We start from the raw sequence: 56,939 nt of genomic DNA on the forward strand, positions 1-56,939 counted from the left end.
TGTTTTACAAGGACGGCACCATGATGCTGCTCGGCGACGCCAAGAAGATGACCGAAGAAATCGTCAAGGCAATGGATCACTGAGCCTAAAGCTCAGCCAACCAAAACCACTGCTAACAAAAGCCCGGTGCAAACCGGGCTTTTTTGTTGGCTTGAACTGACCTACGCTGTCTAGGCTGCTGAATAGTCTTCGCTCTTTTCAGGGGGATGCGCGAATGAAAGTCAGCCTTCCCGCAAAGCCGTCACCGACCGCGGCCGTTCCGCGCCAGGCCGTGGTCATCGTCCATGGCATGGGCGAGCAACGGCCGATGGACACCATCCGCAGCTTCGTCGCTGCTGTGTGGAGTTCCGATCTCAGCCGGACCGAGGGCAGGTTTGGCGCGCGCAAGCCGAACCCCGATGGCGAGGGGGTGATCAACAAGAGCTGGGTTCATCCCGACCGGCGGGCGCGCTCCTATGAGTTGCGCCGGATCACCACGCCCGACGACATCAACGGGCGGCGGACCGAATTCTACGAGCTCTACTGGTCCGACATTACCCAGGGCACCACCGTTCAGCGCCTTGTGGCCTGGGTGAAGGGCCTTTTGCTGCGCAAGTGGTCGGACGTTCCAGCCGATGCGCGCCGGCTCTACATCGCCGCCTGGGTGGTGTCAGTACTGATTGCGGCGCTGCTGGTCGTGCCCAACCTGATCGAGTGGTTCGGGCTCGGGACATGGCTCGCGCCAGGCTGGGTGTGGAGCCTTGCCGCGGTCGTTGTCGGCTGGCTGGTCAGCAGCTTCCTGCTGCCGTATTTCGGCGACGTCGCCATCTATGTCAGGGCCGAGCCCAACACCATCGCCAAGCGCACGGAGGTCCGGGAGAGGGGGCTTGCCCTGTTGCGCGGGCTGAATGACGACCCGGCCTATGACCGCATCGTCGTGGTCGCTCACAGCCTTGGCACCATCGTCGCCTACGACATCCTGCAATTGCTGTGGGCCGAGCGTGCGCCGAGCGGCCGCAACGACCGCACCGAGCCGGAATTGCTCAAGGCATTCCGTGCCGTCGGCAAGAAGGCGCTGCCCATCGACAGTGGCGAGCGGGCCAAGGTCACCATGGATGCGGCCGAGCTGGCTGAATTTCGCGGCCTGCAATGGCAGCTCTATCGCCAGCTTCGTACTGCACCGTCGGACAAGCTTGACAGCTGGAAGGTCAGCGACTTCGTCACTTTCGGCAGCCCGCTCACCCATGCCGAGTTCCTGGTCACGCACAATGCCGCCGACTTCGCCAAGGCTGTCGACGAACGGCTGCTTTCGACCTGCCCGCCAGTCGCGGAAACCAGGACCTCGGGCATCCTTTATCCCCAGAAGTCGCCGAAATATCCGCATCACGCGGCGGTCTTTGCGGCGACACGCTGGACCAACATCCACGATAAGGGCAATGGCTGGCTGACCGGCGATCCGATTTCCGGCCCGCTGGCCGAGAATTTCGGCCCCGGCATCCTCAACATTCAGGTCAGGCTGAACTGGGCGTTCGGCCGCATCTTCACCCACACGAATTACTGGTCGACCGCTGCCCAGGGCTGGGAGGTGCTGCCGTCGGGTGAACGCGGCCCGCGCAGCCATCTCGACGTCCTGCGCGATGCCGTCGACCTTGGCCGCAAGGCCGACCCGCTGCTGCCTGTTCCAAAGCCCGCCACGCGCCGACGCAGGAAGCCGGCGGGCCCGATTGCCTAGCGCTGGGCTTCGGTCGCCATCTTCACCGCCAGTCCGGCCAGCACCGTGCCCATCAGCCAGCGCTGCACCGCGACCCAGCCGGGGTTGCCGGCAAGGAAGGCCGAGATCGAGCCGGCAGAGATGGCGATGATGGCGTTGACGGTGATGCTGATCGAAATCTGGATAGAGCCGAGCACGAGCAACTGCATGAGCACGCTGCCGTCGGTCGGGTCGATGAATTGCGGCAGCAGTGACAGGTAAAGCACTGCTACCTTGGGGTTCAGCAGGTTGGTCACAAAGCCCATGGCGAACAGCTTGCGCGGCGTGTCCTTGGGCAGCTGCCGCACCTGGAAGGGCGAGCGTCCACCTGGGCGCAGGGCCTGCCATGCGAGCCACAGCAGGTAGGCGGCACCGGCGAAGCGGATGGCGTCATAGGCATAGGGCACGGCCAGCACGAGTGCCGTGATGCCGAAGGCCGCGCAGAGCATGTAGACGACAAAGCCGAGCGCCACGCCGCCGAGCGAGATCAGGCCGGCCTTGGGACCCTGGCTGAGCGAACGCGACACGAGATAGATCATGTTGGGGCCGGGCGTCAGCACCATGCCGAGCGCGATCGCGGCGAACGCGATGAGATTTGCAGTCTCGGGCATGCTGTTCCCCTCGCGGTGCGATGATGTCGAGGGGAATCCCTATCGCCTCCGCGAAGGCTGCGACAGGGGCAGGTCGGGGCAACCAATTGCGGCAGCCCCGACCGCCGTGATCTTTACTTGAGCGGCGCCGTCAGCTGCAGCGCGCCGATGGCGACTGCTGCGTTGAGGCCCGTCTGGTTGGTCAGGCTGACAGGCTGCAGCGCGATCGAGCGGCTCGAGCCGCCGACAAGCACGTTGGCGCCGAGGCCGACGGCGACGGTTGCTTCAGCCGTTGCGCCGAGATAGTTGCCGGCAAGCCCGCCCGGATCGTAGACGTCGCGGCTCGGGGCCAGCACCAGCCACTCCAGCGCACCGCCGGTCGTAGTGCCGATGTCGACGCCGTATTTGTTGATGCGGCCGGAATAGATCTCCTGCGCGCGGTTGCCGAAGGCCGGCGTGAAGGTGCACTGCATGTCCTTGCTCGAGCCGAGGACGAAGCCGGTGCCGCCGTTGACGGTGCAGCTGAGCATGCCGAGCTTGGCGCCGAACTGCGCGTGGGCAGGTGCCGCAAACGGCACAAGGGCAAGGGCGAGAATGGCGAGCTTTTTCATAGAGTAATCCTTTCAGGCATGAAGCGATATCAACCGCATAGCCGCTGAAAGGTTCCCGTCTGAAGGGGCGCGCGGCTAGGCGATCTCACGCAATTGCCGGCGAATCGCGTCGGCGAAACGCATCACGCGCTCGGGCCGAGGCTTTTCTGCGGCATAAAACGACAGCATGGCGAAGCGGGCCTTCGGCGCGCAGGCCTTGAACAGGCCCCATTTCAGGATCCGGCGCACCGGACGACGCATGACCAGCCGGTCGACCCACCACGGGCTGCCGAGCGTAGTCACGACGACGACATGGCGGAGCTTGCCGAGCAGGGGCTTGATCGGGCCGAAGTCGCTGCCGTGGTCGAAGGCGATGCCTGGTGCGAACACCCGGTCGACCCAGCCCTTCAGCATGGCCGGCAGGCCGAACCACCAGGTCGGAAACACCAGCACCAGCATTTCCGCCTCGCGCAGTGCTTCGACATGGGCTTCGAGCGCGGCCGCGTCGAAGCTCCCGCCATAATAGGAGCCACGCTCGGCAGGCGTCAGGCGCGGGTCGAATTCGGTGCGGTATAGGTCGAGCAACTCGACCTTGTGACCGGCGCTGGTGAGTTCAATGATTGCCGTTTCGGCGAAATGCCTGTTCAGGCTCTCGGGCAGCGGATGCGACAGGACGACGAGGCAGTTCACGGCGATGCCTCGTCAGAAAAGTCAGGCGCCGCCGCGTGTGCGGGCGAGGCCGTCGACCGCCGGCTTGTAGTTGGGGTCGAGGCGGACCGCTTCGGAATAGGCCTTGGCAGCCTTGGCCTTTTCGCCGCGGCGCTCGTAGATCAGCGCCTGGTTTGCCCAGCTCTCGGCGATCTTGCCGTCGAGCTTGATCGCCATGTTGAAGTCGGCGAAGGCGTTGTCGTCGTCGCCGGTGGCAAGGTAGGAAAGGCCGCGGCCGTTATAGGGCTCGGCGGCGTCAGGCGACAGCGAGATCGCCTTCGAGAAGTCCTCCAGCGCAAAGGCGTGCTGGCCTTGCTGCTGATAGATCAGGCCGCGATTGTGGTAGGCGCGCGGGTCGGTGGTGTCGAGCTCGATCGCCTTCTGGAAATCGTTGAAGGCATCCTGGGTGCGGCCTGCCTTGCGATAGAGGTTGCCGCGGCCGATATAGGCGGCGTCGTAGGACGCGTTGAGCTGGATGGCCTTGTTGTAGTCGGCGAGTGCCGACGGCTGATTGCCCATGAAGCGATGGATCAGCGCGCGGTTGGAATAGGCCTGGTAGAAGTTCGGGTTGAGCTGCAGCGCCCGGTCGAAGTCCTGCAGGGCTTCGCGGTACTTGCCGCCGCGGCCATAGGCCGAGCCGCGCACATTGTAGCCTTCGGGGTCGTTCGGGTTGGCGGAGATGACCGCGCTCAGCGACGAGATGTTCTCGCTCGAGCCCTGCATCGTGTCGATGCGCGTCAGCTCGCCGGCCGGGCCGCCAGACTGGCAACCGGCGACGGTCATGGCGACCAGCACGAGAGCTGTCATGGCGCCGCTGCGCAGCAGAAAGTTGCGGTTGCTCATGACTGCATTCATCGCTGCGTGTCCTCGCTTGCGCCTCTACGGCTTGAGCGCCGCGTCCGGTGTAATCCGGACAAAACAAAAAGGTGGCGGCGATTTTTGGTCGCCCCACCTCGTCGTTATCCTTCGAAAAGGACCAAAGATTGGCAGATCAACGTGCCGGACGTGCGCCAGCGCCTGCACCAGCGGCAGCTGCCGGGCGCGGCGTGCTGGGCAGCAGGCCTTCGCGCTGAGCGCGCTTGCGAGCCAGCTTGCGGGCGCGGCGAACAGCTTCAGCCTTTTCGCGAGCACGCTTTTCAGAAGGCTTCTCGTAGTGACCGCGCATCTTCATTTCACGGAAGATGCCTTCGCGCTGCATTTTCTTCTTCAGCGCGCGAAGCGCCTGGTCAACATTGTTATCGCGGACGAGTACCTGCACGTGTGATCCTGTCTTTCGGGTTCGAAATCCTAAGGCTAGCGGCAATAGCCACGATGCCTCCGCGATGGTTTCCACCGCGAATTGTGGGCGGCTGATAGCAGAATCAGCTCTGCTTGTCCACCACAAAGGCCGCATTTCCTGCGCTCTGTGCGAAAGGCGGTCGCGGCCCGTGCCCACTTCCGCCGCAATCCCCGCCGAGGAAGCCTCTCCCACTTTCGAATCTTATATGCAAGGCTTTCATGCGTTCACTGATTTTCGCCCTGGCGCTCAGCGCCGCCATCCCGCAGGCCCACGCCGCCGATCTCATAGGCTTCTGGGACAAGCCCCAACATGGCGGCAACAGCTTCAACCGCCTGCCGCCCGACCAGGTCTATTTCGACGCGCTGCGCGGCTATGGCGCGACCTGGGTGCGGCTGTCCTATGACAAGTGGAAGCCGGAGAAGCGCGATTTTCTGATCGGCACCGCCGACAAGTATGACGGCCTCGTCGCTTCCGACGTGAAGACGCTGAAGCAAGTGCTCGACCGCGCCGACAAGGCCGGGCTCAAGGTGGTGATCGCGCCTTTGTCGCTGCCGGGCATGCGCTGGGCCCAGAACAACGACAAGAAGTTCGATGGCCGCCTGTGGAAGGACAAGGCCTACTGGGCCCAGGCCGCCGCCTTCTGGCGCGACCTCGCCGCCGAGCTCAAGGACCATCCGGCGGTCGCCGGCTACAACATCGTCAACGAGCCGGCGCCGGAAAAGGGCAATGGCCTTGCTGAGCATGCCGATCCGGCCGCGATGAAGGCCTGGTACGACAAGCAGAAGGACAGCGCGAGCGACCTGCCGGCTTTCTACGAAACGGTGATCAAGGCGATCCGCGAAGTCGATCCGACGACACCCGTCATGGCCGACGCCGGCTGGTATGCAGCGGCCGACGCCTTCTCTTATTGGCCGTCCAAGCTCACCGACGAGCGCGTGCTCTACTCTTTCCACATGTACGAACCATACGCCGCCACCAGCGCCCCCAACATGAAGCGCGAGAAGCCCTACCAGTATCCTGGCATGGTGCCCTACGGCGATGTCGAGCAGAAATGGGACGCCGAGCGGGTCAAGGCTTATCTGGCCCAGCCGGTCGAATGGGCTGACAGCCATGGCATCGCCCGCAACCGCGTCGTCGCTGGCGAATTCGGCTGCATGCGCCGTCTGCCGTTCTGCACGCAGTATCTCGAGGACGTGCTCGCCCCGCTCGATGCCGACAAGCTGCACTGGGCCTTCTACAGCTTCCGCGAGGACGCCTGGGATGGCATGGACTACGAGCTCGGCGCGGGCAAGGTGAACTGGAAGTACTGGGAAGCCCAGGAGAAGAACGAGCCGGATCCGGTCAAGCGCAAGTCGACATCTGAGTTCGCGCCGATCTCCAAGCGCCTGGCGGCCAGCAAGTAGCAAACCTCACGCCAGGAACTTCAGGCCGTTGACGATCTTGTCGACGAGCTTGCGTTCGCCATGCAGGCCGAGCCCGACGATGTCGAGCTCGGCGGCCGGCGTCGCCGCCACCGAGGCGCGGTTGTCGGCATCGTTGCTGGTGGTAAACAGCGGCCGCGTATAGATCGAAAACGCCATCCCACGCGAACGCGCCCGCTCGAATGTCCGCCTTATCGTCTGGCTGTCCGCGCCATAGACGAACACCGGCTCGCGGATCATCGCGAGGTAAAAGTTGTCGTCATTGTCGCGGTAGGGCCCGCCGGCCATCTCGGGAAAGCCGTGCATCAGCCCGCCGGTCAGGAAGGCTGAGACATTCACCTTCTGCCAGGCGGCGAGTTCGTCGAGGAGGATGAGGGCGGTCTTTGTCGGGTACATCATGGCCCAAGGCTAGCGCCCGCTCCCGACGGGGTCTTGAACGTTTGTGCAAGGGCCCCGACATTGCAGTCTCAGGCACTGCGGACCCGCTTTGATGATCAAAGATTTCATCGCCACCGACGAACCGGTCGACGGGCTTCAGCGTCTCGTCGCGCGCTTCGGCGGCCATGCCTACGACCCGCACCGCCACGAAACCTATGCCGTCGGCCACACGCTGTCGGGAGCGCAGGCCTTCCGCTATCGCGGCAGCGACAGGATTAGCGTCCAGGACGAATGCATGGTCATCCACCCCGACGAGGTGCATGACGGCCATGCCGGCGTGCCCGAAGGTTTTTCCTACCGCATGCTCTACATCGAGCCGTGGCTGATCTGCCGGGCACTCGGTCGCGACAGTCTCTTGCCCTTCGTGCCGGGCGTGGTCGAACGCGACGCCGAGCTTGCCGCCCTGATCGACGATGCCTTCACCGATTTCCCCAATCCGATGGAGCCGCTGCAGGCCGACGCCTTCATATCAGATGTCGCAGCGCATCCCGCCCGACGCAGCGACGACGCCAGGCCGCAGCGCGCGGCGGCGTTGCCCGTCGAAAAGGTTGCCGCGGCGCGTGCGTTCCTCGCCGAGGAACTCGACCGTCAGGTGACCTCAAGTGATCTCGAGCGCATCACCGGTCTCGACCGCTTCGAGCTTGCCCGCGCCTTCCGCCGTCTGGTTGGCACCTCGCCGCACCGCTATCTCGTCGGGCGCAGGCTGGCGCATGCCCGCTCCTGCATGGCGGCCGGCGAGGGGCTTGCCGAGACCGCCGCAGCCTCGGGCTTCGCCGACCAGAGCCACATGACGCGCCATTTCCGCGCCCGTTTCGGCATCACGCCGGGCCGCTTCGCCGCCCTGGCGGGTGCACGCCAGGCCTGACAACTGGACCGTACAGTACCGCAGCGTGCACCATGAAAGGCGTGGCCTTCGGGTCTATGTCAGCCTGTCCTTGAAATGCGCCCGGAGTTTATGCCGTGACCGATACCGCCATGCCCGCCCGATCGTCGTCCGCCGATGGCACGGTGATGGCAATTCTTCTTGCGGTCAGCTTCAGCCATTTCCTCAACGACGTCATGCAGTCGCTGATCTCGTCGCTCTATCCGATGCTGAAGAACGACTACAAGCTCGACTTCTGGCAGATCGGCCTTTTGACCACGACCTTCCAGGTCACCGCATCCCTGCTGCAGCCGGTCATCGGCATGTACACCGACAAGAAGCCGCTGCCGTTCTCGCTGCCCGTCGGCATGTGCCTGACACTGATCGGCCTGCTGATGCTGGCCTTCGCGCATAGCTATGAGATGCTGCTTGTCGGCTCGGCCTTCGTCGGCCTGGGATCGGCGATCTTCCATCCCGAATCCTCGCGTGTCGCGCGCCTCGCTTCCGGCGGCCGCTTCGGCCTCGCCCAGTCGCTGTTCCAGGTCGGCGGCAATTTCGGCTCGGCGCTCGGCCCGCTGCTCGCCGCCTTCATCGTCGTGCCTTTGGGGCAGGGCGGCATCGCCTGGTTCTCGATCGCCGCCATGGTTGGCATCGTCGTTCTGATCCGCGTCAGCGTCTGGTACAGCCGCCACATCGTCAGCGCCGCCAAGCGCGCCGCGCCAACGCTGTTCAACACGCTGCCGCGCAACAAGGTCATTTCGGCGCTGGTCGTGCTCGCCATCCTGGTCTGTTCCAAGCAGGCCTATACGGCGAGCCTGTCGAGCTACTACACCTTCTATGTCATCGAGCGCTTCGGCGTGTCGGTGCAGGAATCGCAATATCTGCTGTTCCTGTTCCTCGGCGCGGCGGCGCTCGGCACTTTCCTCGGCGGCCCGATCGGCGACCGCTTCGGCGCCAAGACGGTGATCTGGTTCTCGATCCTCGGCGTGCTGCCGTTCACCATCATGCTGCCCTATGCCGACCTGTTCTGGACCAAGGTGCTGACCGTGCTCATCGGCCTGATTCTGGCCTCCGCCTTCTCGGCCATCGTCGTCTTCGCGCAGGAGCTGGTGCCGGGCCGCGTCGGCCTCATCGCCGGCATCTTCTTCGGCTTCGCCTTCGGCATCGGCGGCATTGCCGCCGCCGTGCTCGGCGTGGTGGCAGATGCGCGCGGCATCGAATACGTCTTCAAGCTCTGCTCGTTCCTGCCGATGCTGGGCCTTTTGACGGTATTCCTCCCCAACATGAAGGCCGCGCGCCTCGGCACGGCCTGAGCCTGGTCGCATTCGGAGCATGATCCCGAGCCAGAAGCCCGCACAGCGGGAACCGGTCGTCGATCATGCTCCGGCGCCTGCCTCGCGATGGCCGACATTGCGCAGCTTGTCGGGATTGCGCGTCACGTAAATCGCAACGACCCTTCCGTCTTCGATGTTGAGCGCCGTTGTCTGGACCGTCGTACCCTCTTCCATGGTGATGAAACCCGGCAGGCCGTCGATGACCGCGTAGCGGATCAGCTGTGACGGACGCACGGCAAAGAGGCGGGCCAGCGCTGCATGGCGTGCCATGACGGCTTCGATCCCGACCAATGGTTGAGACGGCGCCGGGACCTGGCCGCCACCATCGGCATAGGTAACGACATCCTCGGCGAGCATCGTGCGCAACGCTTCAAGGTCGCCAGTCCGCGATGCATTGAAGAAGGCGGTGGCAAAGCGCAGTCCTTCTTCCTTCGGGATAGCGAAGCGCGGCCTGGCGTCATGGATATGCGTCCGCGCCCGGCTGGCGAGCTTGCGGCAGGTGCCGGCCTCGCGTCCGATCGCTTCGGCCACCGCGTCGAACTTCAACCCGAACACGTCGTGCAACAGAAACGCAGCTCGCTCCAGCGGCGACAGGCGTTCCAGCGCGATCATCAGCGGAAGCGTTATGTCATCTGCCGCCTCGCCGTCTTCGGGATCAAAGATCGGATCAGGCAGCCAGGGGCCGATATAGGTCTCGCGCAGGCGGCGGGTCGACTTGAGTTCGTTGAGGCACAGGCGCGTGACGATGGTGCGCAGATAGGCAGCTGGCTCATCCACCATGCTGCGGTCGGCGGCGAGCCAGCGCAGCCAGGCGTCATGAACGACATCCTCCGCGTCGGCGACGGATCCCAACATCCGATAGGCGAGCCGGACAAGGCCCGGACGCTGATCGGAAAAGGCTGTGGTCAACGAAATCTCGGTCATCTGCGCTCCAGACTAGGCCGCCGCCGAAACGACGTCACGCCCGCGCGCAAACTGCAGTGCTGCATTGGCCACCCGCTTTCCCAGATGGCGGGCGGTGGCGAGATCGGATTCGGGCGGGGCTGTTTCAGGGCCTTCGTCGGTGTTCGACTGCGCACCGGCTCCGAGCCAAAAGCCCAGCCTGTTCAGGTCGCCTTCCGATCCTGTCGAGGAGCTGTTTGACGGCGGCAGGTCGAGATTGATCCAGTGCATGCCGTGCTGCGCCGCAAACAGCGCGAACTGGATCAATGTGGAAAGCTTGTCTCCCGATCGCGCGCCCGAATTGGTAAAGCCTGCCGCGAGCTTGTCTTTCCAGAGATAGCCCTTGGCCATCACCGTTCTCGACGTCGCTTCCGAGAAGGTTTTGAACGGCGCGGATGCGGCGCCCATGTAGGTTGGGGCACCAAAGATGATGGCTTGCGCGCTGTTGAGGTCGTCCCAATGCTGGTCGACGTTTTCGACCGGCAGCAGAAGTGCCTCGACCCCGGCGACGTCGCGGACCCCGGCTTCGACGGCCTCCGCCTGGCGCCGCGTGTGGCCGTAGCCGCTGTGATAGACGATCGCGATGCGCGTCGAGCCGCGGGCGGCAGAAAAGTTATCCATGACAATGTCCTCTGTGATGCAGTTACAGAAGTCATGACAAGCCAGCATCGCCAAATGTGACATGGCCTCCGAAAGCCGCGCCTCCCGGCGCGACCTTCGGGCGGGTGCTCAGAGCCGGTTGATCGAGACACCGCCATCGGCAAGCAATGCCGTGCCGGTGGTGAAGCTCGAGGCTTCAGAGGCGAGATAGAGGGCCGAACGCGCGATCTCCTCGGGCCGGGCGATGCGCTTGAGGGCGTGCAGACCCTCGACGAAGGCGCGCTCGTCGGCGGTCTTGAACGTCGCCATCGGCGTGTCGGTGCCGCCCGGCAGCAGCGCGTTCACGCGGATGCCCTGCGCACCGTACTCGGCCGCCAGCACCTGCGTCAGGCCGATCAACCCGGCCTTGCTTGCGGCATAGGCGGCCATGCCCGGCATGCCGACCGTGTAACCGACGAAGGTCGAGGTGAAGATCAGCGAACCTGCGCCGCGCTTCAGCATCGCCGGGACCTGGTACTTGGCGCCGAGATAGGCGCTGGTCAGGTTGGTCTCCATGACCTCGGTCCAGCTCGCCAGTTCCAACCCGGTGATCGGGCCCATCTCGCCGACGAGGCCGACATTGTTGAAGGCGATGTCGAGGCCGCCAAACTCGGCTTCGGCAAGTTCGACCAGCGCCCGGGCGAACGCCTCGTCCCTGACGTCGCCGGCCAGCGCCAGCGCTTCGCCGCCGTCTCCCCGGATTTCCTCGGCCAGCGCTTCCAGACCCGCGGCCCCACGTGCGGCCAGCAACACGCTCGCGCCTTGCGCGGCGAACAACCTGGCCGTCGCCTTGCCAATGCCCGAGCTCGCCCCGGTGACGATCGCGACCTTTCCGTTCAAATCAAACATCGTTCATGCTCCTGTATGAGTGCGGCTGGCTGTTGCCGGCCGCGTTCGCACAGGTCGCAATTCGTGCAGCCTCCAGCCACCCGATACACGCGGCGCAAACTGGCGGCGCAAAACGGCAGGCGCCGTCGCAAACAGTGCAAGGCTGGTCGTGAGATTTCGCTAGTGCTACACCTCGCGCTCCCAAGCTTCCGGCATCAGCGAGGCCCTGAAAAAATGCGGAAATATTCGGTTTTTGCCATAGCCCGTGAGGCGATGCGCGGACACAAGGGCTGGGAGGAACAGTGGTCCTCGCCCGAGCCGAAGAGCGAATACGACGTCATCATCGTCGGCGCCGGCGGCCATGGCCTCGCCACCGCCTACTATCTCGCCAAGGAGCACGGCATCACCAATGTCGCGGTGCTGGAAAAGGGCTGGCTCGGCGGCGGCAACACCGGCCGCAACACCACCATCATCCGCTCCAACTATCTCTATGACGAATCGGCCGGCATCTACGACCACGCCCTCAAGCTTTGGGACGGTCTCAGCCAGGACCTCAACTACAACGTCATGTATTCGGCGCGCGGCGTCATGATGCTGGCGCACAATGTCCACGACGTGCAGGTGCTGAAGCGTCACGTCCATGCCAACCGGCTGAACGGCATCGACAATGAATGGCTGACGCCGGAGCAGGCGAGGGAGTTCTGCCCGCCGCTCAATATCTCGGCTTCGGCGCGCTATCCCGTCGTCGGCGCCTCGCTGCAGCGCCGCGGCGGCACCGCCCGCCACGATGCTGTCGCCTGGGGCTATGCCCGCGGCGCCTCGGATCGCGGCGTCCACATCATCCAGAACTGCGAAGTCACCGGCGTGCGCCGCACGCCCGACGGCCGCGTCTCGGGCGTCGAGACCTCGAAGGGTTTCATCGGCGCCAAGAAGGTCGGCGTCGTTGCCGCCGGCCACACCTCGGTCATCATGAACATGGCCGGCGTGCGCATGCCGCTCGAAAGCTATCCGCTGCAGGCGCTGGTGTCGGAGCCGGTCAAGCCGGTGTTCCCGTGCGTGGTGATGTCCAACACCGTGCACGCCTACATCTCGCAGTCCGACAAGGGCGAACTGGTCATCGGCGCCGGCACCGACCAGTACATCTCCTATTCGCAGACCGGCGGCCTGCACATCATCAACCACACGCTCGACGCCATCTGCGAGATGTTCCCGATGTTCACGCGCATGAAGATGCTGCGCTCGTGGGGCGGCATCGTCGACGTCACGCCGGACCGTTCGCCGATCCTGGCCAAGACGCCGGTGCCGGGGCTCTACGTCAATTGCGGCTGGGGCACGGGCGGTTTCAAGGCGACGCCTGGTTCGGGCAACGTCTTTGCCCACACCATCGCACGTGACGAACCGCACCCGATCAATGCGCCTTTCACCATCGAGCGCTTCCGCACCGGCCGCCTCATCGACGAAGCGGCAGCGGCGGCCGTCGCCCACTGATGGCCGTGCTCGCCGCCACCATAGCGGCAGTGGCCGCGCCGTTCGTCCTCGCCGACGAAAAGGGCATGTTCCACTTGCCCGACGCCAGCGAGGTCCGGCTGCAGGCGATCAGCCGCAACGGCAACGAAGCCGAATGGCCGTTCTCGGTCGCGTCGGGCCTGCTTGCCTGCGTCTGGAGTGGCGGGCGCAAGGTGGTCTCGTTCATCGAGCAGCCCGAGGATCCCGACGACGAGCACGACGCCCCGCCCGGGCGCCACGTCATCGTCTCGGCCAATCCGTTCGAACTCACCTTCCTCAACATCTCAAGCCGCGACCTCTTCCTGCCGGCCGACACCGTGGAGACGCTGGTCAAGCGTGTCGCCCCGTTCGAGGCATTGGGGCGCAGGCTCTGCGACCAGCCGCAAGGCTCCAACATCGGCCCCGGCGAACTCTAGGGATCATCCAGATGCTTCTCATTCACTGCCCCTATTGCGACGAAGAGCGCCCGGAGCTCGAGTTCCGCAACGCCGGCGAGGCGCATATCGCGCGCTCGAACAACATTGCCGCCGAGAGCGACGAGGACTTCGAGAAGTTCTTCTTCATCCGCTCGAACCCGAAGGGCGTCATCTTCGAGCGCTGGCGCCACATCCATGGCTGCGCGCGCTTCTTCAACGCCGCCCGCGACACCATCACCGACCGCTTCCTTTTGACCTACAAGGCGGGCGAGCCGAAGCCGGACCTGACGAAACTCGCGGCCGACGCCGGTCCCGCCGCCTGGGCCAACCGCCCGCCGGACCAGCTCAACGAAAAGCCCAAGGCAAAACGCCCGACCAAGGGAGAGGCATAATGGCCGGTTCGTACCGCATTTCCGGCCAGGGCCGCCTGACGCCCGCCAAGACCGCGCGCTTCACCTTCGACGGCAAGGCGATGACTGGCCTCTCCGGCGACACCGTGGCGTCGGCTCTGCTTGCCAATGGCGTGCATCTCGTCGGCCGCTCGTTCAAGTATCACCGTCCGCGCGGCATTCTCTCCGCCGGGGCCGAGGAGCCGAACGCACTCGTCACCGTCGAGCGTGATGCCGCGCGCAAGACGCCCAACGTCCGCGCCACCGTGCAGGAGCTTTATGACGGGCTGACCGTCAACTCGCAGAACCGCTGGCCGTCGCTTTCCTTCGATGTCGGTGCTGTCAACGACCTGGCGTCGCCGATGTTTTCGGCCGGCTTCTACTACAAGACCTTCATGTGGCCGAAGGCCGCCTGGCACAAGTTCTACGAGCCCAACATCCGTGCCGCCGCCGGCCTTGGCGTTGCACCAGACCAGCCCGACCCCGACCACTATTCGGCCCGCTACGCCCATTGCGAGGTGCTGGTGCTCGGCGGCGGCGCTGCCGGCCTGGCTGCGGCTCTCGCTGCGGCCGAGACCGGCGTGCGCGTCATCATCTGCGACGAGCAGGCCGATTTCGGCGGCGCGCTGCGCTACGAAAAGGGCGCCGTCATCGACGGCCAGGATGGCTGGAGCTGGGCCCAGGCGACGGTGGCGAAGCTCGCCGCCATGGACAACGTCACCGTTTTGTCGCGTACCACGGCCTTCGGCTACTACGCCCAGAACTTCGTCGGCCTCGTCGAGCGCGTCACCGACCATCTCGCCCGTCCCGGCCGCGACGAACCGCGCGAACGGCTGTGGCAGGTCCGCGCCAGGCGCGTCGTCATCGCCACCGGTGCCATCGAACGCCACATGGTGTTCGCCAACAACGACCGTCCGGGCGTCATGCTGGCCTCGGCCGCGCGCACCTTCCTCAACCATTACGGCGTCGTCGTTGGCAAGCAGGTCGGCGTCTACACCGCCAATGACAGCGCCTATGCCGCGGCGATCGATCTCAAGAAGGCAGGCGTCGGCATCGCTGCCATCGTCGACCTGCGCGACAACCCCACTGGGCCGCTTGTCGACGAGGCGCGCGCGCTCGCCATCGAGGTCAATCATGGCCGCGCCGTCACCAGTGCCAATGGCAGCCAGCGCATCAAGTCGATGACCGTGCAGGCCAAGGGCGGCGGCGCCGAACGCACCATCGCCGTGGACGCACTCCTGATGTCGGCAGGCTGGACGCCGTCGGTGCACATGTTCTCGCAGTCGCGCGGCAAGGTCGCCTTCGACGACGCCACCAAGCGCTTCCTGCCCGGCACCTACGCCCAGGATTGCGTTTCGGTCGGCGCCTGCAACGGCTCCGACTCGCTTGAAGACAGCGTCGCGCAGGCGCTCGAAGCCGGTGCCAACGCCGCCCGCGACGCCGGCGCCAAGGTGTCGAAAGGCACGGCGCTCAAGGTCGAGGCTTCAGAAGGCTGGACCGGCGGCATGCTCGGCTCCGGTCCCGGCGCCGGTGCCGGAACCACGGTCAAGGCCTTCGTCGACTTCCAGAACGAGGTCACCGCCAAGGACATCCGCCAGGCGGTGCATGAGGGCATGCGCTCGATCGAGCATGTCAAGCGCTTCACCACCAACGGCATGGCCACCGATCAGGGCAAGACGTCCAACATGCACGGCCTCGCCATCGCCGCCGAAGCGCTTGGCAAGGACATCCCGCAGGTCGGCCTCACCACCTTCCGTGCGCCCTACACGCCGGTCACTTTCGGCGCCATCGTCAACCATGCCCGCCACGGCCTGTTCGACCCGACGCGCAAGACCCCGACCCACAGCTGGGCCGAAAGCCATGGTGCGGTGTTCGAGGATGTCGGCCAGTGGAAGCGCGCCTGGTACTTCCCGCGCTCGGGTGAGGACATGCACGCCGCTGTCGACCGCGAATGTGTCACGGTGCGCAAAGCAGCCGGCCTGTTCGACGCCTCGACGCTCGGCAAGATCGAGGTCGTTGGCCCGGACGCTGCCAAGTTCATGGAGCTGCTCTACACCAATCCGTGGGAAAAGCTCGAGGTCGGCCGTTGCCGCTATGGCATCATGCTGCGCGAGGACGGCTTCATCTATGACGACGGCGTCGTCGGCCGCCTTGCCGCCGACCGCTTCCACGTCACCACCACGACAGGCGGTGCGGCGCGCGTCATGAACCACATGGAGGACTACCTCCAGACCGAGTTCCCCAATCTCGACGTCTGGCTGACGTCGGTCTCCGAGCAGTGGGCGGTGATTGCGGTGCAAGGTCCCAACTCGCGTGACATCATCGCGCCGCTGGTCGAGGGCATCGACATGTCCGACGAGGCCATGCCGCACATGTCGGTGCGCGAGGGCAGGATTTGCGGCGTGCCGACTCGGCTGTTCCGCATGTCGTTCACCGGCGATCGCGGCTTCGAGGTCAACGTGCCGGCCGACTATGGCCGCGCCGTCTGGGAGGCGCTGTGGGCCGAGGGCCAGAAGCATGGCGCCTGCGCCTACGGCACCGAAGCGATGCACGTGCTGCGCGCCGAGAAGGGCTACATCATCGTCGGCCAGGACACCGACGGCACCGTCACGCCCAATGACGCCGGCCTCGACTGGGCCGTCGGCAAAAAGAAGACTGACTTCGTCGGCATTCGCGGCCTGACGCGCCCCGACCTTGTCGCCAAGGGCCGCAAGCAACTCGTTGGCCTCAGGACCAAGGATCCGCGCACGGTGCTCGAAGAGGGCGCCCAGATCGTCGAGAACCCCAAGCAGGCGATCCCGATGAAGATGATCGGCCATGTCACGTCGAGCTACTGGTCGGCCAATTGCGATCGCTCGATCGCCATGGGCCTCGTCCTCGGTGGCCGTGACCGCATCGGCGAGACGCTCTACGTGCCGATGCCCGACGGCGTCATCGAGGTGGAAGTCACCGGAACCGTGTTCTTCGACGAGAAGGGAGACCGCCTCAATGGCTAAGCTCGCAACCGCCACCCGCAACCCCGCTCTCTCAGGCCACAGCGTCGGCGGCCATGGTGTCTTGCTCAAGGTACTGGCGCCGGCCAGCCGCATGTCGTTGCGCGCCCGCCCGGCCGCCGTTGCCGCCTTGTCGAAGGCGCTCGGCGTCAGCTTGCCCGACAAGGCCAAGACCTCGGCCGCGAAGGGCGGCCGTACCGTGCTCTGGCTCGGTCCCGACGAATGGCTTGTGATCGACGAGGCCGGCGGCGATCCCGTTGCCGATTGCGCCTCGGTCAAGGGCCTGCATTCGGCGGTCGATGTGTCGCACCGCAACGTCGCCATCGCGGTCACCGGCCCCAATGCGGCTGCCACGATCAACGCCGGCTGTCCGCAGGATCTGTCGCTTGACGCCTTCCCGGTCGGTGCTGCCTCGCGCACCGTGCTCGGCAAGGTCGAGATGGTGCTGCTGCGGACCGGCGAGGAGGCGTTCCGTGTGGAATGCTGGCGCTCGTTCTCCGACTACGTCTACGGCTTCCTGTCGGAGGCCGCGCGCGACGGCTAGTCCAGCGCAGGGCTTCAGGCCAGGCAGAAGATGCACCCATGCCTCGGAACCTCGGGGCAGGGCAGGCGTTTCATCCCCGACGTTTGCGCGGTGGATAAACGCGATGCCCTTCAGTTCCGAATCCGGCCTTAGGTTCATGCTTCCAAAGCGCGCACGACGCGCCCGGCGCAGCGACGACCGGCCGAAGGACCAGCAGGTGCTGCAGGAAGAACTAGACGAGGGTCTGGAAGACAGCTTTCCGGCTAGCGACCCGGTGTCGGTGACCTCGACGACCATATCCGGTGCGCCGTTGGCAACTGGCGATGCAAAGGCCGGAGCCAGGAAGAACTAGGCCTCGTCGCGCAATCCATGACAGCTTATGTGGCAACGCCAGCAACCCTGGGCGACGGCCGGATGATGCCTACTGCGTGCTCGGCAAAGCACTAGCCCGGAAACGAAAAAGCCGCCCTGGGATGGGCGGCTTTTCTGGAGGTACTGAGAAAACACTCAGTTGAAGGTCGGCACGATCCACGGGTTGACGTCGATGCCGATGCGCGGCTTTTCCGCGCTGATCGAGTTGGTCGTTTGCGGGCCTTTGTCATCCTTGATGGAGCCGGTCGAACCACAGTCGAGCTTCTGGCCCGAGATGGTCTGGCTGCACGCAACAGGCGCGTGCGTCGTCTTGTGGGTGTCGTTTGCCATTGCAAAGCCGCTCGTCGCGGCGAGAGCCGCGAGCGCCAGAATAGTCCGTCGCATTGTCATCTCCGTAAATTTTTGCCGTACGTGTACGGTACAACTTACAGATACGGCCGCACCTTGCGTTTTGCAAGGGGTAAGCCGTACGCGTACGAAATTAATTTGGATGCACTGACTGCACTGCTACCCAGGACACATGCCGGGTTCGTCGGTGAGCGGCGGGGTCTCGCTGACGGCAAGGCCTGCCATGGCGAGGTCGCCCATCCGCATCACATAGGCCTTCGGATCGCCGAAGGGGTAAAAAGGGAAGGTGATCAGCAGCGAAACCGAGCCGTGTGCCACGGTCCACAGCGCGGTTGCGATGGCGCGGGCGTCGCCCTTCAGCACGCCGGCGGCGAGGCAGGCCTGCACCCGTTCGATGATGATCTGGAAAGCGGGGTTCTCGCGCTCCATCTGCTCGAACGTCTCTTCGGGCGGGTGCTTCTGCTTCTCGGTCATGAACACGGTGCGGTATTCGTTGGGATTGCCGAGGCCGAACTCGGCATATTCGGCGAGTGCTGCCCGCATCGCCTCGATGGGGTCGTCGGGCTGGTTCTGCCGCATCCGACGCGCCAGGTCGGCGAAGGCGTCTTCGGCCAGCGCCATCAGGATTTCCTGCTTGTCGGCAAAGTAGGAATAGACCGACATCGGGGCATAACCGACCCTTGTCGCCAGCTTGCGGATGGTCAGGCCGTCATAACCTTCCTCCCGCACGAGCGCGTGGGCTGCCGCAACCAGCTCGGCCCTCAGTTCGGCCTTCTGGAGCTCGCGTCGTTGTGCTGCACTGCTGGACAAGAACCCGCCCTACTGCTTCCCTTGATCAGATCGGACGAGTCTATACGCCGGCCAATGACGCGGCAAGGCGAGCGACGACGTAGCTCATCGGGACTAAGGCCGGCAGCGGACTAAGACGGAAGGGTCAGGCGGTTTCGCGCTTGGGCTCGACGAACGTCATGGTCAGCCAGCGCGCGGTGAGCGCCGGCTTCTTCTGGTCCTCGATCTCGATCGTCACGTCATGCGTGGCCTGGATCCAGCCGGACGGGCGGATCTTAAGCCCGGAGAGCACGAAGCGGGTGCGGATGCGCGAGCCGGTCTTGACCGGGGCGACGAATTTCAGCTCCTCGAAACCCTGGTTGATGCCCATGCTGCCACCCTCGACCGAAGGCAGCGTGTCGAAGGTCATGGCCGAAAGCAGCGACAAGGTCAGGAAGCCATGGGCGATGGTGCCGCCGAAGGGCGTCTCGGCCGCGGCGCGGTCGGGGTCGCAATGGATGAACTGGTGGTCGTCGGTGGCATCGGCGAACTGGTCGATCATCAACTGGGTGACGGTGCGCCAGGGCGAGACGCCAACCTCCTTGCCGAGGTTGGCCTGAAGTTCGTCGAGGGTGATCGATTTCAGGCTCATTGCATCCTGTCCTGCATAAGAAAAAGTCATGCGGCGCTGTAACTGCGAGGACTGATACAGAATCAGACACGCCATGTCATCGCTTGGCGCGGCAAATCAGTCGCAGATTGGCCAGTATCAGCAGACGATGTTGCTATTCCGCCGGTTCGACGCCGGTATAGGCGGCTTCCTCGAGCTCGCGCTTCAGGCGGCTCTCCTCGGCAACCTTGGGCGTGATGAAGCGGCCGAGCAGCAGATAGGCCACCGGCGTCAGGAACAGCGTCGAGATCGTCGCAAGCCCAAGACCACCGACGATCACCCAGCCAAGCGCGATGCGGGCCTCCGCGCCGGCACCTTGCGCCAACACCAGCGGCAGGCCGCCGAGCACGGTACAGATCATCGTCATCATCACAGGCCGCAGGCGGATCGTCGCTGCTTCCTCGATCGCCTGGCGCACGCCCATGCCACGGTCGCGCAGCTGGTTGGCGAACTCGACCACCAGGATGCCGTTCTTGGCCATGACTCCGACAAGCAGCACCAGGCCGATCTGGCTGTAGGCATTGAGCGAGGTTCCGGTCAAAATCAGCGCGAAGACGGCGCAGGCAAGGCCGAGCGGCACGGTCGCCATGATGATCACCGCCGAGACGAAGCTTTCGAACTGTGCTGCCAGCACCAGCAGGATGATGACGATGGCAAAGCCGAAGATCGTCAGCATGCTGCCGCTGGTCTCGTTCAGCGTCGCGGCTTCCGCGAGCGGCAGCAGCCGGCTGCCTGCGGGCAGCACCGGTGCTGCGATCTGTTCGACTTCCTTCAGCGCGTCGCCAAGGGCGAAGTCGTCGGCGAGGCCGGCGGTGATTGCCACCGAACGCTGCTGCTGTTCGCGCGACAGCGACGGCGGCACGGCGCGTTCGGACAGCGTGGCGATCGTCGACACCGGCACGAAGCGGCCGTCCGTCGTCCTGATGAAGATGTTTTCGAGGTCGGTCGAATCGTTGATCGGGTTGGTGGTCGAGACCAGCTTCACGTCGTAGCTGCGGTCCTCGATGAACACGGAGGTGATCTTGCGGCCGTCGAGCATCGCCTGCAGCGCCGGCGACAGCCCCTTGATGTCGATGCCGAGGTCGGAGGCGCGCTCGCGGTCGACGGTGACGAACAGCTGCGGCTGGTTGGCGTCGGTCGAAAGCCGCGGCTGGCGGAAGCGCGGGTCCTTCTCCATCTCGGCCAGCACCTTCGCGGCTGCGGTGCCGAGGTCGGCGTAGCTGTTGCCGATCAGCGCGAATTGCAGGCCGTTGCCGGCGCCGCGGATGCCGAGGCTGTTGGGCTGGCCGACGGTTGTGCGCACGCCCGGCACCTGGCTGGTGCGGGACAGGATGTCGGCGGCGATCTCCTGCTGGGTGCGGCTGCGCTCGCTCCACGGCGCCAGCGACAGCACCATGAAGCCGCTGTTGTTGTTGTTGCCCATGCCGGCGCTGACGAAGGTGCTCTCGATCTCGCCCGACTTGCGCAGCGGCTCGATCAGCCCCTCGATGCGGCGCAGCTGCGAGGCGGTGTAGTCGAGGCTGACGCCCTGCGGGGCGGAGACACGCAGCATCACCAGCGAGCGGTCCTCGGTCGGCGTCAGTTCCTGGCGCACATTGCCGAAGGCGACATAGGCAGCACCGGCAAACAGCAGCGACACCAAAATGACGATGGCCGGCGCGTTGAGGCAGGCATGCAGGCAGCGCTTGTAGAGCGCTGCGAGCTTCGTGCCGAGCTTGCCAAGCACGCCGCCATGGCTGTGCTCGATGCTCTTTTCGGTCAGCATGCGCGAGGCCAGCATCGGGCACAGCGACAGCGCCACGATCGACGACAGCAGCACCGAAATCGCCAGCACGAAGCCGAATTCGCGGAACAGGCCGCCGGTCTGGCCGGGCAGGAACGAGATCGGGATGAACACCGCGGCAAGCGTCGCCGTCGTTGCCACCACGGCGAAGAACACCTCCTGGGTGCCGAGCACGGCAGCAGCGCGCGGGCCCATGCCTTCGTTGCGGCGGCGCACGATGTTTTCGAGCACGACGATGGCGTCATCGACGACAAGGCCCGTCGCCAGCACCAGCGCCAGAAGTGTCAGTATGTTGACCGAGAAGCCGGCGAGATAGATGCCGGCGATGGTGCCGATCATCGCCACCGGCATGGCAAAGCCCGGGATCAGCGTCGCGCGCCAGTCCTGCAGGAAGGCGTAGATGACGATCAAGACGATCGTCACCGACAGGATCAGCGCGATCTCGACCTCGTGGATGGCGCCCTGGACGAAGGTCGCGTCATCCGACGTCACCCGGATGGTCATGCCGGCGGGCAAGGTGGTCTGGATCTTTTCGGCCGCCGCGCGCACGCCCTTGGAGATGTCGAGCGTGCTCGACTGGGCCTGGCGCACGATGCCGATGCCGATGCCGGTCTTGCCGTCGGAACGCAGCGAGGTCGAGCCGGGGTCCCCGCCGAGCGTGACGGTGGCGACGTCGCCGAGCTTGGTCTTGCCGTTGATGATGATGCTTTCGAAGGCCTCGGGCGTCGTCACCGCGGCACTGGCGCGCACGATCAGGTCCTGGTTGCCGACGGTCAGCGAGCCCGCCGGCGCGTCGAAGGAGACGCTCGCCAGCGCGTTGGAGATGTCGGCCAGCGTCAGCCCGAGGCTTGCCACCTTGGCCTGATCGATGTCGACGCGGAATATCTTGGCGCGGTCGCCATAGGTCTGCACGTCGGCGACGCCGTCGACGGCGGCCAAAGTGTCGACGATCTGGTCCTCGACGAGGATGGACATGTCCTCGACAGGCATGGTGTCGGAGGTCACCGCCAGGCGCATCACCGCGTCGGCATTGGCATCGGCCTTGACGATGCGCGGCGCGTCCGCATCGTCGGGCAGCGAATTGGTCACCCGCCCGACGGCGTCGCGCATGTCGGATGCCGCGACGTTGAGGTCGACGCCGTCGTTGAACTCGACCGTGACGCGGCTGTTGCCGTAGGACGAACTCGACGAGATCGACTTGACGCCGGTGACGCGCGCCACGGCACCCTCGACCACCGCCGTCACCTCGCGGTCGACGATCTCGGCCGCGGCATCGGAATAGCTCGTCGACACCGTGATGACGGGCCGGTCGACGTCGGGCAGCTCACGCACCTCGACGCCGTAGAAGGCGGCGAGGCCGGCAACCACGATCAGCGTGTTGATGACGAAGGCCAGCACCGGCCGGCGCACGAAAAGTGCCGTGATGCCTTTTTCGGCGTTGTCGTTCTGCATGGTGCTCATATCGGCGCTCCCGCTCAGGAGCCGCTGCCGGCGGGCTCGCGGCCGGCAATCAAAAGCTCTGCCCCTTCGCGCACCGTGTGGATGCCTTCGGTCACGACCTTGTCGCCGGCGGTCAGTGCCGCCTGCACCAGCACGCTGTCGGTGTTGCGCTGGATGATGCGCACAGGCACGCGCTTGGCCTTGCCGTTGTCGAGCGCCCAGACGAAGGCGCCGTCGCCGCCCCACTGGATCGCCAGCGGGTCGACCGATGGATAGGTGTCGCCGGGAAACTGCATCGCGACCTGGAACGACATGCCGGCGCGCAGCATGTCGCCGTCATTGTCGAGGCGGGCCTGGATACGCAGCGTCCGGCTCTGTTCGTCGAGCCGGTTGTCGACAGCGCTGACAACGCCTTCGATGACCTGGCCGGGACGGGCGACAGAGTTGGCCGTCAGCGGTGCGCCGACCGCAATCAGGCCGGTGAAACGCTCCGGCACCCAGAAGTCGACGATGATGCGCGAGCGATCGTCGATGGTGGCGATGGTGGTCTGGCTGGTGACGTAGTTGCCGGCCTCGACCGGCAGGATGCCGACGATGCCGGCGATGGGGGCGATGATGGTGCGGCGGTCGAGCGCGAGTGCTGCGTCGCGCACCGCAAGGCGCGCGTTCTCGAGCGCCAGTTCCGCTTCCTTGAGCTGCACCGTGGTCGCCGTGTTGGTGGCGCGCAGCGCCTTGATACGCTCCAGCGATGCCTCGGCATCGCCCTGCGCGATGCGGGCGCGTTCGAGCGCGATCTCTTCTGAATCCGAATCGAGCTTGGCTATGACCCCGCCAGCCTCGACCTTCTCGCCGGCGCCGACCGCGATCTCGGTCAGCCGCCCGGAGGCGTAAGGGTTGATGACGACCGAGTTGAGCGCCCGGCCGGTGCCGATTGCCGACAGCCGGTCGTTGATCGTGCCCGAAGCTACTGTCTGGGTGACGACAGGTGTCTGCGGCTGGCCGCCGCGATTGCCGCCCTGGCGGTTGCCGCCGCTGCCGCCGCGCGCCGTCTGCGGCTGTTCCGTCTTGGCCTGGGCCCAGTCGATGCCCCAACTGGCGAGAACCGTGCGCGAACTCGGCACCAGCAGCACCCAACCGGCGGCTGCCGCAAGTACAATGCCAATTGCCAAGACAATCTGCTTCCAGGCGGCCATGCGTACTCCGGTCTGCTGCGTTTTCGTTCCGCTCGGGAACACGTGGCTTCTCATCGCTGGCAAAGCACTGCGCCGTCGCCGCACCTCGCCAAGGATCGTTCGTCGGCAACCGGGCGCAAGCCCGCAAGGGCGCGCCAGTATAGCCTAGTTCGTCAGCCGAGGCTTAGGGCAATTCTCGGCCCGTAGCACATTAAATCTGCGTAATATTTGCGGGATTGTCTCTTGGTTCAGCGCAGATCCTCGATCGCGCGGATGCGCTTTGCGCCTTCGCTTTCGAGCTGGCGCGTCAGGGCGCCGATCACCGCTTCGGCGGCGACGAACAGCGATGCCGACGAATCCCAGGCCGAAGGCACGGCCGTGCGCCCGGCAATGACGTGGCGGGCGAAACGTGCGATCGGCGACAGCCACTGGTCGGTGAACAGGACGATCGTCGCGCCCCTGTTGTGTGCCTTCTCGGCGAAGCGGATCAGGCTGTCCTGGTAGCGGCGGATGTCAAAGATCAGCAGCGTGTCGCGCTTGCCCATGTCGATCAGCCTGTCGCGCCACAGGCTTTCCTGGCCGACGAGATGGGTGACGTTGGGCCGGATCAGGTTGAGATGGGCTGCCATGTAGCGTGCCAGCGGATCGGTGAAGCGGCCACCGACGAGGTAGACATGTGCCTTCGGGCTGGCGAGCTGGGCAACGATGTCGGCCAGCTGCCGCTCGGAAATATGCCTGAATGTCTCGCGGATGTTTTCAAGCACCGCTTCCAGGATGGGGGCTGTCGAAGCGGGCAGGGGCGATTGGGTGGTGTTGGTGCGCGACGCCGGCGACTGCAGCTGGGCTGCCAGCTCGTCCTGCAGTGCCGACTGGAACTCGGGATAGTTCTGGAATCCGAGCCTGGCAACGAAGCGCAGGATCGTCGGTGACGAAACGCCGGCCTGCTGCGAGAATTCGGCCACCGTCTTCAGCCCGATCAGCGGGTAGGATGCGATCAGCGTCTGCGCTGCCCGGCGCTCGCCGGCAGGCATCGTGTCGATCTTTTCGGTGATCAGTTCGGCAACGCTCGAAACCATCTCATCCCCTGCTGTATTGGTTGACGCCCTGGCCCAGCGCACAGTCTGGCTCAGGCCTGAAATGACATTTGACAAACTCCTGCAAAGTGTATGAAATCATCCACAGGGGCGCAATGAACAAAAATACGTAACATACGATACGGCCCCGGGGATGACTGAATGGGATCGGGCCAGGCCGCTGCGCGTGCAATGTCGAATGCCGTCCGGGTTACAAACCGGGCCGGGCGCAGCCCCTTTGTCATCCTGTGCGATCATGCCTCCAATCATCTGCCCGCAAGCTTTGGCACGCTCGGCCTCGATGCGTCCGAGATGCTGCGCCACATCGCCTGGGATCCCGGCGCCTTGCCTGTCGCCCAGCGCCTGGCCGAGGGTCTCGATGCCACGCTTGTCGAATCCTGCGTCTCGCGGCTCGCCATCGACTGCAACCGCCCGCTCGGCGCCCACGACCTGATCCCGGAGATCAGCGAAACCACCGCCATTCCGGGAAACGCGGCACTTTCGGCCACTCAGCGCGAGGCGCGAATCGCGCTATCATGGCGCCCGTTCCACGATGCGATCGACGAGGTCGTTGCGGAACGGCTCCGCGAGGGGCGGGAGACGAGACTGGTGTCTGTCCATTCCTTCACTCCTGTCTACAAGGGCGTTTCGCGCCCCTGGCACATTGGCATCATCCATGACGAGGACTCCCGGCTCGCCGCTCCGCTGATCGCGGCGCTGCAGGGGCTCGACGGCATAACAGTCGGCGTCAACGAGCCCTATGCTCCAGCCGACCGCGTCTACTTCACCCTGGAACACCACGGCAGGTCGCGCGGCCTGCCGTGCGCGATGATCGAAATCCGCAACGACGAAATCTCGGCGCAGACCGGGCAGCGGAAATGGGCGGATCTGCTCACGGGCATCTTTGCGGAGCTCGAACCGGAGGCGGGTGACGCAGCCCCCTTCCAGGCGAGCCCCGGCCGCGCAGCTCAATCAAAGGCATAACAATAAGGGGACACTGAAATGGCAGCACCTGGTTATTCCGAGAAAGACAAGAGCGAGGACGTCCAAGTCCTCCACAGCATGGGCTACGCCCAGGAACTCGAACGGCGAATGAGCCAGTTCTCGAATTTCGCGGTTTCGTTCTCCATCATCTGCATCCTGTCAGGCGGCATCAATTCGCTGGCGCAGGCGACCTCAGGCGCCGGCGGTGCCGCCATCGGCATCGGCTGGCCGCTCGGCTGCTTCGTGTCGCTGGTGTTCGCGGTGGCCATGGCGCAGATCAGCTCGGCCTATCCAACGGCCGGCGGCCTCTATCACTGGGGTTCGATCCTCGGCAACCGCTTCACCGGCTGGCTGACCGCCTGGTTCAACCTGCTCGGTCTCGTCACCGTGCTCGGCGCCATCAATGTCGGCACCTACTACTTCTTCATGGGCGCCTTCGGCACGTCCTACCTCGGGCTCGAAGACACCACCACCACCCGCATCATCTTCCTAGCCATCATCACCGGGTTGCAGGCGCTGGTGAATCACATGGGCATCGGCCTCACCGCCAAGCTCACTGATTTCTCCGGCTATCTCATCTTCGCAACCGCGATCGCGCTCGCCGTCGTCTGCCTGGCAGCCGCCGACAGCTATGAAGTCAGCCGGCTGTTCACCTTCTCCAACTATTCGGGCGAAGCGGGCGGCAATGTCTGGCCGACCAACTCGTCGATGTGGGTGTTCCTGCTCGGCCTGTTGCTGCCGATCTACACCATCACCGGCTACGATGCCTCGGCGCATACCTCGGAAGAGACGCTGAAGGCGGCTCATTCGGTGCCGCGCGCCATGATCGGTTCGGTGCTGTGGTCGGCTCTGTTCGGCTACATCATGCTGTGCTCGTTCGTGCTGATGCTGCCGAGCATGGATGCGGCAGCAGCCCAGGGCTGGAACGTGTTCTTCTGGGCGATGACCGAACAGGTCAACCCGGTGGTCAAGGACCTGCTCTATCTCGCCATCTTCGTCGCCCAGTGGCTTTGCGGTCTGGCGACCGTGACGTCGGTGTCGCGCATGATCTTCGCCTTCTCGCGTGACGGCGGCCTGCCGGGCTCCAAGGCACTTGCCAAGGTCAGCCCGACCTATCGCACGCCGGTGGCTGCGATCTGGACCGGCTCCATCCTGTCTGTCCTGTTCGTCTGGGGTTCGTCGCTGGTCTCCATCGGCGAGACGCCGGTCTACACCATCGTCGTCGCCTGCACGGTCATCTTCCTGTTCTTCTCCTTCACAATTCCGATCGCGCTTGGCCTGGTGGCCTGGGGCACCTCGAAGTGGGACAAGATGGGTCCGTTCAATCTCGGCGAAGGTGTCTTCAAGCTGTTCGCCGTGCTTTCGATCATCGCCATGATCCTGATCTTCGTGATCGGCATCCAGCCGCCGAACGACTGGGCGCTCTATATCACCGTCGGCTTCCTGATCGTCACCGGCGTTGTCTGGTTCGGCTTCGAAGCACGCCGCTTCCAGGGGCCTCCGATCGGTGACCAGGTGGCCAAGCGCGCTGCCGAGATCGCAGCGGCCGAACGCGCCGTCGGCGAAACCGGACACTGACAGTCCTCGATATGGCCGTGGCCGGCCAAGTGCCGGCCACGTCTCGTTTCAACCCTCAGAACGATCTTCCAAAAACCTGAAAGTGGCATTGCCCGGAGCGGAACAAAAATGGCTGGAAATCTCTCATTCGATCAGTTGAAGAAGGCTGTCGCCTCAGGCGAGATCGACACGGTGCTTGCCTGCGCCGTCGACATGCAGGGCCGTCTGGTCGGCAAGCGGTTTTTGGCCAAGTACTTCGTTGAGTCCGCCTATGACGAGACCCATGGCTGCAACTATTTGCTGGCCAACGACATCGATATGGAGCCGGTGCCCGGCTACAAGGCCGCAAGCTGGTCGAAAGGCTATGGCGACTTCGTCATGAAGCCCGACCTCAACACCATCCGCAACGTGCCTTGGCTCGAAAAGACGGCGCTGCTGCTCTGCGACTTGCAGGATCACCACACGCATGAGGATCTGGCGCATTCGCCGCGCGGCATCCTGCGCAAGCAGGTCAAGCGGCTGCAGGATCGCGGCTATCTCGCCTATTTCGCCTCCGAGCTCGAATTCTACCTGTTCTCCGAAACCTACGATTCGGCCCGCGCCAAGCACTGGCAGAACCTCGACACCGCCTCGCCCTATATCGGCGACTACCTGATCGGCATCACCACCAAGGAAGAAGGCGTCATGCGCCGGCTTCGCAACGAGATGGAAGCCGCCGGCATCCCGATCGAGAACTCCAAGGGCGAGTGGGGCCCGGGCCAGGAAGAGATCAACGTCCGCTACGCCGAAGTGCTTGAGATGGCCGACCGCCATGTCATCCTGAAGAACGGCGCCAAGGAGATCGCGGCTTCGGAAGGCAAGGCGATCTCATTCATGTCCAAGTACAATTACGGTCTCGCCGGCAACTCCAGCCACATCCACAATTCGCTGTGGAGTGCCGACGGCAAGACACCGCTGTTCTACGAAAAGGGTGCTGAGTGGACGCTGTCCAAGCTCGGCCAGCAATGGTCGGCCGGCCAGCTCAAATATGCCAAGGAGTTCACCTGGTTCCTGGCGCCCTACATCAATTCCTACAAGCGCTTCCAGTCGGGCACTTTTGCGCCGACCAAGATCATGTGGAGCGAGGACAACCGCACCGCCGGCTTCCGCCTCTGCGGCGAAGGCACCAAGGGCATCCGCATGGAATGCCGCATCGGCGGCGCCGACCTCAATCCCTATCTCGCTTTTGCCGCACTGATCGCCGCCGGCCTCGCCGGCATTGATGAAAAGCTCGAGCTGCAGAAGCCGTTCGTCGGCGACGCGTATCAGGCGGCCAGCCTGCCCGAGATTCCAAAGACCCTGCGCGATGCCACCGAGACCCTGGCATCGTCCAAGATGCTACGGGAAGCCCTCGGCGAGGAGGTTGTCGACCACTACGTCCACACCGCGCGCTGGGAACAGTTCGAATACGACCGCCGCATCACCGACTGGGAGCTGCACAGAGGCTTCGAGCGGTACTAAAGTCATCATCATTGCGTGACCCTCCTTTGGCCTGCCGGCCAGGGGAGGGTGTTGAACTTGGAAGGACAAAAAACATGACCGAGACGGTCAAACTCAAATCCCCCATCGATGGCTCGATCTTTGTCGAGCGGCCGGTCGCTTCCGACCAGGCGATCAATGCCGCGGTCGAGCGCGCGCGCGCAGCACAAGCCGACTGGGCCAAGGTGCCGGTCGCCGAGCGCGCCGCCTACATGCTCAAGATGCTCGAAGCACTCGTTGCCATGAGCGACGAGATCGTGCCTGAGCTGGCCTGGCAGATGGGCCGGCCGACCCGCTATGGCGGCGAGTTCGGCGGCGTCAGGGAACGCACCCAATATATGGTCGAGATCGCCGAGCAGGCGCTCAAGCCGGTTCTCGCGTCCAATCCCAAGGACGGCTTCCTCCGCTACGTGAAGAAGGACCCGCTCGGCGTGGTCATGGTCATCGCGCCGTGGAATTACCCCTATCTCACCGCCGTCAACACCATCGTGCCTGCACTGATCGCCGGCTCGACCGTCATCCTCAAGCATGCCGCGCAGACGCTGCTCGTCGGCGAACGCTTCGCCAAGGCTTTTGAAGTCGCCGGCCTTCCGAAGTACGTTTTCCAGAACCTGGTGCTCAACCATGCCCAGACCGAGAAGCTGCTCGGCTCGGGCAAGATCGACCACGTCAACTTCACTGGCTCGGTGGCTGGCGGCCGCGCCATCGAGAAGGCCGCGGCCGGTACCTTCATGACGCTCGGTCTCGAGCTCGGCGGCAAGGACCCGGCCTATGTCCTGCCGGACGCCAAGCTCGACCATGCGGTTGCCAATCTGGTCGAAGGCGCGTTCTTCAACTCGGGCCAGTGCTGCTGCGGCATCGAGCGCGTCTACGTCCACGAGAAGATCTACGACCAGTTCGTCGAGGGCTTCATCGCCGAGACCAGGAGCTACGTGCTCGGTAACCCGCTCGAACAGGCAACGACGATGGGGCCGATGGCCCAGGCGCGCCTCGCCGACTTCATCCGCGAGCAGAAGGCCGAAGCCCTGCGCAAGGGTGCGGTCGCGCACATGAACACCAAAGACGCCCAAGACAAGGAAGGTTCGCCCTACCTGCCGGCGGAGGTGCTGACCAATGTCGACCACCAGATGTCCGTCATGCGTGACGAAAGCTTCGGCCCCGTCGTCGGCATCATGAAGGTGCGCAATGACGAAGAGGCGATCGCGTTGATGAACGACAGCCCCTACGGCCTGACCGCCTCGATCTGGACCGCCGACACCGAGCACGCCATCTCGGTCGGCGACCGCGTCGAGACGGGCACCGTGTTCATGAACCGCTGCGACTATCTCGATCCGGCACTCGTGTGGACCGGCGTCAAGGACACCGGCAAGGGTGCTGCCCTGTCGCAGATCGGCTACGACAACCTGACCCGGCCGAAGTCCTATCACCTGCGCGAAAAGATCTGATTTCCCGAACACCAATCTGATTTCCTGAAAGCGAAGACATGTCCAAACTCGTTTCCAAGTGGAACTACCCGACAACAGTTCGTTTCGGCGCCGGCCGCATCTCCGAGCTGCCCGATGTGCTTGCCGCCACCGGCATCAAGAAGCCGCTGTTCGTCACCGATCCGGGCCTTGCCAAACTGCCGGTCGTGGCCTCGACGCTGAAGATCCTCGACGACGCCAAGGTGCCCTACGGCGTCTTCTCCGACGTCAAGCCGAACCCGGTCGAATCGAACCTCACCGCCGGCATCGCGGTATTCAAGAAGGGCAAGCATGACGGCGTCATCGCCTTCGGCGGCGGCTCGGCGCTCGATTTGGGCAAGCTGATCGCCTTCCAGGCCGGACAGACGCTTCCAGTGTGGGATTTCGAGGACGTCGGCGACTGGTGGACCCGCGCAAACTCGGATGCGATCGCCCCGATCATCGCCGTGCCGACCACGGCCGGCACCGGTTCCGAAGTCGGCCGCGCCGGCGTCATCACCAATGAAGAGACCCACACCAAGAAGGTCATCTTCCATCCCAAGCTTTTGCCGGCGATCGTCATCGCCGATCCGGAGCTTTCGGTCGGCATGCCGTCCTTCATCACCGCCGGCACCGGCATGGACGCCTTCGCGCACTGCCTCGAAGCCTATTGCGCGCCTGGCTACCATCCGATGGCCGACGGCATCGCGGTTGAAGGCATCCGGCTGGTGTTCGAGAACCTGCCCAAGGCCTATGCCAACGGCAAGGACTTGGCGGCGCGCGCCCACATGATGAGCGCTGCCGCGATGGGTGCCGCCGCCTTCCAGAAAGGCCTGGGCGCGATCCATTCGCTGTCGCATCCGATCGGCGCGCTCTACGACACCCACCACGGCATGACCAACGCCGTGTTCATGCCCTATGTGCTCGCCTTCAACCGCGACGCCATCGAGGAGCGCATCGCGCGCCTGTCCGCCTATTGCGGCATCAAGGGCGGCTTCGACGGTTTCGCCAAGGCGGTGATCAAGCTGCGCAAGGAACTCAAGGTGCCGCACGCGCTGCCCGGCCTGATCAAGGGCCTCGACATGGACAAGAAGCGCAAGGCCCTGATCGCCGACATGGCGGTCGTCGATCCGACCGCTGGCGGCAACCCGGTCAAGCTCAGCAAGAAGGCGGCGCTCGGCTTGCTTGAAAACGCCATCGAAGGGACGGTTTGAGACTAGTGCTGGGACACGATCCCGAATTGTATAGTCGGCAAAACAAAGGGGAGGGGTTTGGGAGGCATCCGGAATTTAATTAGCCGGTAAACAACGGCGACGATTGCGACAACCGATTAAAAGTAGTTAACTTTTTTCCACTGCGGGCGCCGGCTTCATGGAACTTTCATGTGACTGTCACATGGAGTCGATACCGCATCGCAGGCGTCTCATGGCGTCAGTTCAACGGAGAGAACAACATGTTCAAGTTTGCAGGGAAAGTGCTTTCCCTAAGCGCGGCGTCGCTGATGGTGACGACGGCTTTTGTGTCGGCCCAGGATATGGCCGCACTCGAAGCCGCCGCGAAGGCGGAGGGCCAGCTGACCACGATCGCGCTGCCGCATGACTGGTGCGGCTATGGCGCCGTCATCGAAGGTTTCAAGAAGAAGTATCCCGAGATCACCGTCAACGAGCTGAACCCCGACGCGGGCTCCAGCGACGAGATCGAAGCCATTAAGGCGAACAAGGACAACAAGGGCCCGCAGGCGCCTGACGTCATCGACGTCGGTCTCTCCTACGGCCCGCAGGCCAAGGCCGATGGCCTGATCCAGCCTTACAAGGTCGCGACCTGGGATTCGATCCCGGACACCGCCAAGGATGCTGACGGCTTCTGGTACGGCGACTATTACGGCGTGCTGTCCTTCGAAGTGAACAAGGACCTCGTCAAGAACGTGCCGGCCGACTGGGCCGACCTGCTCAAGGACGAATACAAGAACTCGGTTGCGCTCGCCGGTGACCCGCGCGCGTCCAACCAGGCGATCCAGGGCGTCTATGCCGCCGGTCTCGGCTCGGGTGCCACCGACGCCGCTTCGGCTGCCGAGAAGGGCCTCGCCTTCTTCAAGGAACTGAACGCCAAGGGCAACTTCGTGCCGGTCATCGGCAAGTCGGCCACCCTCGCACAGGGCCAGACCCCGATCCTGATCACCTGGGACTACAACGCCCTTGCTGGCCGCGACACGCTCAACGGCAACCCGCCGGTCGACGTCGTCGTCCCGGCTTCGGGCGTCGTTGCCGGCGTCTATGTCCAGGCGATCAGCGCCTATGCGCCGCATCCGAACGCAGCCAAGCTGTGGATGGAGTATCTCTACTCCGACGAAGGTCAGCTCGGCTGGCTGAAGGGCTACTGCCACCCGATCCGCTTCAACGATCTCGCCAAGAACGGCAAGATCCCGCAGGAGATGCTCGACAAGCTGCCGCCGGCCGCTGCCTATGAAAAGGCCGTGTTCCCGACGCTTGACGACCAGGCCAAGGGCAAGGAAGCGATCACCAAGCAGTGGGATGCCGTTGTCGGCGCCAACGTTCAGTAACTGAACATCTGCTATCGCGGGCGGCTTCGCGGCCGCCCGCTTTTTCTCTCAAGACGGCGCCCCGATGACCCAAGCCAGCATATCAGACACGGCCATCGCCTCACGCTCCGCTCCGCCGGACGCTCGCAGCGGTTTCCGCTTGCCGACCCATTGGCTCGGCGTTGCGCCATTCTTCATCTTCGCCCTGATGTTTTTGATCCTGCCGACGCTCTATCTCGTCGTCGGCGCGTTCCAGAACGACCAGGGCCAGTACACGCTCGACAACATCCGCCAGCTCTTCATCGACAAGTCGATCCGCGATGCCTACTGGGTATCGATCAAGATCAGCTTCTGGTCGGCCACCGTCGGCGCCTTCATCGGCCTGGCCATGGCGATCGCCATCGTGCGCGGTGGCTTGCCCGCCTGGGTGCGCTCGTCGACGATGACGTTTTCGGGCGTCGCCTCCAATTTCGCCGGCGTGCCGCTGGCATTCGCCTTCCTCGCCACGCTCGGGCGTCTCGGCTTGGTTACCGTGCTTCTGCGTGGCATCGGCATCGACATCTACGCGCTGGGCTTCAACGTGCTCACGTCGTGGGGCCTCATCATCGTCTACCTGTTCTTCCAGATCCCGCTGATGATCGTCATCATCACGCCGGCGATCGATGGGCTGAAGCGTGAATGGGGCGAGGCGGCTGCCACGCTCGGCGCCACCACCTGGCAGTACTGGCGCATGGTCGTCATCCCGGTGCTGTGGCCGAGCTTCCTCGGCACCGTCATCCTGCTGTTCGCCAATTCCTTCGGCGCCATCGCCACGGCTTATGCCTTCACCGGCTCGTCGCTCAACATCGTGCCGATCAAGCTCTATGCCCAGATCCGCGGCGACGTGCTGCACAATCCGCATCTCGGCTACGCGCTGGCCTTCGGCATGATCGTCGTCACCGGCCTCGCCAACATCTTCTACATCTGGTTCCGCACCCGCAGCGAGAGGTGGCTGAAATGAAGACCAGTCGCTTCTGGGCCTGGCTCGTCTTTGTCGTCGGTGCCGCCTATTTCTTCATTCCGCTGATCGCCACCTTCGAGTTCTCGCTGCGCATGCGCCGCGGCGTCTATTCCTTTGACGCCTACCGCGTCGTGCTCGGCGATGCGCGTTTCCAGGAGACCTTCGCCTATTCGGTGACGGTCGCCGTGTTCACCATCCTGCTCGGCGTGTTCCTCGTCGTGCCGACCGCCTACTGGATCAGGCTGCGCATGCCGCAGCTGAGGCCTATCGTCGAGTTCATCACGCTTTTGCCGCTGGTCATCCCGGCGATCGTCATCGTCTTCGGCTACATCAGGATGTACGGCTCGAACTCGCCGCTGCCGTTCCTCGGCTCGGCGCGCGGCACCGACGCGCTCCTGGTCATCGGCTATGCGACGCTGGCACTGCCTTACATGTACCGGGCCGTCGACACCGGCCTGCGCACCATCGACGTGCGCACGCTGACCGAGGCGGCCCAGATTCTCGGTGCCGGCTGGACCACGATCATCGCCCGCGTCATCCTGCCCAACGTGCTGATCGCCGTGCTGTCGGGCGCCTTCCTGACCTTCGCCATCGTCATCGGCGAGTTCACCCTGGCCAGCCTGCTCAACCGCCCGGCCTTCGGTCCTTATCTGCAGAACATCGGCGCCAACCGCGCCTATGAGCCGGCCGCGCTTGCGGTCATCGCGTTTGCCATCACCTGGGGCTGCATGTCGGTGATCCAGATCCTCGCACGTTTCGCGCCGAAGTCGGCAAACCGCCCGAACTGAACAAGAAGAGCACAAGCCAATGGCCGATCCCTTTCTCAGCATCCAGAACGTCAAGAAGTCTTTCGGCAACGTCGCCGTGGTCAAGGACTTCAACCTCGACGTCGGTGCCGGCGAGTTCGTCTCCTTCCTCGGGCCATCGGGCTGCGGCAAGACCACCATGCTGCGCATCGTCGCCGGCTTCGAGGAGCCCAGCGCCGGCAAGGTGCTGATCGGCGGCAAGGACGTCACCGGCCTCAAGCCCAACCAGCGCAACATCGGCATGGTGTTCCAGGCCTACGCGCTGTTCCCCAATCTGACCGTCGCCCAGAACATCGGCTTCGGCCTCAAGGTCGCCGGCATGCCCAAGGCCGAGGCCCAGGCGCGCATCGACGAGATGCTCGGCATCATCAAGCTGCCCGACTTCGGCGATCGCTATCCCTACCAGCTCTCCGGCGGCCAGCAGCAGCGCATTGCGCTCGCGCGCGCCCTTGCGCCGAAGCCCAAGCTCTTGCTGCTCGACGAGCCGCTGTCGGCGCTCGACGCCAAGGTGCGCATCTCGCTGCGCGAGGAAATCCGCTCGATCCAGAAGAAGCTAGGCATCACCACCATCTTCGTCACCCACGACCAGGAAGAGGCGCTGTCGATGTCCGACCGCATCGTGGTGATGAACGAGGGCCGCGCCGACCAGACCGGCACGCCGTTCGAGATCTACAACCGCCCGTCGACCAAGTTCGTCGCCAATTTCGTCGGCACGCTCAACGTGCTCGAAGGCACGATCAGCGACGCGGCTTCCGGCACCGTCAAGATCAACGCTGAGGAGATCGGCCTCAAGGGCAAGCTCAACGGCTCCAAGTCTGGCGACACGCTGTCGCTCGCGCTGCGTCCCGAGGCGATCTCGCTTGGCCGCAAGGCCGGCAACGATTCGAACCTCACCGGCCAGATCGCCGACGTGCATTTCCTGGGCTCGGTCATCCGCGTCCGCGTCGGCGTCGGCCAGAACGTCGTCTCGCTCGACACCTTCAACAGCCCGAGCAGCCCGCCGCCGGTCGTCGGCCAGAAGACCGAGATCAGTTTTTCCTCCGGCGACGTGCTGGTGCTGCACTAGGGGGCTTTGTATCGAACAAATCCCAAGCAAAGCGGGGAAGGCTTTCCCCGCTTTTTGCTTTTTTGGCTGGCGCTGCCTTGGGCTTTCGCCGCAGCCCGGCAGTTCGGCGCAGATCGCCATGCGCCTCATTCCTTCGCACCCCTCTCTGGCCTGCCGGCGTTCGACGCTCGAAAAGCCAAGCAATTGGCTTTTCGTCCGCTACGCGGACTGCGTCTCACCCCCCACAAGGAGGGAGATTAGTCTCGTCGCCGGCGGCGCTCATCCTGGAACATCGTAGGGATTAGCCTAGCGATGTTGGCGATTGGCCGAGAGGTCGATGACGGACGGCCCCGAGCCCCCTTCCCAAACCCGCCGCCGCCCTGTTTAGTCCCGACATGGCCTTCACGCTTCGTCAGCTTCAGTTCTTCGTCGCCGTCGCCGAGCAGGGCACGATTTCGCGCGCGGCGCAGAACCTGTCGATCTCGCAGTCGTCGGTCACCGAGGCGATCAAGGAACTGGAGGGCGACCTCGGCGTCGAGCTGTTCGAGCGCCATCCGCGCGGCCTCAACATCACCCACAAGGGCCACCAGTTCCTGCGCCACGCCACCAAGATCCTCGCCGACGTCTCGGACGCCCGGCGTACCTTCTTTGGCGGCCAGACGGCAACGACTGGCCAGCTCAAGCTCGGCGTCACTTCGCTTGTCGCCGGCTACGTCCTGTCCGACCTGCTGGCGCGCTACCGTCGCGCCCATCCGGCGGTCGAGATTTCGGCGATCGAGGACAATGGCGACTATCTCGAGCACCTTTTGGTCGGCGGCAAGCTCGACCTTGCCGTCATGGTGACCTCCAATCTGCGCGACCGCATGGCGCTGCAGTCGGAAATTCTCGAGGTCTCGGCCTACAGGCTGTGGCTGCCGCTCGGCCACCGGCTCGCTTCGGCCGAGATCATCAGCGTCGGCGACATCGCGTCCGAGCAGCTGATCATGCTGACGGTCGACGAGATCGAGGAGAACACCGGCAAGCTGCTTGCCGCCATCGGCGCCAAGCCGCATGTCGCCTTCCGCACGCGCTCGGTCGAGGCCGTGCGCTCACTGGTGGCGACCGGGGCAGGGGTGGCACTTTTGCCCGACCTCGTCTACCGGCCGTGGTCGCTCGAAGGCGACCGAATCGAATCCCGCGACGTCTCCGGTTCGCTGCCCGTGGTGCAGGTCGGCATGGTGTGGCGGCGCGGCTCGTCGCTGCCGGCGGCGGCGCGCGATTTCATCGGCATCGCCCAGGCGCAGCGCGCCGTCCGCCAGAAGCTTTGACGTAGCCGTCAGATATCGGAAAAACCGATATCACCCTTCTTTCGAATGAATTTGCGAAACCTGCGCTTTGGCAGCACCTTTCGTTTCAGGGCAATGCCGCCGGTCGAGAGCGGCTCCTGCAAATGGGAGGATCGAGATGAAGGCATTTCTGAAGTCCTGCACGGCAATCGCCTTGGCCTGCAGCTTTTCCGGCCAGGCGGTGGCGCAGGTCAAGGAAATCGGCGCCGGCGAAGGCCAGGTCAACATCATCGCCTGGCCGGGCTATATCGAGCGCGGCGAGACTGACAAGAATTACGACTGGGTGACGGAGTTCGAGAAGGCGTCGGGCTGCAAGGTCAACGTAAAGACCGCCGCCACCTCGGACGAAATGGTGGCGCTGATGAACGAGGGCGGCTTCGACCTCGTCACCGCCTCGGGCGATGCCTCGCTGCGCCTCGTCGCCGGCAAGCGCGTCCAGCCCATCAATACAGATCTCGTCAAGAGCTGGTCGACCGTCGACGAGCGCCTCAAGGATGCGCCGTGGTTCACCGTCGATGGCCAGCATTACGGCGTGCCCTATCAGTGGGGCCCGAACGTCTTGATGTACAACACCAGCGTCTTCAAGGAAGCGCCCAAGAGCTGGAACGTCGTGTTCGAGCCGATGGACCTGCCCGACGGCAAGCCCAACAAGGGCCGCGTCCAGGCCTATGACGGCGCGATCCACATCGCGGACGCCGCCAACTATTTGATGGCGCACAAGCCCGACCTCGGCATCAAGGATCCCTACGAGCTCAACGAGGACCAGTACAAGGCAGCGCTCGACCTGCTGCGCGTCCAGCGCACGCTTGTCGGCCGCTACTGGCACGACGCCATGATCCAGATCGACGACTTCAAGAACGAAGGCGTGGTTGCCTCGGGTTCCTGGCCGTTCCAGGTCAACCTGCTCGGCTCGGAAAAGCAGCCGGTGGGCTCGACCATTCCGGAGGAAGGCGCCACCGGCTGGGCCGATACCACGATGATGCATGCCGAGGCCGCCAATCCGAACTGCGCCTACATGTGGCTCGAGCATTCGCTGAACCCCAAGCTGCAGGGCGACCTTGCTGCCTGGTTCGGCTCGAACCCGGCAGTACCCGCGGCCTGCAAGGGCAACGAACTGCTGACCGACGCAGGCTGCAAGGCCAACGGCTTCGAGGACTTCGCCAAGATCAAGTTCTGGCGGACCCCGGTGTCGAAATGCGCCAGCCAGAACGACCAGTGCGTGCCCTACTACCGCTGGGTGTCGGACTATATCGGCGTTATCGGCGGCCGCTGAGGCCGGCAACGAACGATGCCCCCCTCGCCAGGCCGCGTTGCGGCCGCCCTCTCCCCCAGGGGAGAGGGGGTGGAGGGCACCAACCGACCTGAAACGACCGCCTGACGGCGGCAGACAAGCATCGGCGGCCGTGGGTCGGCCGGACGCGCAGCCATGGCCAGGCTATTTCACCTGGCCGCACATGGCCCAGACATCGGAAGCTTGAACGATGACCCCTGCAGTCGCCTTTCAGAAAACCTCACGCCACTTCGGCGCGGTGCGCGCGGTCGATGCGGTCGACCTCGAGATCCAGCAGGGCGAGTTCTTTGCCATGCTGGGGCCGTCGGGTTCGGGCAAGACGACCTGTCTCAGGCTGATTGCCGGTTTCGAGCAGCCGACCTCGGGCAGCATCTCGATCTTCGGCGAACGCGCCGAGGGCGTGCCGCCCTACCGGCGCAACGTCAACACGGTGTTCCAGGACTATGCGCTGTTCCCGCATCTCAACGTGCTCGACAACGTCGCCTACGGCCTGATGGTCAAGGGCATCAACCGGGACGAGCGCCACCGCGCCGCCGAGGATGCGCTCAAGCTGGTGCAGCTGCCTGGCTACGGCGGCCGCAAGCCGGGCCAGTTGTCGGGCGGCCAGCGGCAGCGCGTGGCGCTGGCGCGTGCGCTGGTCAACAAGCCCAAGGTGCTGCTGCTCGACGAGCCGCTCGGCGCGCTCGACCTCAAACTGCGGGAGAGCATGCAGGAAGAGCTCAAGCAGTTGCAGAAGGCACTCGGCATCACCTTCGTCTTCGTCACCCACGACCAGGGCGAGGCGCTGTCGATGGCCGACCGGGTCGCCGTCTTCAACGACGGCCGCATCAAGCAGGTCGGCGCGCCGGAGGATATCTACCAGCGCCCGGCGTCCCGTTTCGTCGCCGATTTCGTCGGCTCGTCCAACGTGCTGCCGCCCGATTTCGTCCAGCGCTATGCCGGCGAGCGGCGCTGGGGCAGCCTCAGGCCGGAGCAGATCCGCGTTCGCCGCGACACATCAGGCGACGGGGTCGCCGCGCGTGTCGTCTCGCGCCACTACCTCGGCGCTGCCACAAAACTTTCGCTCGACGCCGACGGCCTCAAGCTGCACGCAACGGTGCCGTCGGGCACTGCAGTTCCCGAAGACGGCGCGCATGTCATGCTGACCTTTAACCGCGACCAGCTGCACCTCATGGAGGAGCAGGCATGAGCGTCCAGGCTGTCACCGGCGCGACCGACGTGGCTGCCGCGATCCTGCCCAGGCGCGGCGGCCTGGCCGGTTCGCTGTCGGACCTGTTGTGGCGCCGGCCCGGCCTGCTGCTGTTGCTGATGCTGGGTCCGCCGCTGCTCTGGCTTGGCATTGTCTATGTCGGCTCGCTGATCGCCCTTCTGGCGCAGAGCTTCTTTTCGATCGACGAGTTCTCCGGGCTGATCAGCCGTGAGCTGACGCTCAAGACCTATGGCGACCTGCTTCGGCCGGCCAATCTCGACATCATCGTGCGCACGGTGACGATGGCGGCGGTGGTGACTTTGGCCTCGGCGGTCATCGCATTCCCGATCGCCTACTACGCCGCGCGCTATGCCCGCGGCACCTGGAAGGCGCTGTTTTATCTCGGCGTCATGCTGCCCTTGTGGTCGAGCTACTTGGTCAAGATCTATGCCTGGAAGCTGATCCTCGCCAAGGAGGGCATCCTCACCTGGCTGTTCGCCAAGCTGCATCTGTCGTGGCTGCTCGACGGCTGGCTGTCGCTGCCCGTGGTCGGCGGCAACTCGCTCTCGGTGTCGTTCACCGGCACTTTCATCGTTTTCGTCTATGTCTGGCTGCCGTTCATGATCCTGCCGATCCAGGCAGCCCTCGAACGCGTGCCCGGCAACCTCGTCGAGGCGTCGTCCGATCTCGGTGCCTCGCCCGGCCAGACGTTCCGCAACGTGCTGTTTCCGCTGGCGCTGCCCGGCATCGTCGCCGGCTCGATCTTCACCTTCTCGCTGACGCTCGGCGACTACATCATCCCGCAGATCATCGGCACGTCCCGGCTGTTCATCGGCCAGGCCGTCTATGCCCAACAGGGCACCGCCGGCAACATCCCGCTCGCCGCCGCCTTCACCGTGGTGCCCGTCGTCATCATGGGCTTCTACCTCTGGGGCGCCAAACGCATGGGGGCCTTCGATGCGCTGTGATGTCGTAAGTCGGCGCTGCCCCTCACCCTTACCCTCCCCCCGTAAGGACGGGGAGAGGGGGGCTTGGACGTTCCTGCAGTGTATCCTCTCCCCGTTGTTACGGGGAGAGGATGCCGGCAGGCAGGTGAGGGGCGGCGCAAGCCTGGAAGAAGGAGGCATCCATGCGCTCTGACCGTTCGCAATCAGCACCCCTCGGCATCAAGATCGCGGCCGCCGCGGGCCTTGCCTTCCTGCACCTGCCGATCCTTTTGATCTTCGTCTACGCCTTCACGACGGAAGAGAAGAGCTATCAGTGGCCGCCACCCGGCCTGACGACGCAGTGGTTCGCAGCCACCTGGGCTAGGCCCGATGTCTGGCAGGCGCTTGGCCTTTCAGTACAGGTCGCGGCAATCTCGACGGCGATCGCCCTGGTGCTCGGGACTTTGTGCGCCGCCGCGGTCAGCCAGACGAGGTTCTTCGGCCGCGAGGCGATCTCGCTGCTGGTCATCCTGCCCATCGCGCTGCCCGGCATCATTACCGGCATCGCCCTGCGCTCGGCCTTCAGCCTGGCGGAAATCCCGTTCTCGTTCTGGACGATCGTGCTCGGCCACGCCACCTTCTGCGTCGTGGTTGTCTACAACAACGCGGTGGCGCGATTCCGCCGCACCTCGGGCTCGCTGATCGAGGCGTCGATGGATCTCGGCGCCGACGGCTTCCAGACGTTCAGGCATGTGATCCTGCCCAACATCGGCACTGCGCTTCTGGCTGGCGGCATGCTGGCGTTCGCACTTTCGTTCGACGAGGTCATCGTCACCACCTTCACCGCCGGACAGCAGCAGACGCTGCCGATCTGGATGCTCGAGGAACTGGTGCGCCCGCGCCAGCGCCCGGTCACCAATGTCGTCGCCATGGTCGTGGTTCTCGCGACCCTGCTGCCTATCCTCGCCGCCTACTACCTGACCCGCGAAGGCGACCAGATCGCCGGGGCGGGGAAATGACAATGAGCGAATAGGGAATAGTGAGTAGCGAATAGTTCGAATGTCTTTTTCTACTCCCTATTCGCTACTCCCTATTCGCTCCCAAAAGACACTGATCCAGGGAGAAGTTACATGGACACCCAAATGCTGATCGGCTCGAAGTTCGAGCGGGGAACCGAGACGGAAGAAGCGATCCTCAACCCGCGCACCGGCGAGACGATCCTCAGCCTGCCGGAGGCTTCGCCGGTGCAGATCGAGGCGGCGGTGGCGGCGGCCCAGAAGGCGTTCGTGACCTGGTCGAAGACCACGCCGGCGCAACGCTCGGGTTACCTGCTCAAAATCGCCGACCGCATCGAGGCCGAGGCGGAAGGCTTTGCCAAGCTTGAGGCGCTCAACTGCGGCAAGCCGATCAATGCCGTGCTCAACGACGAGATCCCGGCGATCGTCGACTGCTACCGCTTCTTTGCCGGTGCGGTGCGTTCGATGCCCGGGCTGGTGGCGGGCGAGTATCTGCCCGGACACACCTCGATGATCCGCCGCGACCCCGTCGGTATCGTCGCCTCGATCGCGCCGTGGAACTATCCCCTGATGATGATGGCTTGGAAGCTGGCGCCGGCGATTGCCGGCGGCAACACTGTCGTCTTCAAGCCGTCGGAACAGACGCCGCTGACAGCGCTGAAGCTCGCCAGGATACTTGCCGACGTGCTGCCTGAAGGGGTTGTCAATGTCGTGCTCGGTCGTGGCGAAAGCGTCGGCAATGCGCTGATCAACCACGCGGCGGTCAGCATGATCTCGATCACCGGCGATGTCGCCACCGGCAAGAAGGTGCTGCAGGCGGCGGCCAAGTCGGTCAAGCGCACCCATCTCGAGCTTGGCGGCAAGGCGCCGGTCATCGTCTTCGACGATGCCGACATCGACGCCGTCGTAAGCGGCCTGCGCGCCTTCGGTTACTACAATGCCGGCCAGGACTGCACCGCCGCCTGCCGCATCTATGCCGGCAAGAAGGTCTACGACAAGCTCGTCGCCGACCTGTCGTCGGCGGTGTCGACCATTCGCTTCGGCCAGGCCGACGACACCGAAAACGAGATCGGACCGTTGATCTCCCGACGCCAGCGCGACCGCGTCGCCTCCTTCGTCGAGCGTGCTTCCGAACTCAAGCATATCGAGATCACCACCGGCGGCAAGCCGGGCGAGGGCGGTGGTTTTTATTACCAGCCGACGGTCGTTGCCGGCGCCCTACAGGAAGACGAGATCGTGCGTCGCGAGGTGTTCGGCCCGGTGGTTTCGGTGACGCGCTTCTCCGACGTCGACGAGGCGGTCAACTGGGCCAATGACAGCGACTACGGCCTGGCGTCGTCGGTGTGGACCAAGGACATCTCGCGCGGCATGTCGACGGCTGCCCGGCTGCAATATGGCTGCACCTGGATCAACACGCATTTCATGCTGACCAACGAGATGCCGCATGGCGGCCTCAAGCAGTCCGGCTACGGCAAGGACATGTCGGTCTATGCGCTGGAGGATTACACCGCCGTGCGCCACATCATGATCGCGCATGGGTAGCTCTCTTCTCCCCGTGAACGGGGAGAAGATGCCGGCAGGCAGATGAGGGGCAGTGCTTACCGCTCCGAATTTGGAGCTGCCCCTCATCCGGCCCTTTGGGCCACCTTCTCCCCGTGAACGGGGAGAAGGAAGAGGTCGCAGTTCAGCCTACCCCGTACTGCGTCATCAGCGCTGTCATGCGTTCGGCCGCAAGCTCCGGCCGGTCGAGCACATTGGCCTGGTCGGCGAGGCGGAAGATGTCGGCGTAGTGCACCGCACCTCGCGCGGACTGCATGCCCGCAGGCATGGTGAAATGGTTTTGGTGGCCGTTGAGCCAGGCGAGGAAGACGACGCCGGCCTTGTAGTACTGCGTCGGTGCCTCGAAGATCTTTCGCGACAGCGGCACCGTTGGCTCGATGGTGTCGCGGAAAGTGGCGAGGTCGCCCATGGCCAGCGCAGAAAGGGCCTTGGCGGCCTGAGGCGCCACCGCGTCGAAGATGCCAAGCAAGGCGTGGCTGTGATGCGTGCCGTCGCCCTCGATCAGGGCGGCATAGTTGAAATCGTCGCCGGTGAAGCAGATCACGCCTTCGGGCAGGCGGCGGCGCAGCTCGACCTCACAGGCCTGGTCGAGCAGCGAGATCTTGATGCCCTCGACCTTGTCCTTGTGATCGGCGATGACGGCGAGCACGGTCTCCAGCGCATCCTCGAACCGCGTGCTGCCCCAGTAGCCCGCCAGTTCGGCATCGAACATGTCGCCCAGCCAGTGCAGCACGACCTTGTCCTTGGCCTGGCCGAGGATGCGGCCATAGACCTTGCGATAGTCGTCGGGGGACTTCGCCACATGCGCAAGCGCGCGGCTGGCCATCATGACGGCGCGGCCGCCATGCTTTTCGATGAAGCCGAACTGTTCCTCGTAAGCCGCGATCACGTTGTCGAGCGCGCGTGCGTCGCGCTTGTCGAGCTGGTCGGTGCCGGCTCCACAAGCGAGGTCGGCACCCGCAACCGTGCGCGCCTCTGCCAGCGAACGGCGGATCAGCTCCTGCGCGCCGGCCCAATCAAGCCCCATGCCGCGCTGCGAGGTGTCCATCGCCTCGGCGATCCTGAAGCCCAGCGACCAGAGATGATGGCGGAAGGCCATCGTCGCATCCCAGTCGATGGCCGGGTTGTTCCAGGGCGTCGCATCGGCCCACGGGTCTGAGACGACATGGGCCGCGGCGTAGGCGATGCGGTTGAAGACGGGGGCGGCTTCAGGCCGTTCGGTGGGCGTGCCGACAAGGGCGTAGGTCTCGATCGCGCGGTTCGCCCGCGGAAGTTTCATTGCCTTGGCCATGGGTTCCTCCCCTGATCGGCTGAATCTCGTAATTTAGATCGTTCCAAATTTCAAGTTGGAATTTTGTGCGTCATTCACGATGGCGTTGGATTCGCCGGTGGCGCGGTGTGTCGGAGCACTTGGACGTTAAGAAATGTAGTAAATCGTTTGAAATGCTCGAATTGTGTACAAAACAGGCATTCCGGCGACCTGCATTGCGGAGTGCATCCATTGTGAAATCGGCGGCATCTGCATTCTTCCATGCTTGACAGTTTGGAACGTTCCAATTATTTGAATCGGAAAAGGGAGCCGAAGACGCTTCCCGGGAGGATCGTTTTGAAGCAGCCGAAGGTGACAGTTGTCGATGTTGCGCGCGCCGCCGGCGTGTCGAAGTCGACTGTCTCGCTGGTGCTCCAGGGCAGCTCGCTGGTGAACGAGACGACGCGGGCCAGGGTGGGCGCGGTCATTCGCGAACTCGGCTATGTCTACAACCGGGGCGCCGCCAATCTCAGGCAGTCCAAATCGAAGATCGTCGGCATTGTCGTCAACGACCTGACCAACAGCTTCTTCGCCGAGCTTGCCGTCGGCATGGACATGGTCGTGCAGTCGGCCGGCTACATCCAGTTCATGGCCAACACCTCGGAGAATGCCGATCGCCAGGGCGAGGTGATCGCCTCGATGCGCGAGCACGGCATGGCCGGGCTGATCCTGTCGCCGGCGCGCGGCACGACCGCCGCCGACCTCAAGCCGCTTGTCGACAGCGGTATCCCGGTGGTGCTGGTGGCGCGCAACGTGCCGGGGTTGAAGGTTTCCTCCGTGGTGTCGGACGGGCATGCCGGTGCCATGTCGGCTGTGCGTCATCTCATCGAACTCGGGCATCGTCGCATCGCCTTTCTTGGCGGCTTCAACGATACCGCCGTCTTTGACGAACGCATGCGCGGGTTTCGCGATGCGCTGGTGGAAGCCGGCCTCGATGCCTCGGATGAATTGGTCATCAGTTCGGCGCCGTCGCGCGCGGGCGGTGTGGCGGCTGTCGAGCGCATGCTGGCCATGCGCGATCGCCCGACAGCCGCCCTCTGCTTCAACGACGCGGTGGCGTTCGGAGCCTGCGATGGGCTGCGCAGCGCCCGCATCGAGCCGGGTGTCGATTTTGGCGTGATCGGCTTCGACGATGTGATCGAGGCGAAGACTGCGGTGCCTGCGCTGACCACCGTCTCCGTCGATCCGCAAGGCATGGGCCGCAGGGCAGCACAATTGCTGCTCAAGCAGATCAATGCCGGCGATTTTGACGCCGAGGCGATGGTGGCCGCGGTGCGGCTGGTGGTGCGCGAAAGCTGCGGTGCGCCGCAAAGGGTCAAGGAGCTTACGGCATGACGCGCTGGGGTTTGATCGGGGCGAGCACAATCGCCAGGGAGTGGGTGATCGGCGCGATCCGGGCGACCGGCGGCGAGACCGTTTCGGTGATGAGCAGCAATGCCGAGCGCGGCCGTGCCTATGCAGAAGCGAATGGCATCGCCAAGTCGGTGACGTCGCTCGAGGAGATCGTCGGCGATGCCGGTATCGATGCGGTCTATATCTCGACCACAAACGAGCTGCACCTTGAGCAGGCGATTGCTGCGGCGAAGGCCGGCAAGCATGTGCTGTGCGAGAAGCCACTGGCGCTGATGCTCGACGATGCGCTGGCCATGGTGAAGGCAGCGCGCGAGGCCGGTGTCGTGCTTGCGACAAACCATCATCTGCGCAATGCCGCAAGCCACCGGGCGATGCGCCAGGCGATCGCGGCAGGCAAGATCGGCAAGCCGCTTGCGGCGCGCGTATTCCACGCCGTCTATTTGCCGCCGCATCTGCAGGGCTGGCGGCTCGACAAGCCGCAGGCCGGCGGCGGGGTTATCCTCGACATCACCGTGCACGACGCCGACACACTGCGCTTCGTGCTCAACGACGATCCGGTCGAAGCCATTGCCTTCAGCCAGAGCGGCGGTATGGGGATGCGCGGTCTCGAAGATGGCGTGATGGGCGTGCTGCGGTTCAAGTCGGGTGTCATTGCTCAGTTTCACGACGCCTTCACCACGAAATTCGCCGAGACCGGCTTTGAGGTTCACGGCACCGAGGGCTCACTGATCGCCCGCAATGTGATGACGCAGAGGCCGGTCGGCTCGGTTGTGTTGCGCAATGCCGAAGGTGAGCACGACCTGCCGCTTGGCCAGCACAATCTCTACGAAGAGGCGCTTTCAGCCTTCCATAATGCAATCGCCGGCAAGGGCCAGCCCTCGGCGAGCGGCGAAGACGGCGTGTGGTCGCTGGCCACCGGGCTTGCAGTCGCCAAGTCGGCTGCGACGGGTGCGGCGATTGAAATCGAACCGGGGCTCTGAGGCGATGGGCAAGCACATCACGCCTGCTGAAGCAGCGGCACTCATACCCGACGGCGCAGTGGTCTCCGTCTCGTCGTCGAGCGGGCTTGGCTGTCCTGATCTCATGCTGAAGGCGATCGGCGAGCGCTTCGAGACGACAGGGCATCCGCGCGACCTGACGACGCTGCACCCGATCGCCGCCGGCGATATGAGCGGCATCAAGGGTGTCGATCACATCGCCAGGAAGGGCCTGCTGAAGAAGATCATCGGCGGCTCCTATCCCTCGGGACCGTCGAGTTCCGAACCCCCGTTGATCTGGCAGATGATCGGCAATGAGGAGGTGGCAGCCTACAACGTGCCATCAGGCATCATGTTCGACATGCACCGTGAAGCTGCCGCCAAGCGGCCGGGCGTGCTGACCAAGGTCGGGCTCGACACCTTCGTCGATCCTGATCGGCAGGGCTGCGCGATGAACGCGAAAGCCACTGCCGAGCCGGTGGTCAAGAAGGTCAGCTTCGAGGGCGAGGATTGGCTGTTCTTTCCCGCGATCGCACCGCAAGTCGCGATCATCCGCGCAACGACCGCCGACGAACGCGGCAACCTGACCTATGAACACGAGGGTGCCTATCTCGGTGGTCTCGACCAGGCGCTTGCCGCGCGCAACAATGGCGGCATCGTCATTGCCCAGGTCAAGCGCATCACCAAGGACGGCTCGCTCAGGCCGCACGATGTGCGCGTGCCGGGCATGCTGGTCGACTACATCGTCGTCGATCCCGAGCAGAAGCAGACGACCCAGACTGCCTACGACCCGGCGATTTCGGGCGAGATCATGCGTCCGCTCGACAGTTTCCGCGTGCCGGAGTTCAACATCCAGAAGGTCATCGCCCGGCGCGTGGCGCAGGAACTCGAGGCCGGCAGCGCCGTCAATCTCGGATTCGGCATCTCGGCCAACGTGCCGCGCATTTTGCTGGAAGAGGGGCTGCATGGCGAGGTCACCTGGGTGATCGAACAGGGGGCTGTCGGCGGCGTGCCGCTGCTCGATTTCGCTTTCGGCTGCGCCTCGAATGCCGACGCCTTCATGCCGTCGCCCTATCAGTTCACCTATTTCCAGGGTGCTGGCTTCGATGCCTCGCTGTTGTCGTTCCTGGAGATTGACCGCAGCGGTTCGGTCAATGTCTCCAAGCTCAGCTTCCGGCCGCATGTGACGGCAGGCGCTGGCGGCTTCGTCGACATCACGGCGCGGGCGAAGAAGATCGTCTTTTCCGGCATGTTCAATGCCGGTGCTAAGCTCGACGTTGCCGATGGCAAGCTCGTCATCGACAAGGAGGGTAAGCTCAAGAAGCTGGTCAACGAGGTCGAGCACGTCACCTTCTCTGGCCGGCGCGGCGTCGAGCAGGGCCAGGACATCACGTATGTCACCGAGCGCTGCGTGATGAAGCTGACGCGTCAAGGCATCATGCTGACCGAGATCGCGCCCGGCGTCGACCTCACGGCGAATATCCTCGACCAGTCGGAATTCCCGCTGATCGTTTCGGACAAGCTCAAGCAGATGGACGCGGCCTTGTTTGCCGACGCGCCGATCAGGCTCAAGCTGCCGCGTAAGGCTACGCTTACCCTTGGTGGTGCCCATGGCTGACCAGCGCATCAAGGTCGACTTCGATGGCCATATCGCCGTCATCACCGCGGCCCGGCCCGACAAGCTCAACGCCTTCGACATCGACATGCTCAAGGCATTGTCGGCGGCGTGCGACGAGGTCGAGGCCAATGCGGAGATCCGCGTCGCCATCCTGACCGGCGAAGGCAAGGCCTTTTCGGCCGGCGGCGACATCAAGGCCTGGGGCGCAATGACGCCCAACGAATTCGGCCATGCCTGGGTGCGCTTCGGCCACCGGGTGTTCGAGCGGCTGGCGACGCTGCGCGTGCCGCTGATCGCTGCCATTAACGGGCATGCGCTGGGCGGCGGGCTGGAGCTGGCGATTGCCGCCGACATCCGCATCGCCGAACGGCATGTGAAGATCGGCCTGCCGGAGACCGGGCTCGGCATGGTGCCAGGCTGGTCGGGCACGCAGCGGCTGGTGCGCCGTGCCGGTGCGCAGGTGGTGCGGCGCATGGCGCTGGGCGGCGAGGTCTTTTCCGCCGACGAAGCGGCATCGCTTGGGCTGATCGACCATGTGGTCGAGACAGGCGAGGCGGTGACTGCGGCTCGCGACTATGCGGCGCGGATCGCGGCGCGCGGCCCGGCGGCTGTCGAGGTCGCAAAACTGATGATCGCCACTGCGAGCGGCGAAGACAATGGCACCGCCGTCGAGGCGCTGGGCTCGATTCTCGTGGCCAAGACCGGGGACCTCAAGGAGGGGATCGCTGCCTTCAGCGAGAAGCGTGCCGCCAAATTTGCAGGAGAATGGTAATGACGGTCCTGATGCGCCCCAAGCCGCTCGACGGCTTCAAGGTCCGCGAGTTCAAGATGCTGATCGACGGCAAGTGGACCGCCGGCGCCGAAGGCAAGATTCTTGAGCGTTCCAGCCCCGGCCACGGCACCGTTGTTAGCCGCTACGAGGCTGCGACGGCGGTCGACTCCGAGCGCGCCATCGCAGCGGCTCGTCGCGCGTTTCATGACGGCCACTGGCCGCGCATGACCGGTGCCGAACGCTCGCTGATCCTGTTGCGCGCCGCCGACATGATTGCCGCAAGGGCGGACGAGCTCGCCTTCCTCGACTGTATCGAATCCGGCAAGCCGATCTCGCAGGCCAAGGGTGAACTGGCCGGCGCTGCCGACATCTGGCGCTATGCTGCTGCCCTTGCGCGTGACCTGCATGGCGAAAGCTACAACACGCTCGGCGACGGCACGCTGGGCGTGGTGCTGCGCGAAGCGATCGGCGTGGTGTCGATCATCACGCCATGGAATTTCCCGTTCCTGATCGTCAGCCAGAAGCTGCCTTTCGCGCTCGCCGCCGGATGCACGGCAGTGGTCAAGCCGTCCGAGCTGACGTCAGGTTCGACCCTGGTGCTGGGCGAAATCCTCGAAGCCGCAGGTGTGCCTGAAGGCGTGGTCAACATCATCGTCGGCACCGGCCCGGAAGCCGGCGCGCCACTGACCAGCCACCCCGACATCGACATGGTGTCGTTCACCGGCTCGACCGGCATCGGCCGGCTGACCATGGCCAATGCCGCGCAGACACTGAAGAAGGTGTCGCTGGAGTTAGGCGGCAAGAACCCGCAGATCGTCTTCCCCGACGCCAATCTCGACGACTTCATCGATGCGGCGGTGTTCGGTGCCTACTTCAACGCCGGCGAATGCTGCAATGCCGGTTCGCGGCTGATCGTGCATCGTGACGTTCTGGACGAGGTGACCAGCCGCGTCGCCGCACTTGCGGCCAAGGTCAAGGTTGGCGATCCGCTCGACCCCGCGACGCAGGTTGGTGCTATCATCACACCGCAGCATCTTGCGAAGATCGTCACTTACGTGAAAGGTGCGAGCGACAGTGGCGCGAGTGTCGCCATCGGTGGATCTGCCGCCGATCTCGGCCTCGGCCAGTTCATGGAACCGACGATCCTGTCGTCGGTCGCCCCCGACATGGCGGTGGCGCGCGAGGAGGTGTTCGGGCCGGTGCTTTCGGTGCTTGCCTTCGAGACCACTGACGAGGCGATCCGCATCGCCAATTCGATCGACTATGGCTTGTCGGCCGGCGTGTGGAGCCGCGACTTCGACACCTGCCTGACGGTGGGCCGTCGCGTCCGCGCCGGCACCATCTGGATGAACACCTTCATGGACGGCGCGTCGGAACTGCCGTTCGGCGGCTACCGCCAGTCGGGCATCGGCCGCGAACTCGGCCGCCATGCGGTAGAGGACTACACAGAGACCAAGACGCTCAACATGCATATCGGACCGCGCACCGGCCACTGGATGCCGAAGGAGGCGCGGGCCTGAGAAGGAATTCCCCGAGGCGGGGCCAAGGGGAACTTATGTCACGCGATGACGCGTGAAGAACTTGCAACCCGGGAGGAACTGGAATGCGTAAGTTTTTGATGAGTACGGCAGCTGTGGCGGCATTGTTTGCCGCGCCGATGCCGATGGCACATGCCGAAGATAGCGTCGAAGTGCTGCACTGGTGGACCTCGGGCGGTGAAGCTGCCGCCCTCGACGTGCTGAAGAAGAACCTCGAAAGCCAGGGCGTGACCTGGAAAGACATGCCGGTTGCCGGCGGCGGCGGCGAAGCGGCGATGACCGCGCTGCGCGCCCGCGTCACCGCAGGCGATCCGCCCACCGCGGTGCAGGCGCTTGGCTTCGACATCACCGACTGGGCCAACCAGGGCGTCGTCGGCGATCTCGGCGAAGTGGCCGACAAGGAAGGCTGGGACAAGGTCGTTCCCGCAGCGCTGCAGAACTTCGCCAAGCATGACGGCAAGTGGATTGCTGCTCCCGTGAACGTGCACTCGACAAACTGGGTGTGGATCTCCAAGAAAGCGCTCGACGCCGCCGGCGGCAAGGCGCCCGAGACCTGGGACGAGTTGGTCGCCGTGCTCGACAAGATGCAGGCCAATGGCATCACCCCGCTCGGCCATGGCGGCCAGGCCTGGCAGGACGCGACGATCTTCGACGCCGTCGTGCTGTCGCTCGGCACCGACTTCTACAAGTCGTCGATGATCGATCTCGATCCGGCGGCACTGGGTGGCGACAAGATGGTCGAAGCCTTCGACCGCATGGCCAAGCTCAAGAGCTATGTCGACAAGGACTTCTCCGGCCGCGACTGGAACCTTGCTTCGGCGATGGTCATCGAGGGCAAGGCCGGCATGCAGATGATGGGTGACTGGGCCAAGGGCGAGTTCCTCAAGGCTGGCCAGAAGCCGGGCACGGACTTCGTCTGCATCCGCTTCCCCGGCACGCAGGGCGCTGTGACCTTCAACTCGGACATGTTCATGATGTTCAAGGTCGGCGACGACAAGAAGAAGGCCCAGATGCAGATGGCCGCGGACATCGAGGATCCGGCCTTCCAGTCGTCGTTCAACGTGGTCAAGGGCTCGGTCCCGGCGCGTACCGACGTGCCTGACACCGCCTTCGACGATTGCGGCAAGAAGGGCATCAAGGACCTGGCCGAAGCCAGCACCGGCGGCAAGCTGTTTGGCTCCATGGCTCATGGCTATGCCGCACCGGCAGCGGTCAAGAACGCGCTCTATGACGTGGTGACACGCCACTTCAACGGCGAGATCGACTCCAAGGCCGCTGCCAAGGCCCTGGTCGAGGCGGTTGCCGCCGCCAAGGGGTGAGACGCCGGTTTGCGCAGCAAATCCATCGTGCCGGTGGCACGATGGAAGGCAGCGAACGCCGGGGAGCTGCGTAGCAGCGGGGGCACGGCGGCCCTTCAGCGAACTTTGTGCCCCGGCTTCGGCCGGGGCACGCCTGACCTGACAACCCAGAGGCTGGACCCATGGCCGATATCACCACGACCGCACCCCGCGCGGTAACGAACCCGCGCGCGACGCTGCAGGACCTTCTGCCGAAGCTCGTGCTGGCGCCGAGCTTCGCGGTGATCCTCATCTTCGTTTATGGCTTCATCATCTTCACGGCCTTCCTGTCGTTTTCCGGCTCGAAGCTTTTGCCCGATTTTTCGACCTGGGTCGGCTTCGGCAACTATGTCAGGCTGTTCAATCATCCCAACTGGATCACGGCGCTCAAGAACCTCGCCATCTTCTCGGTGCTGTACATCGTTGTCTGCAGCTTCATCGGCCTGGCGCTGGCCATCTTCCTCGACCAGAAGATCCGCGGCGAAGGTTTCCTCAGGCCGATCTACCTCTACCCGATGGCGCTGTCCTTCATCGTCACCGGCGTCGCCTGGAAGTGGTTCCTCGACCCCGGCATCGGCCTCGAGCATGTGATGCAGTCGTGGGGCTGGGAGAGCTTTTCGTTCCGCTGGATCAAGGAAGGCCAGATGGCGATCTACACCATCGTCATCGCGGCGGTCTGGCAATCGTCGGGCTTCGTCATGGCGATGTTCCTCGCCGGCCTGCGCGGCGTCGACAACGAGATCATCAAGGCGGCCCAGATCGACGGCGCCTCGACCCTGACCATCTACCGCCGCATCATCATTCCGCTGATGCGGCCGGTGTTCCTGTCGGCCTTCGTGGTGCTCGCCCACCTCGCCATCAAGTCCTACGACCTTGTCGTGGCGATGACCGACGGCGGCCCCGGCACCGCGACCTGGACCCCGGCATTGTTCATGCAGAAATTCACCTTCGGCCGCAACGAAATGGGCATGGGCGCGGCGTCCGCGATCATCATGATGATGATGATCTTCACCATCATCGTGCCCTATCTCTACTCCGAGCTCGGGGGGAAGAAGAAATGAGCGCCGCTTCACAAGACGTCGCCACCCGCAACAGCATCTTCGCCCGCGCCATCATCTATGTCGTGCTGATCCTGTTTGCGATCTACTACCTGCTGCCGCTCTACGTCATGGTGGTCAATTCTCTGAAACCGCTCGACGAGATCCGGCAGGGCAACATGCTGGCGCTGCCCCAGCAATGGACGATCGCGCCCTGGTTGTCGGCCTGGTCGACGGCGCAGATCGGCGTGCAGCCGGTCGGACTGAAGCCCTATTTCATCAACTCGATGCTGATGGTCGTGCCCGCGGTTGCCATCTCGACGATGCTCGGCGCGCTCAACGGTTATGTGCTGACCAAGTGGCGCTTCAAGGGCGACAGCATCGTCTTCGGCATGATGCTGCTGGCCTGCTTCATCCCGTTCCAGATCGTGCTGATCCCCTCGGCCCGCATCCTCGGCCTGACCGGGCTTGCCGGCACCATCACCGGGCTGGTGCTGATCCACGCCATCTATGGTCTCGGCTTCACCACGCTGTTCTTCCGCAATTACTACGAGGCATTTCCGACCGAACTGATCCGCGCCGCGCAGATCGACGGCGCCAGCTTCTTCCAGATCTTCCGCCGCATCCTCTTGCCGTCGTCGGGGCCGATCATCGTCGTCACCGTCATCTGGCAGTTCACCAACATCTGGAACGACTTCCTGTTCGGCTCGTCCTTCTCGGGCTTCAATTCGATCCCGCTGACGGTGGCGCTGAACAACCTCGTTAACTCGTCGACCGGCGTGAAGGAATACAACGTCCACTTCGCCGGCGCGATCCTCGCCGCCCTGCCCACCCTCATCGTCTACATCGTCTCCGGACGCTACTTCGTGCGCGGCCTGATGGCCGGCGCGGTCAAGGGGTAAGCCCATGTCGTTTCTCAAGATCAGCAATCTCTACAAGAACTACGGCCAGGTAGAGATCCTCAAGGACATCAACATCGAGATCGACAAGGGCGGCTTCCTGGTGCTCGTCGGCCCGTCCGGCTGCGGCAAGTCCACGCTGCTCAACACCATCGCCGGGCTCGAGCCGATCACCTCGGGCGAGATCTCCATCAACGGCAATTCGGTGGCCGGGCTGCATCCATCCAAGCGCGACATCGCCATGGTGTTCCAGTCCTACGCGCTCTACCCGAACATGACCGTAGCGGGGAACATTGCGTTCGGCATGGAAATCCGCGGGGTGCCCAAGGACGAGCGCGACAAGGCGATCAAGCAGGTATCCGACATCCTGCAGATCGGCCACCTGCTCGACCGCAAGCCGAGCCAACTTTCCGGCGGCCAGCGCCAGCGTGTCGCCATGGGTCGGGCGCTGGTGCGCGATCCGCAGGTGTTTTTGTTCGACGAACCGCTGTCCAATCTCGACGCCAAGCTGCGCGTCGACATGCGCACCGAGATCAAGCGCCTGCACCAGCGCATGAAGACGACGATCGTCTATGTCACGCACGACCAGATCGAGGCGATGACGCTGGCAAGCAAGATCGCCGTGCTGAAGGATGGCATGCTGCAGCAGTTCGGCACGCCGGCGGAGATTTACAACAGCCCGGCCAACATGTTCGTTGCCGACTTCATGGGCTCTCCGGCGATGAATCTGCTCAACTGCCGCCTCGAAGGCGGGGCGGGCGGGCTCAGCGTCATACTCGCTCGACCCGACGATCAGCCGCTGGCGCTGCCAATCAAGATGCCCAATGGCGCGCTCGACGCCTATTCCGGCAAGGAGATCATCTTCGGTGTTCGCCCGGAAGCGCTGACCGACCCTGACGGTGCCGACCGCAACGCCAAGTCCATCGCCGAAGGCGAATGCCTGATCGAGGTGGTCGAGCCGGCAGGCTCCGACACCTTCGCGGTGACCAAGCTCGGCGGCAAGGAAGTGGTGGCGCGGCTGCGTGCCGACGCGGCCATCCATGCCGGCCAGAAGACCAAGCTCGCCTTCAATCTCGACAAGGCGGTGTTCTTCGACCCGAAGAGCCAGCTGCGCATCGCTTGACATGTCGAGACAGCCTGACATCGTCATCATCGGTTCGGGTATCGGCGGCGCGACTGTCGCCGCCGGCCTCGCCGCGACCGGTGCCGAAATCCTGATCCTGGAGACCGGTGGGCATATAGAGGATCGCCCGGAGAACCGCGACCAGCGCGCCATCTTCCAGCGCGGCCATTTTCGACCCGACGAGACCTGGTATGAGGCCGACGGCACCGGCTTCAACCCGGGTAACTACTACAATGTCGGTGGCAATTCGAAATTCTATGGTGCAGTGCTGACGCGCTATCGCGGCGAGGATTTTGCCGAGATGCAGCATCTCGACGGCGTGTCGCCGGCATGGCCGATTGCCTATGAAGAACTGGAGCCGTGGTACGCTCTCGCCGAAGAGCTTTTTCAGGTGCGCGGGGCGTTGGGGGAGGATCCGACCGAACCCGTGCATTCAACCGGCTATTCGCACGGGCCTGTTGCCGACGAGCCGGCAATCGCCGCAGTGCGGGCGAAGCTGAGGGCCAAGGGCGTACATCCCTTCTCGTTGCCGCTCGGCGTCGACATCGAGCGCTGGCTGGCCAAGGGCAAGACGCCTTGGGACGCGCATCCCAATAGCTTCGACGGCAAGATGGACGCCGAGACGGCGGCACTTGCGGCGGCGCTGGAGTATGACAACGTCAAGCTGCAGACTGGCTCGCGGGTGACGCGGCTGGAGACCGGTCCGGACGGGCGTGACATCGCTGCCGTGCACTACGTCCAGGACGGTGAGAACCGGGTGCTGAGGCCCAACCTGGTCATCCTGTCGGCGGGTGCGGTTCAGTCAGCCGTGCTCCTGCTGCGCTCGGCCAATGACGCCAATCCCAACGGCCTTGCCAACAGCTCCGACCAGGTCGGCCGCAACTTCATGAACCACAACTCGACGGCGGTGATCGCCATGAGCCCATGGTTCCGCAACGACTCGGTCTACCAGAAGACCTTCGGGTTCAACGATTTCTACCTCTCCGACGGCGAGGGCGGACCGCCGCTCGGCAATGTTCAGTTGCTTGGGCGCATCTCGGGCACGATCCTGAAAGGGGCGATGCCGGCAGTGCCCGAGTGGCTGCTGAACCGGGTGACCGCGCATTCGATCGACTTCTACGCCATGAGCGAGGACCTGCCGTCGCCGGAAAGCCGGGTCATGGTCGACGGCGAGCGCATCGTGCTGAAATGGGTGCGCAGCAACTGGCAGGCGCACGAGCGGCTTGTTGCCAAGCTCAAGCAGGTGCTGCGCAGTGCCGGCTTTCCGCTCGTGGTCTCCCGCGCCTTCGACAAGCGCACACCCTCGCACCAGTGCGGTACGGTGCGGATGGGCACCGACCCCAAGGACGCGCCGCTCGATGTCTTCTGCCGTGCCTTCGACCATCCGAACCTGTTCGTCGTCGATGCGAGCTTCCTGCCGACATCGGCGGCGGTCAATCCGGCACTGACAATCGCGGCCCAGGCGTTGCGGGTTGCCGACCACATCGCGCAAAAGGATCTGGCGGCATGAAGGCGCAGGCAAAACCCGTAGCGCTGGTGACCGGCGCGCGGCGCGGCATCGGCCTCGCGGTTGCCGAGGCGCTCGCCAGGGCGGGCTTCGATCTCGCGATTACCGACCGCGAAGCAGACGCAACCTCGACTGAGGCGGTTTCGGGCCTGGAAAAGCATGGCGCGCGCGTGCTGTTCGTCGCCTCCGACCTCGCCGACCTCGATGGCCATGCCAAGACGGTCGAGACAATCGTCGGGCACTTCGGACGGATCGACTGCCTTGTCAACAATGCCGGCGTCGCGTCCAGCGTGCGCGGCGACTTCCTCGAACTGACGCCCGAGAATTATAACGCCATCATGGCGGTCAATCTGCGCGGCACCGTGTTCTTCACCCAGGCGGTGCTGCGCTCCATGCTCATCGCCCCACCCACATTGCATCCGCGCTCGGTGATCAACATCACCTCGATCTCGGCCGAG

52 protein-coding genes (1 of these 52 running past the window's edge) are annotated in these 56,939 nt (G+C 64.4%); 36 read left to right on the forward strand and 16 right to left on the reverse strand.

Annotated elements, in window-relative coordinates:
* The first annotated feature begins 214 nt into the window (after positions 1–214).
* Positions 215–1,711: a hypothetical protein gene (locus tag J1C56_RS24010; protein WP_214392530.1), complete on the forward strand. Its 1,497-nt coding sequence runs from the start codon at positions 215–217 to the stop codon at positions 1,709–1,711.
* On the opposite strand, the gene J1C56_RS24015 is transcribed toward J1C56_RS24010, so the two are convergent.
* The 5 genes from J1C56_RS24015 to rpsU form a co-directional block, all read right to left on the reverse strand.
* Positions 1,708–2,340 carry a LysE family translocator gene (locus J1C56_RS24015; RefSeq protein WP_214392531.1) on the reverse strand — a complete coding sequence of 211 codons (633 nt, stop codon included), beginning with the start codon at positions 2,338–2,340 and terminating at the stop codon, positions 1,708–1,710. The genes J1C56_RS24010 and J1C56_RS24015 overlap by 4 nt on opposite strands.
* A gap of 113 nt (positions 2,341–2,453) precedes the next feature.
* The gene (locus tag J1C56_RS24020; protein ID WP_214392532.1) at positions 2,454–2,930 is read right to left on the reverse strand and encodes a DUF992 domain-containing protein; all 477 of its coding nucleotides are present in this window, start codon (positions 2,928–2,930) and stop codon (positions 2,454–2,456) included.
* Positions 2,931–3,005: 75 nt separating this feature from the next.
* Positions 3,006–3,599 carry an NAD(P)H-dependent oxidoreductase gene (locus tag J1C56_RS24025; protein WP_214392533.1) on the reverse strand — a complete coding sequence of 198 codons (594 nt, stop codon included), beginning with the start codon at positions 3,597–3,599 and terminating at the stop codon, positions 3,006–3,008.
* 21 nt (positions 3,600–3,620) lie between these two features.
* Complete coding sequence (locus J1C56_RS24030; RefSeq protein WP_420797432.1) at positions 3,621–4,424, reverse strand: tetratricopeptide repeat protein; 804 nt, start codon at positions 4,422–4,424, stop codon at positions 3,621–3,623.
* A gap of 184 nt (positions 4,425–4,608) precedes the next feature.
* The gene (gene rpsU / locus J1C56_RS24035; protein ID WP_067958156.1) at positions 4,609–4,875 is read right to left on the reverse strand and encodes a 30S ribosomal protein S21; all 267 of its coding nucleotides are present in this window, start codon (positions 4,873–4,875) and stop codon (positions 4,609–4,611) included.
* A 239-nt stretch (positions 4,876–5,114) separates the two neighbouring features.
* On the opposite strand from rpsU, the gene J1C56_RS24040 reads away from it, so the two are divergent.
* On the forward strand, positions 5,115–6,299 hold the full coding sequence (locus J1C56_RS24040) for a glycoside hydrolase family 5 protein (protein ID WP_214392535.1): 1,185 nt from the start codon (positions 5,115–5,117) through the stop codon (positions 6,297–6,299).
* A gap of 6 nt (positions 6,300–6,305) precedes the next feature.
* Here the strand turns inward: J1C56_RS24040 and J1C56_RS24045 are convergent, their stop codons facing one another.
* Complete coding sequence (locus J1C56_RS24045) at positions 6,306–6,716, reverse strand: DUF2000 domain-containing protein (protein ID WP_246591884.1); 411 nt, start codon at positions 6,714–6,716, stop codon at positions 6,306–6,308.
* Between the two features lie 91 nt (positions 6,717–6,807).
* Between J1C56_RS24045 and J1C56_RS24050 the strand changes: the two genes are divergently transcribed.
* Complete coding sequence (locus tag J1C56_RS24050) at positions 6,808–7,620, forward strand: AraC family transcriptional regulator (RefSeq protein ID WP_214392536.1); 813 nt, start codon at positions 6,808–6,810, stop codon at positions 7,618–7,620.
* Between the two features lie 95 nt (positions 7,621–7,715).
* A complete protein-coding gene (locus J1C56_RS24055) occupies positions 7,716–8,930 on the forward strand; it encodes an MFS transporter (protein ID WP_476561157.1) in 1,215 nt (404 codons plus the stop codon).
* A 63-nt stretch (positions 8,931–8,993) separates the two neighbouring features.
* On the opposite strand, the gene J1C56_RS24060 is transcribed toward J1C56_RS24055, so the two are convergent.
* The 3 genes from J1C56_RS24060 to J1C56_RS24070 form a co-directional block, all read right to left on the reverse strand.
* A complete protein-coding gene (locus J1C56_RS24060; protein WP_214392537.1) occupies positions 8,994–9,875 on the reverse strand; it encodes a sigma-70 family RNA polymerase sigma factor in 882 nt (293 codons plus the stop codon).
* A gap of 12 nt (positions 9,876–9,887) precedes the next feature.
* The gene (locus tag J1C56_RS24065) at positions 9,888–10,514 is read right to left on the reverse strand and encodes a flavodoxin family protein (protein WP_214392538.1); all 627 of its coding nucleotides are present in this window, start codon (positions 10,512–10,514) and stop codon (positions 9,888–9,890) included.
* 108 nt (positions 10,515–10,622) lie between these two features.
* Positions 10,623–11,381, reverse strand: a complete 759-nt coding sequence (locus J1C56_RS24070) for an SDR family oxidoreductase (protein WP_214392539.1) — start codon at positions 11,379–11,381, stop codon at positions 10,623–10,625.
* Positions 11,382–11,594: 213 nt separating this feature from the next.
* On the opposite strand from J1C56_RS24070, the gene J1C56_RS24075 reads away from it, so the two are divergent.
* The 6 genes from J1C56_RS24075 (at position 11,595) to J1C56_RS24100 (ending at position 17,539) form a co-directional block, all read left to right on the forward strand.
* Complete coding sequence (locus J1C56_RS24075) at positions 11,595–12,848, forward strand: sarcosine oxidase subunit beta (RefSeq protein WP_055979858.1); 1,254 nt, start codon at positions 11,595–11,597, stop codon at positions 12,846–12,848.
* Positions 12,848–13,282 (forward strand): hypothetical protein, encoded by a 435-nt coding sequence (locus tag J1C56_RS24080; RefSeq protein ID WP_214392540.1) that lies wholly within the window; start codon positions 12,848–12,850, stop codon positions 13,280–13,282. Before J1C56_RS24075 ends, J1C56_RS24080 begins: the two co-directional genes overlap by 1 nt.
* Positions 13,283–13,293: 11 nt before the next feature.
* Entirely contained in the window at positions 13,294–13,674 is a 381-nt protein-coding gene (locus J1C56_RS24085) for a sarcosine oxidase subunit delta (protein WP_214392541.1), read from the forward strand.
* Positions 13,674–16,667 carry a sarcosine oxidase subunit alpha gene (locus tag J1C56_RS24090; RefSeq protein ID WP_214392542.1) on the forward strand — a complete coding sequence of 998 codons (2,994 nt, stop codon included), beginning with the start codon at positions 13,674–13,676 and terminating at the stop codon, positions 16,665–16,667. Before J1C56_RS24085 ends, J1C56_RS24090 begins: the two co-directional genes overlap by 1 nt.
* Complete coding sequence (locus J1C56_RS24095; RefSeq protein ID WP_214392543.1) at positions 16,660–17,208, forward strand: sarcosine oxidase subunit gamma; 549 nt, start codon at positions 16,660–16,662, stop codon at positions 17,206–17,208. The genes J1C56_RS24090 and J1C56_RS24095 overlap by 8 nt, the downstream gene beginning before the upstream one ends.
* Before the next feature lie 103 nt (positions 17,209–17,311).
* Complete coding sequence (locus J1C56_RS24100; protein ID WP_246591886.1) at positions 17,312–17,539, forward strand: hypothetical protein; 228 nt, start codon at positions 17,312–17,314, stop codon at positions 17,537–17,539.
* A gap of 155 nt (positions 17,540–17,694) precedes the next feature.
* Here the strand turns inward: J1C56_RS24100 and J1C56_RS24105 are convergent, their stop codons facing one another.
* The 6 genes from J1C56_RS24105 to J1C56_RS24130 all read right to left on the reverse strand — a co-directional run bounded on the left by J1C56_RS24105 (position 17,695) and on the right by J1C56_RS24130 (position 24,816).
* A complete protein-coding gene (locus J1C56_RS24105; protein ID WP_214392544.1) occupies positions 17,695–17,943 on the reverse strand; it encodes a DUF680 domain-containing protein in 249 nt (82 codons plus the stop codon).
* A 123-nt stretch (positions 17,944–18,066) separates the two neighbouring features.
* Positions 18,067–18,717: a TetR/AcrR family transcriptional regulator gene (locus J1C56_RS24110; RefSeq protein WP_214392545.1), complete on the reverse strand. Its 651-nt coding sequence runs from the start codon at positions 18,715–18,717 to the stop codon at positions 18,067–18,069.
* Positions 18,718–18,841: 124 nt separating this feature from the next.
* The gene (locus tag J1C56_RS24115) at positions 18,842–19,327 is read right to left on the reverse strand and encodes a MaoC family dehydratase (protein WP_275945181.1); all 486 of its coding nucleotides are present in this window, start codon (positions 19,325–19,327) and stop codon (positions 18,842–18,844) included.
* Positions 19,328–19,460: 133 nt separating this feature from the next.
* Complete coding sequence (locus tag J1C56_RS24120; RefSeq protein ID WP_214392546.1) at positions 19,461–22,589, reverse strand: efflux RND transporter permease subunit; 3,129 nt, start codon at positions 22,587–22,589, stop codon at positions 19,461–19,463.
* Between the two features lie 14 nt (positions 22,590–22,603).
* Entirely contained in the window at positions 22,604–23,761 is a 1,158-nt protein-coding gene (locus J1C56_RS24125) for an efflux RND transporter periplasmic adaptor subunit (RefSeq protein ID WP_214392547.1), read from the reverse strand.
* A 227-nt stretch (positions 23,762–23,988) separates the two neighbouring features.
* Positions 23,989–24,816 (reverse strand): MurR/RpiR family transcriptional regulator, encoded by an 828-nt coding sequence (locus tag J1C56_RS24130; protein ID WP_214392548.1) that lies wholly within the window; start codon positions 24,814–24,816, stop codon positions 23,989–23,991.
* A 159-nt stretch (positions 24,817–24,975) separates the two neighbouring features.
* On the opposite strand from J1C56_RS24130, the gene J1C56_RS24135 reads away from it, so the two are divergent.
* The 15 genes from J1C56_RS24135 to J1C56_RS24205 all read left to right on the forward strand — a co-directional run bounded on the left by J1C56_RS24135 (position 24,976) and on the right by J1C56_RS24205 (position 42,993).
* Complete coding sequence (locus tag J1C56_RS24135; protein WP_214392549.1) at positions 24,976–25,797, forward strand: N-formylglutamate amidohydrolase; 822 nt, start codon at positions 24,976–24,978, stop codon at positions 25,795–25,797.
* 18 nt (positions 25,798–25,815) lie between these two features.
* On the forward strand, positions 25,816–27,375 hold the full coding sequence (locus J1C56_RS24140) for an amino acid permease (protein WP_214392550.1): 1,560 nt from the start codon (positions 25,816–25,818) through the stop codon (positions 27,373–27,375).
* A 108-nt stretch (positions 27,376–27,483) separates the two neighbouring features.
* Positions 27,484–28,854, forward strand: a complete 1,371-nt coding sequence (locus J1C56_RS24145; RefSeq protein ID WP_214392551.1) for a glutamine synthetase family protein — start codon at positions 27,484–27,486, stop codon at positions 28,852–28,854.
* Between the two features lie 74 nt (positions 28,855–28,928).
* Positions 28,929–30,317: an aldehyde dehydrogenase family protein gene (locus tag J1C56_RS24150; protein WP_214392552.1), complete on the forward strand. Its 1,389-nt coding sequence runs from the start codon at positions 28,929–28,931 to the stop codon at positions 30,315–30,317.
* 38 nt (positions 30,318–30,355) lie between these two features.
* A complete protein-coding gene (locus J1C56_RS24155; protein WP_214392553.1) occupies positions 30,356–31,528 on the forward strand; it encodes an iron-containing alcohol dehydrogenase in 1,173 nt (390 codons plus the stop codon).
* A gap of 239 nt (positions 31,529–31,767) precedes the next feature.
* On the forward strand, positions 31,768–32,874 hold the full coding sequence (locus J1C56_RS24160) for an ABC transporter substrate-binding protein (RefSeq protein WP_214392554.1): 1,107 nt from the start codon (positions 31,768–31,770) through the stop codon (positions 32,872–32,874).
* 64 nt (positions 32,875–32,938) lie between these two features.
* Positions 32,939–33,853: an ABC transporter permease gene (locus J1C56_RS24165; RefSeq protein ID WP_420797429.1), complete on the forward strand. Its 915-nt coding sequence runs from the start codon at positions 32,939–32,941 to the stop codon at positions 33,851–33,853.
* Positions 33,850–34,641: an ABC transporter permease gene (locus J1C56_RS24170; RefSeq protein WP_214392555.1), complete on the forward strand. Its 792-nt coding sequence runs from the start codon at positions 33,850–33,852 to the stop codon at positions 34,639–34,641. The genes J1C56_RS24165 and J1C56_RS24170 overlap by 4 nt, the downstream gene beginning before the upstream one ends.
* Before the next feature lie 19 nt (positions 34,642–34,660).
* Positions 34,661–35,725: an ABC transporter ATP-binding protein gene (locus J1C56_RS24175; protein WP_214392556.1), complete on the forward strand. Its 1,065-nt coding sequence runs from the start codon at positions 34,661–34,663 to the stop codon at positions 35,723–35,725.
* A 374-nt stretch (positions 35,726–36,099) separates the two neighbouring features.
* The gene (locus J1C56_RS24180; RefSeq protein ID WP_214392557.1) at positions 36,100–37,011 is read left to right on the forward strand and encodes a LysR family transcriptional regulator; all 912 of its coding nucleotides are present in this window, start codon (positions 36,100–36,102) and stop codon (positions 37,009–37,011) included.
* Between the two features lie 136 nt (positions 37,012–37,147).
* Entirely contained in the window at positions 37,148–38,302 is a 1,155-nt protein-coding gene (locus J1C56_RS24185; RefSeq protein ID WP_214392558.1) for an ABC transporter substrate-binding protein, read from the forward strand.
* Between the two features lie 208 nt (positions 38,303–38,510).
* Positions 38,511–39,509, forward strand: a complete 999-nt coding sequence (locus tag J1C56_RS24190) for an ABC transporter ATP-binding protein (protein ID WP_214392559.1) — start codon at positions 38,511–38,513, stop codon at positions 39,507–39,509.
* Positions 39,506–40,477: an ABC transporter permease gene (locus tag J1C56_RS24195; RefSeq protein WP_214392560.1), complete on the forward strand. Its 972-nt coding sequence runs from the start codon at positions 39,506–39,508 to the stop codon at positions 40,475–40,477. The genes J1C56_RS24190 and J1C56_RS24195 overlap by 4 nt, the downstream gene beginning before the upstream one ends.
* A 161-nt stretch (positions 40,478–40,638) precedes the next feature.
* Positions 40,639–41,454, forward strand: a complete 816-nt coding sequence (locus J1C56_RS24200) for an ABC transporter permease (RefSeq protein ID WP_115730872.1) — start codon at positions 40,639–40,641, stop codon at positions 41,452–41,454.
* Between the two features lie 111 nt (positions 41,455–41,565).
* A complete protein-coding gene (locus J1C56_RS24205) occupies positions 41,566–42,993 on the forward strand; it encodes a gamma-aminobutyraldehyde dehydrogenase (RefSeq protein WP_214392561.1) in 1,428 nt (475 codons plus the stop codon).
* A 142-nt stretch (positions 42,994–43,135) separates the two neighbouring features.
* Here J1C56_RS24205 and J1C56_RS24210 read toward each other — a convergent pair whose 3' ends face one another.
* The gene (locus J1C56_RS24210; protein WP_214392562.1) at positions 43,136–44,302 is read right to left on the reverse strand and encodes a dihydrodipicolinate synthase family protein; all 1,167 of its coding nucleotides are present in this window, start codon (positions 44,300–44,302) and stop codon (positions 43,136–43,138) included.
* Positions 44,303–44,611: 309 nt separating this feature from the next.
* Between J1C56_RS24210 and J1C56_RS24215 the strand changes: the two genes are divergently transcribed.
* The 11 genes from J1C56_RS24215 to J1C56_RS24265 form a co-directional block, all read left to right on the forward strand.
* On the forward strand, positions 44,612–45,655 hold the full coding sequence (locus tag J1C56_RS24215) for a LacI family DNA-binding transcriptional regulator (protein WP_420797433.1): 1,044 nt from the start codon (positions 44,612–44,614) through the stop codon (positions 45,653–45,655).
* Positions 45,652–46,653 (forward strand): Gfo/Idh/MocA family protein, encoded by a 1,002-nt coding sequence (locus J1C56_RS24220; protein ID WP_214392564.1) that lies wholly within the window; start codon positions 45,652–45,654, stop codon positions 46,651–46,653. The genes J1C56_RS24215 and J1C56_RS24220 overlap by 4 nt, the downstream gene beginning before the upstream one ends.
* A gap of 4 nt (positions 46,654–46,657) precedes the next feature.
* A complete protein-coding gene (locus J1C56_RS24225) occupies positions 46,658–48,268 on the forward strand; it encodes an acyl CoA:acetate/3-ketoacid CoA transferase (RefSeq protein ID WP_214392565.1) in 1,611 nt (536 codons plus the stop codon).
* A complete protein-coding gene (locus tag J1C56_RS24230; RefSeq protein WP_214392566.1) occupies positions 48,261–49,040 on the forward strand; it encodes an enoyl-CoA hydratase/isomerase family protein in 780 nt (259 codons plus the stop codon). Before J1C56_RS24225 ends, J1C56_RS24230 begins: the two co-directional genes overlap by 8 nt.
* Positions 49,040–50,560 carry an aldehyde dehydrogenase family protein gene (locus J1C56_RS24235; protein ID WP_214392567.1) on the forward strand — a complete coding sequence of 507 codons (1,521 nt, stop codon included), beginning with the start codon at positions 49,040–49,042 and terminating at the stop codon, positions 50,558–50,560. The genes J1C56_RS24230 and J1C56_RS24235 overlap by 1 nt, the downstream gene beginning before the upstream one ends.
* A gap of 83 nt (positions 50,561–50,643) precedes the next feature.
* Positions 50,644–51,897 carry an ABC transporter substrate-binding protein gene (locus J1C56_RS24240; protein ID WP_214392568.1) on the forward strand — a complete coding sequence of 418 codons (1,254 nt, stop codon included), beginning with the start codon at positions 50,644–50,646 and terminating at the stop codon, positions 51,895–51,897.
* Positions 51,898–52,058: 161 nt separating this feature from the next.
* Positions 52,059–52,976, forward strand: a complete 918-nt coding sequence (locus J1C56_RS24245; protein WP_214392569.1) for a carbohydrate ABC transporter permease — start codon at positions 52,059–52,061, stop codon at positions 52,974–52,976.
* Positions 52,973–53,854: a carbohydrate ABC transporter permease gene (locus J1C56_RS24250; protein ID WP_214392570.1), complete on the forward strand. Its 882-nt coding sequence runs from the start codon at positions 52,973–52,975 to the stop codon at positions 53,852–53,854. Before J1C56_RS24245 ends, J1C56_RS24250 begins: the two co-directional genes overlap by 4 nt.
* A 4-nt stretch (positions 53,855–53,858) precedes the next feature.
* Positions 53,859–54,974 carry an ABC transporter ATP-binding protein gene (locus J1C56_RS24255; RefSeq protein WP_214392571.1) on the forward strand — a complete coding sequence of 372 codons (1,116 nt, stop codon included), beginning with the start codon at positions 53,859–53,861 and terminating at the stop codon, positions 54,972–54,974.
* Position 54,975: 1 nt separating this feature from the next.
* The gene (locus J1C56_RS24260; RefSeq protein WP_214392572.1) at positions 54,976–56,484 is read left to right on the forward strand and encodes a GMC oxidoreductase; all 1,509 of its coding nucleotides are present in this window, start codon (positions 54,976–54,978) and stop codon (positions 56,482–56,484) included.
* Positions 56,481–56,939 carry the 5' portion of a 3-ketoacyl-ACP reductase gene (locus tag J1C56_RS24265; RefSeq protein WP_214392573.1) on the forward strand. It continues 318 nt past the right edge of the window, so 459 of the gene's 777 nt are visible here — the first part of the coding sequence; the start codon lies at positions 56,481–56,483; the stop codon falls past the right edge of the window. The genes J1C56_RS24260 and J1C56_RS24265 overlap by 4 nt, the downstream gene beginning before the upstream one ends.

This window comes from Aminobacter anthyllidis (assembly GCF_018555685.1).
GTDB lineage: Bacteria > Pseudomonadota > Alphaproteobacteria > Rhizobiales > Rhizobiaceae > Aminobacter > Aminobacter anthyllidis.

Excerpts from the sequence above, each read along its gene's own strand:
- J1C56_RS24095 (WP_214392543.1), top strand. The coding sequence starts at position 16,660 with ATGGCTAAGCTCGCAACCGCCACCCGCAACCCCGCTCTCTCAGGCCAC.
- J1C56_RS24130 (WP_214392548.1), bottom strand. The coding sequence starts at position 24,816 with ATGGTTTCGAGCGTTGCCGAACTGATCACCGAAAAGATCGACACGATG.
- J1C56_RS24240 (WP_214392568.1), top strand. The coding sequence starts at position 50,644 with ATGCGTAAGTTTTTGATGAGTACGGCAGCTGTGGCGGCATTGTTTGCC.
- J1C56_RS24200 (WP_115730872.1), top strand. The coding sequence starts at position 40,639 with ATGCGCTCTGACCGTTCGCAATCAGCACCCCTCGGCATCAAGATCGCG.
- J1C56_RS24075 (WP_055979858.1), top strand. The coding sequence starts at position 11,595 with ATGCGGAAATATTCGGTTTTTGCCATAGCCCGTGAGGCGATGCGCGGA.
- J1C56_RS24195 (WP_214392560.1), top strand. The coding sequence starts at position 39,506 with ATGAGCGTCCAGGCTGTCACCGGCGCGACCGACGTGGCTGCCGCGATC.
- J1C56_RS24015 (WP_214392531.1), bottom strand. The coding sequence starts at position 2,340 with ATGCCCGAGACTGCAAATCTCATCGCGTTCGCCGCGATCGCGCTCGGC.
- J1C56_RS24105 (WP_214392544.1), bottom strand. The coding sequence starts at position 17,943 with ATGCGACGGACTATTCTGGCGCTCGCGGCTCTCGCCGCGACGAGCGGC.
- J1C56_RS24230 (WP_214392566.1), top strand. The coding sequence starts at position 48,261 with ATGGCTGACCAGCGCATCAAGGTCGACTTCGATGGCCATATCGCCGTC.
- J1C56_RS24020 (WP_214392532.1), bottom strand. The coding sequence starts at position 2,930 with ATGAAAAAGCTCGCCATTCTCGCCCTTGCCCTTGTGCCGTTTGCGGCA.
- J1C56_RS24210 (WP_214392562.1), bottom strand. The coding sequence starts at position 44,302 with ATGGCCAAGGCAATGAAACTTCCGCGGGCGAACCGCGCGATCGAGACC.
- J1C56_RS24220 (WP_214392564.1), top strand. The coding sequence starts at position 45,652 with ATGACGCGCTGGGGTTTGATCGGGGCGAGCACAATCGCCAGGGAGTGG.
- J1C56_RS24225 (WP_214392565.1), top strand. The coding sequence starts at position 46,658 with ATGGGCAAGCACATCACGCCTGCTGAAGCAGCGGCACTCATACCCGAC.
- J1C56_RS24250 (WP_214392570.1), top strand. The coding sequence starts at position 52,973 with ATGAGCGCCGCTTCACAAGACGTCGCCACCCGCAACAGCATCTTCGCC.
- J1C56_RS24170 (WP_214392555.1), top strand. The coding sequence starts at position 33,850 with ATGAAGACCAGTCGCTTCTGGGCCTGGCTCGTCTTTGTCGTCGGTGCC.
- J1C56_RS24160 (WP_214392554.1), top strand. The coding sequence starts at position 31,768 with ATGTTCAAGTTTGCAGGGAAAGTGCTTTCCCTAAGCGCGGCGTCGCTG.
- J1C56_RS24125 (WP_214392547.1), bottom strand. The coding sequence starts at position 23,761 with ATGGCCGCCTGGAAGCAGATTGTCTTGGCAATTGGCATTGTACTTGCG.
- J1C56_RS24175 (WP_214392556.1), top strand. The coding sequence starts at position 34,661 with ATGGCCGATCCCTTTCTCAGCATCCAGAACGTCAAGAAGTCTTTCGGC.
- J1C56_RS24070 (WP_214392539.1), bottom strand. The coding sequence starts at position 11,381 with ATGTTTGATTTGAACGGAAAGGTCGCGATCGTCACCGGGGCGAGCTCG.
- J1C56_RS24245 (WP_214392569.1), top strand. The coding sequence starts at position 52,059 with ATGGCCGATATCACCACGACCGCACCCCGCGCGGTAACGAACCCGCGC.
- J1C56_RS24040 (WP_214392535.1), top strand. The coding sequence starts at position 5,115 with ATGCGTTCACTGATTTTCGCCCTGGCGCTCAGCGCCGCCATCCCGCAG.
- J1C56_RS24085 (WP_214392541.1), top strand. The coding sequence starts at position 13,294 with ATGCTTCTCATTCACTGCCCCTATTGCGACGAAGAGCGCCCGGAGCTC.
- J1C56_RS24060 (WP_214392537.1), bottom strand. The coding sequence starts at position 9,875 with ATGACCGAGATTTCGTTGACCACAGCCTTTTCCGATCAGCGTCCGGGC.
- J1C56_RS24135 (WP_214392549.1), top strand. The coding sequence starts at position 24,976 with ATGGGATCGGGCCAGGCCGCTGCGCGTGCAATGTCGAATGCCGTCCGG.
- J1C56_RS24090 (WP_214392542.1), top strand. The coding sequence starts at position 13,674 with ATGGCCGGTTCGTACCGCATTTCCGGCCAGGGCCGCCTGACGCCCGCC.
- J1C56_RS24080 (WP_214392540.1), top strand. The coding sequence starts at position 12,848 with ATGGCCGTGCTCGCCGCCACCATAGCGGCAGTGGCCGCGCCGTTCGTC.
- J1C56_RS24050 (WP_214392536.1), top strand. The coding sequence starts at position 6,808 with ATGATCAAAGATTTCATCGCCACCGACGAACCGGTCGACGGGCTTCAG.
- J1C56_RS24145 (WP_214392551.1), top strand. The coding sequence starts at position 27,484 with ATGGCTGGAAATCTCTCATTCGATCAGTTGAAGAAGGCTGTCGCCTCA.
- J1C56_RS24150 (WP_214392552.1), top strand. The coding sequence starts at position 28,929 with ATGACCGAGACGGTCAAACTCAAATCCCCCATCGATGGCTCGATCTTT.
- J1C56_RS24180 (WP_214392557.1), top strand. The coding sequence starts at position 36,100 with ATGGCCTTCACGCTTCGTCAGCTTCAGTTCTTCGTCGCCGTCGCCGAG.
- J1C56_RS24120 (WP_214392546.1), bottom strand. The coding sequence starts at position 22,589 with ATGAGCACCATGCAGAACGACAACGCCGAAAAAGGCATCACGGCACTT.
- J1C56_RS24205 (WP_214392561.1), top strand. The coding sequence starts at position 41,566 with ATGGACACCCAAATGCTGATCGGCTCGAAGTTCGAGCGGGGAACCGAG.
- J1C56_RS24115 (WP_275945181.1), bottom strand. The coding sequence starts at position 19,327 with ATGAGCCTGAAATCGATCACCCTCGACGAACTTCAGGCCAACCTCGGC.
- J1C56_RS24045 (WP_246591884.1), bottom strand. The coding sequence starts at position 6,716 with ATGATGTACCCGACAAAGACCGCCCTCATCCTCCTCGACGAACTCGCC.
- J1C56_RS24235 (WP_214392567.1), top strand. The coding sequence starts at position 49,040 with ATGACGGTCCTGATGCGCCCCAAGCCGCTCGACGGCTTCAAGGTCCGC.
- J1C56_RS24100 (WP_246591886.1), top strand. The coding sequence starts at position 17,312 with ATGCCCTTCAGTTCCGAATCCGGCCTTAGGTTCATGCTTCCAAAGCGC.
- J1C56_RS24030 (WP_420797432.1), bottom strand. The coding sequence starts at position 4,424 with ATGACAGCTCTCGTGCTGGTCGCCATGACCGTCGCCGGTTGCCAGTCT.
- J1C56_RS24185 (WP_214392558.1), top strand. The coding sequence starts at position 37,148 with ATGAAGGCATTTCTGAAGTCCTGCACGGCAATCGCCTTGGCCTGCAGC.
- J1C56_RS24065 (WP_214392538.1), bottom strand. The coding sequence starts at position 10,514 with ATGGATAACTTTTCTGCCGCCCGCGGCTCGACGCGCATCGCGATCGTC.
- J1C56_RS24165 (WP_420797429.1), top strand. The coding sequence starts at position 32,939 with ATGACCCAAGCCAGCATATCAGACACGGCCATCGCCTCACGCTCCGCT.
- J1C56_RS24260 (WP_214392572.1), top strand. The coding sequence starts at position 54,976 with ATGTCGAGACAGCCTGACATCGTCATCATCGGTTCGGGTATCGGCGGC.
- J1C56_RS24155 (WP_214392553.1), top strand. The coding sequence starts at position 30,356 with ATGTCCAAACTCGTTTCCAAGTGGAACTACCCGACAACAGTTCGTTTC.
- J1C56_RS24010 (WP_214392530.1), top strand. The coding sequence starts at position 215 with ATGAAAGTCAGCCTTCCCGCAAAGCCGTCACCGACCGCGGCCGTTCCG.
- J1C56_RS24140 (WP_214392550.1), top strand. The coding sequence starts at position 25,816 with ATGGCAGCACCTGGTTATTCCGAGAAAGACAAGAGCGAGGACGTCCAA.
- J1C56_RS24255 (WP_214392571.1), top strand. The coding sequence starts at position 53,859 with ATGTCGTTTCTCAAGATCAGCAATCTCTACAAGAACTACGGCCAGGTA.
- J1C56_RS24190 (WP_214392559.1), top strand. The coding sequence starts at position 38,511 with ATGACCCCTGCAGTCGCCTTTCAGAAAACCTCACGCCACTTCGGCGCG.